The sequence below is a fragment of the Nocardia sp. NPDC023852 genome (assembly GCF_040639505.1).
Lineage (GTDB): Bacteria > Actinomycetota > Actinomycetes > Mycobacteriales > Mycobacteriaceae > Nocardia.
The window spans coordinates 1-56269 of the sequence record NZ_JBFAAB010000024.1 but is presented as its reverse complement, the minus strand read 5'-3'; the positions used below and the strand labels follow the sequence as shown (position 1 = coordinate 56269).

Genomic DNA, 56269 nt, shown 5'->3' with positions numbered 1-56269 from the left:
GGCGCCCAGGGAGTCACGTTCGGTGCGGGTGCTGTCGGTCATCATCGACTCCAGGCAGTCAGGTAGGTATCTTGGCTATGGATTGCTGTGGGCGCGGCAAGCTTCGACAACTCGCCGAGCAGGTTGGTCGTCATCCAACGGTGCAACTGTCGACCGGAGAGCCCGAGATCGACGAGGTAGGCAAGTTTGGCGAGCGCCGCCTCTCTGGTCATGTCTCCTCCGCTGATGGCGCCCGCGTCCAGCAGAGCTCGTCCTGGCAGGTATCGCTCCAGATCAACCGAACCACTGTCACACTGGGTGATGACGACGACCGGCGTTCCGTGCCGAGTTGCGTTCCGGATCGCCTCGATTGTTTCTGGCCCGTCCAGCGGCAACGTGCCGGAGCCATAGCATTCGAGGACGATCCCGCCGGGGTAATGACGAATTGCTGCGGCGAGCAGGTCGGCATGCATGCCGGGAAATACAGTGAGCAACCCGACCGGCAAGCGGGTCGCTGCACTGTGTCGCCGCGTGGCGAGTGCCGGAGGCGGTGGCGGGGGCGGTGCGAATTCGCCGAGTGTGGTGAAGCCGTCGTAGTTGTCGCAGGCGCGTTTGCTGGCTCGCACGGCGCGATGCAGCGTCGAGCCGAATGCGATAAATGTCCCTGGGCCTGGTTGCGCGGCGATCGAATTCAACGCCAGGTGCAGGTTGTCTCGCGCGTCGCTGCCAGGGTGGCCGAGGGGTATCTGGGCGCCGGTCAGCACGACCGGAACATCGATCTCACGCAATTCGAATGCGATGCGGGCACCCATGTAGGCCATCGTGTCGGTCCCGTGGATAACGACGACACCATCCGGCTGTGCCGGTTCGGTGCCGGACCGGACCCACTCAGCAATGCGGCATGCGGTCTCGGGGCCGGCATCGGCGCTATCGATGACGCGGTCGAATTCGGCATATCGGAACTCGACCGACCTGCCCTCCGCATCCTCGAATCGGGTGATGATATCGGCGATTTCGACGCCGATCCCCGAACGGGGGCGCATACCCGCGCCCCCATCGGCCATCCCGAAGGTGCCTCCGGTGTAGAGGATGCGGACCCGCAATGCCGAGTGGCGAGGTGCCGCAAGCATTGCCGGAGCAGACGCCGAGGCCTCGTGGGCACGGGCTTCTCGGTAGGTCATTCGCCCAGCACTCCAGCGGTCGCCGCGCCGGGCCGGTCAACCGGGCCGAGAACGTCCGGATCGAGACGGCCCCTGATTCGGAACCATCCCACGATCATGGCGGCGACGACGACGGAAAACGCCGCTAGGGTGATTCGCCCGATCTCGGCGTCGAAGAACATCAGTCCGACGACCATGGCCAGGAATCCGAGGGTCAAGATGTTGAGGACCGGCGCGAAGGGCAGCTGGAAATCCGGTCGACGGTACTCGCCCTGCTGCGACTTCCGCACGAATATCCAGTGACAGATCATGATTGATGCCCAGGTGCCGACGATGCCCAACCCGGCCAGGTTCAACACGATCTCGAATGCCTTCTGCGGCATGAGCAGATTCAGCACAACACCGGCGATGCCGACCGAACTGGTGATCAAGATCCCGCCGTAAGGAACACCATGGCGGTTCATCCGCGCGGCGAAGCGCGGCGCCGTCCCGGCCACGGCCATCGACCGGAGGGTGCGACCGGTCGCGTACAGACCCGCGTTCAGACTCGACAGCGCTGCGGTGAGAACCACCAGATTCATGACGTCACCAGCGTGCGGGATACCGATCGAACTCATCACCGTGACGAATGGGCTCTCGTCGGGGGAGTACGCCGTCCACGGCAGCAGCAGCGTGAAGAGGACAACCGAGCCGGCATAGAACAGGACTATCCGCCACATGATCGAATTGACCGCCTTGGGAACGACGGCGCCGGGGTTGTCGGATTCGCCAGCGGCCACGCCGATCATCTCCGTCCCGCCGAATGCGAATACCACCCCGAGTGCGATCGTCAGCATCGGAGCAAGACCGCGTGGGAAGAAGCCACCGTTGTCGGTGATCATCGAGATGCCGGGGACATTTCCGTCGACCGACGTGCCGGTGACGATGAATACCACGGCCAGCACCATGAAGACGACGATGGTGCCGACCTTGACCAACGCGAACCAGAACTCCAGCTCACCGAACAGCCGCACCGACACGACGTTGAGTCCCACGACTACAGCCAGCGCGATGAGTGCGAGCACCCACTGGGGTATCGGTACGAACAGCGACCAGAAGTGCGCGTACAGCGCTACGGCGGTGATGTCGGCGACCAGTGTGGTCGACCAGTTCAGGAAGTACAGCCAGCCGACCGAATAAGCTCCGCGCTCGCCGAGGAATTCGCGCGCATAGGAGACGAACGCCCCGGAGGAGGGGCGGTACATCACCAACTCGCCGAGCGCGCGCACGACCATGAACGTGAAGATGCCGCACACGATGTAGACGATGGCCAATGACGGGCCGGCGAGTGCCATGCGGCCGCTGGCTCCGAGGAATAGTCCGGTGCCGATCGACCCGCCGATCGCGATCATCTGCATGTGGCGCTTGCGCAGCCGTTTTTGATAGCCGACATCGCCGAGGTCGAGCTTCGGTGCTGGTGTCGCGGCTGGCCGGGCCGACAGTTCATCGTGGTGTGTCATCGAAACCTTCCTTGGGCCTGATTCAGCCTCCGAGACAGCCCGCCGCTCCCCCTCATCGAGAGCGGCAGGTCAGTAAAGCTGCCATGCTGTCAGGCTGTAAGACAGGATTACGGTAACGTAGGTCACACCCGCTGTCAACGCCGGAGTTGCCGCTGTCAATACGTGCTGGACGAAGCGTTTTGACGCCATAACAGCGGATCTCCATACTGGGTCACGTGACGGTCGAAGAAGGACGGGTCCAGCGCATCGGCGCCACAGAAGCGGTCTTTCGTCGGCTGAAAAGCCTGATCCAAAGCGAGGAATATGCGGTAGGTGACCGTTTACCCGCCGAGCTCGCCTTGGCTCAACAGTTCGGCGTGAGCCGTCCGGTGGTCCGGGAAGCGCTGCATGCCTGCGCGACTTTGGGCCTCACCGAGACACGAACCGGTCGAGGCACTTTCGTCGTCTCCAAGAAGGAGAGCTCGCAACTGACGTTCGCCGGTGTGGATGCCGAAGACCTGATCGAGGCGCGCCAGCTCATCGAGATCCCCACCGCGGGCTTCGCGGCCGAACGTCGCTCGCTGAACCAACTGCAGCGGCTTGACGAGATACTCGGCAAACTTGCCGTCGCCGCCGATGACCATGAATGGGTCCGATACGACGGAGAGTTGCACACCGCGATCGCGGCCGCCAGTGGAAACAAGATGCTCGCCACCCTGGTCGCGGACACCCGCAGAGCGCTGGACATCCAGTCGGAGTTCCTCAATCTGACCCAAGACCGCCGCGCCGATTCCGATCGGGAACACGAGGCCATTGTCCGGGCTATCGAGGTGGGTTCGCCGGAGGGCGCTCGTTCGGCGATGGCCGAGCATCTGGCGCGAGTAGCCGAGACCCTGGGCCGCATCGGCGAGTGATCACGGCGACAATGGCAAGACAGCAATTACATCTATCGAACGAAGAGAGCGGGTTCATGGCGTCCTCTACAGCGCGCGCACAGATCGGGGTTACCGGCCTGGCGGTCATGGGTAGCAACATCGCCCGAAACTTCGCCAAACATGGCTATACGGTGGCGCTGCACAACCGCAGCATCGGCAAGACCGACGCACTCCTCGAGGCACACGGCGCGGACGGCGACTTCGTGCGCACCGAAACCATCGAAGAGTTCGTCGCGGCACTCGAGAAGCCACGCCGGGTGCTGATCATGGTCAAGGCGGGCGATCCGACAGATGCCGTCATCGAGGAGCTCGCCGCCGCCATGGAGCCGGGCGACATCATCATCGACGGCGGTAACGCGCTCTATACCGACACCATTCGGCGTGAATCCGCAATGAAAGAGCGTGGACTGAACTTCGTCGGCGCAGGCATCTCCGGCGGCGAGGAGGGTGCGCTGAACGGTCCCGCGATCATGCCCGGCGGGCCGAAGGAGTCGTACGACTCGCTCGGGCCCCTGCTGGAATCGATCGCGGCGAACGTCGACGGGACGCCGTGCTGCACACATATCGGCCCCGATGGCTCCGGGCACTTCGTCAAGATGGTCCACAACGGCATCGAGTACGCCGATATGCAGCTCATCGGCGAGGCCTACCATCTGTTCCGCGATGCGCTCGGCTTCGGTGCGAAGCAGATCGCCGAGGTGTTCACCCAGTGGAATTCTGGAGACTTGGAAAGCTACCTTGTCGAAATCACGGCCGAGGTTTTGAACCAGGTCGACGCGAAAACAGGCCGACCGCTCGTCGATGTCATCGTCGACGCGGCCGAGCAGAAGGGCACCGGTCGCTGGACCGTGAAGGCCGCCCTGGATCTCGGTGTACCGGTGACAGGGATCGCCGAAGCGGTATTCGCGCGAGCACTGTCCGGTTCCCGCGAGCAGCGGAAAGCCGCGGCCGGCCTCGCTTCGGGCAAACTCGGTGAAAAGCCCACCGACACAGCGCAATTCACCGAAGATATTCGGCAGGCCCTGTACGCGTCGAAAGTTGTCGCGTACGCGCAGGGCTTCGACCAGATCGCCGCAGGCAGTGCGGAGTACAACTGGGACCTGCACCCCGGCGACTTGGCAACGATCTGGCGCGGCGGTTGTATCATCCGGGCTCGATTCCTGAACCGGATCAAGGATGCCTACGACGAGAATCCCGCACTGCCGAGCTTGATTCTCGCGCCGTACTTCCGCGACGCGATCGAAACGGCCATCGACAGCTGGCGGCGAGTCGTATCCACCGCCACCCTGCTCGGAATTCCAGTGCCTGCCTTCGCATCGTCGCTGTCGTACTACGACGCCCTGCGCGCCGAGCGGCTCCCGGCTGCCCTCACCCAAGGCCAGCGCGACTTCTTCGGTGCACACACCTACGAGCGCATGGATGCGGACGGTAAGTTCCACACCCTCTGGAGCGGCGACCGCAGCGAAGTCTCCGCAGACTGACGCCACGGCGGCATAGTGCCGTTGAACCGGGCCACGACCCCTGTTCGCCCGCTTCATCCGCAGCGAAACATCGCGGTGGAATTCACCGAAGCACCGCAGAACGGTCTCGCCTCGAGCGACAGTGCGCAGGCCGTAGCCATGTCCGGTTGATCGCGGCTCAGCGATGGGTCCAATCGGGCTGGGTGAAGTGGGCGACTCGGGCGGCGGATGCGGTTCGGCCGAGGAGGACGATCTCGCGGAATTGCCAGAGCAATGCGCCGGTCGGCGCGTGGATGGTCATGTTCGGGCCGAGTCGCATTTGGAGAAAGCCGGTTTCGTCGGTCGGCGGGGCGTTCTCGCGGAGTACTGCTTGTCGTACTGCGTCGTCGGCGTGGACCCAGTGTGGGGTGTCCTCGGCGGCGAGCCGAGCGAGATCGACCAGGTGTACGGAGTGGACCTCGTCGGGGCTGGGGCGTAGCTCGGTGGTGTCGGTCAGCGCTACGACGAGCGGGGTGATCGCGAATCCCGATGCGGCGGGGAAGTCGTCGAGCTTGCCGATGAGATCGGCAGGATCTGCTGTCAGGCCGAGTTCTTCGTGTAGTTCGCGCATCGCGGCTTGTTCGGGAGTCTCGCCTTCGTCGAGTCGGCCGCCAGGCAGTGCCCACTGGCCGGCGTTGCGGCCACGGTAAGCCCGTTTGATGACGATCACCGACAGCCGTCCGTCCAGTTCGACCACGCACAGCAGAACCGCCGCGCGGCGAGTACCCGGAGCATCCGGAATGTCGATGCGTGGGAAATCGGCCAGCCGGGAGTGCGCGAGCACGCGGAAGTCATTGATTTTCTCGGGGAGACGCTGTTCCGGGGTGGAGCCCATATCGTCGATCTTGCCCCACCGCGCGAGTGATCGGCGCGGGCACTGGACCTGCTTCGCGAGTCGGCACCGGTCGGGCCGAGGAGCGGACGGGCGGACGGGCGGACGCGTCCGTCGATGGGACACCGCAGGCCCCTGATCGGAAGTCCGGTACCGAACGCTCAGGCGATCGCGCTGCGCAGCGTGAACCAGCCTGTCGCGGGATCGGCGAAGCCGTGGTACATCAAGCGGATGCGCTGATCGACCTCGAAATGGCGGTATACCGTGAACATCGCGCTGCGTGTCGCGTCTTGCTGAAAGTCCTCGGTGCGGCGGAATCCGATGAGCCGCTCCGGGAGTAGCGCCAGCCGCGTCAGTTCGGCGGGGTCGCCGATGTCCAGACCTATCGGTGCGGTGTCGGAGATGTGATGATCGTGCAAGACGGCACGAACCGTGCCGGGGTCGGGGAGATCGGATCGGAACGCCTGGAACTCGATGCGCACCAGCCGTCCTGGATCGGCGGAAGCCGACTCGGTCTGCACCGACTCGACCAATCCCGCGTCGAGGCTCGGCGCGGCTGTGTCGTCGGCGAGCGGCGCCTGTTCGAGTAGGTGCAATATGCTGCCGCCAGGGATCAGGGGCTCGGGGGCGAGAAACAGCGTGACGGTGGGACAAGTGCACCCCCGTCCGAACAGGCAGACTTTCATGTGCGACGGATCGGGCATGTGGCCTCCTCCGGGAACGGGAGAGAATTCGGGCCTTGGCTGAATCGGGACTTCTGGATATGCCGCCCGTTGAGTCGCGATGGCGCCTCGACGGTCGACCGTGCCGCAGTTTCCAAGTCTAGGAGTCCGGCAGAGCTCGCGCATCGGTGCCGCAAACCGGATTCGGGCGGCCCGCCCCCGTGTGCGGTTTGCTATCTTGAACGTCGTTCAAGTTGTGTAGCGGAGGATGTCGTCGTGGAGGGTGTCGAGAACTCTCGGGAGTCGCAGGCCGGAATTTCCGCGCGGGACATGGCGCAGATCGCCGTGTTCGCGGCGCTGATCGCCGCGTTGGGTCTGCCCGGCGCCATCACAGTGGGATTCAGTGGCGTGCCGATCACCGTACAGACCCTCGGTGTCATCCTGGCCGGCGCGGTGCTCGGGGGCCGCAAGGGCACGGCGGCCGTGGTGGTCTTCCTCGCGCTGACGATGATCGGTTTGCCGCTGCTGTCCGGTGGCCGTACCGGATTGACCGCGCTGGCAGGGCCCAGTGCTGGTTACCTCATCGGCTGGATACCCGCAGCCTTGTTCATCGGCCTGCTGACCGGCCGACTTCTACCGCGATACCCGATTGTTCTCGGTCTGCTTGTCAATGCGGTCGGCGGGATTCTGATCGTCTATCTCTTCGGCACCCTCGGGCTCGTGCTCCGGACAGACCTCGCGGTTGGTCCCGCTGCCACCACCAACTTCGCGTTTATTCCAGGCGACCTGGTAAAAGTTGCCGTCGCGACTGTGGTCGCCAAGGGAGTACACCGTGCGTACCCCGGTGTGATCGGTGCATAGTCCTGAACTCGGCGGCGGGGGCGATCAGCCTGCTATGGACTTCGACGGCCGCACCTACACCTACCGGCAACTCGATGAGGCGATCGAGCGGTGGATCGACCGGCAGGGACCGCACGCGGTCGTCTACGACGCGTCGGCGCTCGCGGTTCCGGACGCTTTGATCTGCGTCTGTGCCGCGGCGCGGCGCGGCGTCCCGGTGATAGTCGAGAACCCCGAGGCACGTCCCGACCGCCCGAGCATTCCGCCGTCAGCGTTTCTGCTGGTGTCGACGTCGGGCTCCACCGGACGTCCACAGCCCCTCGCCCGGACGGCGGCATCCTGGTTCGACAGTTTCCCCGCGTTCACCACGATCACCGGCGTCGAGCCCGCGGACCGTGTGCTGATCACCGGCCCGTTACACGCGACGATGCATTTGTTCGGTGCGCTGCATGCGCTGTGGCGAGGTGCGTGCGTCACCGACGACCTGTCGCAGGCCACGGTGGTGCACGCTGTCCCCGCTGTCCTGCGTGAGGTGGTCCGTGGTGCTCCGAAGCTGCGTACCGCGATCGTCGCGGGCATCGCGCTGGACGACGGCGCTCGGACAGCGGCGGCGGGCATCGAGATCATCGAGTACTACGGGTCCGCGGAAGTCTCACTTGTCGCGGCGCGGCGCGTGCCCGAGCCGCTTCGACTGGTGGACGGCGTCGATGCCGACGTTCGCGGTGGGCTGCTCTACGTCCGGTCCCCCTACCGTGTGATCGGAGCGCCGGAGTGGTTCGGTGTCGGCGACCTCGCGGAGCTCGGGGACAACCGCGAGCTGACCGTCCGGGGCAGGGGCGAATATGCGATCAATGTCGGTGGCACCATGGTGGTCGCCGAGGATGTCGAGCGCATCCTCGAGACGCTCGAGGGCGTCGCGGCCGCGGCCGTTATCGGAACTCCGCATGCCGTGTTCGGCGAAATCGTCATGGCCGCAGTGCAACTCGATGGCGCGGCGAGGCTCGATGATGTCCGATCGCGGGCACGTCGGGTGCTGGCGAGGGAGGCAATTCCCCGTCGCTGGGTGCTGATCAGGTCGCTTCCGCGGACTGCCAACGGCAAGGTTGCCCGTAGTCGCCTGAAAGACTTGCTGACATGAACCATGTTCCCGTTCTGGTAGCGCCGCGTCGAACGCCGATCGGCAACGCCGGACACGGGTTCGCCGATCTGACTACCACTGATCTGGCCGCCCCTGTGCTGCGCGACGTGCTGTCGTCGCTGCGCGGTGCCGGGATCGACGCCGAGGTGGACGATGTGGTCCTCGGCAACTGCCTCGGGCCGGGCGGCGATCCAGCCCGCATCGCGGCATTGCAGGCCGGCTTGGGAGTGCACGTTCCCGGTGTCACCATCGATCGTCAGTGCGGATCCGGCCTCGACGCGGTCATGCAGGCGGCGTGGCGTGTGCACAGCGGCGCTGACGAGCTCATTCTGGCCGGTGGCGTCGAATCGGCGAGCACGGCACCATGGCGGTTCTGGCCGCCGATACCGGGCGCCGACCCGGTGCGATACACCCGCGCTCCGTTCGCGCCGCAAGGCTTTCCCGATCCCGACATGGGTGTGGCCGCGGACGATCTAGCGCGAGTCCGTGGTATCAGCCGTGAGCGGCAGGATGCCTATGCGGCGCGCTCGCACACGCTCGCCGCGGCGGCCGACTTCTCGGCTGAGATCGTGCCGATCGGCGATATGCACCGGGACGAACGCATTCGCGCAGGGATGACCGAGGCCAGGCTCGCGCGGCTGCGCCCCGGTTTCGGGGCAGACGGAACGGCGACAGCGGGCAACTCGTGTGGCATCTCCGACGGGGCTGCGGTAGTGGCGGTCACCAGTGCGTCGCGGGCAGCGGGGCTGCCGGCGCTGCGAATACTCGGCTCCGCGGTGGCCGGATCCGACCCTGCCTTTCCTGGTCTCGGACCGGTACCGGCCATACGCAAGCTGTTGCGGCGGACCGGATTCCACACGGCTGATCTCGATGTCATCGAGATCACCGAGGCCTTCGCGTCGGTGGTGCTGGCAGTGTCGGATGAAGTGGGACTGGACGAGTCGAAGATCTGTCCACAGGGCGGGGCCATCGCACTTGGTCATCCTTGGGGTGCGTCGGGAGCTATCTTGTTGGTGCGGTTGGCAAGTCAGATGCTCCGACAGGGCGGAGCCGCAGTCGGGCTCGCGGCATGTGCGATCGGCGGCGGGCAAGGCATCGCCATGCTTGTGGAGCGTGTGTCGTGAGCGAGATCGTTTTCCACTCGGTGAGCCATGCCTTTGGGAATCGAAAAGTCCTGCGCAACATAGACTTACGCATCATCGAGCGCCGCGTCGGCATCATAGGTCGAACGGTTCCGGCAAATCGACCTTGGCGCGCATGATCAACGGACTGCTGACGCCGACCTCCGGCACCGTCACCGTCGACGGAGTCGACGCAGCCAGGAAGGGCGCGCAGGTGCGGCGCAAGGTCGGGTTCGTGTTCACCGATCCCGATACCCAGATCGTCATGCCCACGGTTTCCGAGGATCTCGCTTTCTCGTTGCGGCGAACGGGTCTGAGCAAGCAGGAGGTTGCCGCGCGCGTCGAGGAGATGCTGGTTCGGTTCCGGCTCGACGAGCACGCCGACCATCCCGCCCACCTGTTGTCCGGCGGGCAGAAGCAGTTGCTCGCCATCGGAGCCGTCCTCATCCGCAGGCCTGAGGTGATCGTCGCCGACGAGCCGACCACCCTGTTGGACCTACGGAACGCCCGTGTGGTCGCCGAGGCACTGGATTCCATGGACCAGCAGGTGATCGTAGTGACCCATCAGCTGTCGCTGTTGGACAGTTTCGAGCGGGTCATCGTCATCGACGACGGTGGCGTGGTTTTCGATGGAACCCCGGACGACGCCGTTCCCGCCTACCGGGAATCGGTCGAATGATCGGCGTGTACCTCCCGGGTGACTCGCTGCTGCACCGGATGCCCGCCGGGCTGAAACTGGTGCTGTTGATCGCATCGATCGTGACGGTGACGGTGTTCGTGCACACCCCGCCGCAGGTCGGTCTTGCCGGCATGGTGGTGGCGGGATTCCTCGCGGCGGCTGGTATTCCGGTGAAAGTCGTTCTGGCGCAATTGCGTCCGGTGGTGTGGTTGGTGCTGATCATCGCCGTGTTCCAAGTTGTGATCACCTCGCCGGCACGGGCTGTTGTGGTGAGCGGCGTCCTGCTGATCTCGGTGGCGCTCGCGGCGCTGGTCACGCTCACCACTCGCGTGACGGACATGCTCGACACCGTGACGCGGGCACTCGGACCGCTACGGAAGGTCGGCGTCGATCCCGATCGGGTGGGGCTCGTGCTGGCTCTGGCTATCCGGTGTGTTCCGTTGTTGACCGGGATTGTTCACGAGGTCGCTCAGGCACGGCGCGCTCGCGGGCTGCAATGGTCGATGACGGCACTGGCCACGCCCGTGCTGGTCCGGGCGCTGCGCACCGCGGATGCGATGGGCGACGCCCTTGCCGCGAGGGGAGTGGGCGATGATTGAGTTGCCGGCTGAGCGTATCGCCCGGCAAGCCGCCGACCATCCGGAGTCGACAGCCATCGTTTCCCGACATGAGAGCGTCGACTATCGCGAGTTCTGGTCGAGGGTCACTCGCACTGCCGCAGGGCTCGGCGGCATGAACCGGGTTGCCGTGCTACCCACGTCGGATGTCGGATCGCTTGTCGTCGTGACGGCGGCGATGCACGCCGGTGTCAGCGTCGTGCTGCTGCACCGGCACTTGCTGCCGAGTCAGCTGGCCCGGGTGCTCGAGCTCGCGAAACCCGGTGCCGTCGTGGCTGCGTCGCAACAACACCGCCGGTTGCGCAGGCTGGGATATTGCGGGATCGTCCAGACGGCTGTCGCGCTGGAATCCGACGGTCCGGTCGGCCAGGCTCATCCCGACACCGAACTGCTGGTCGGCATTACCTCGGGAACTACCGGTGAACCGAAGTTGTTCGTGCGCAATCAACGATCGTGGGCCACGACTCTCGATCGTTCAGACGGCACGTTCGACATCGCGAGCCATAGTCGGGTCTCGGTGCCCGGCGTTCTCGATCACACACATTTCCTGTACGGCGCCTTGCATGCCCTCACCCGAGGTGCGTCGGTGGACCTGCGGCCAGTCGTACAGGCTCTGCGCGACGGGCCCACACACCTGTATTCGGTGCCGACGATCGCCTGGGACGTGGTGCGGTCGGGAATGGCTCCGGTCGAGCACGTCCGCGCGGTGCTGTCCTCGGCGGCCCGATGGCCGTACCCGGGACGCCGAGCGCTCCAGGAGATCGTGCCGAACGCGTCGCTCGTGCACTTCTACGGCGCCTCCGAATTGAGTTTCGTGTCGTTCTCTCGGGGGCTCGGGACAGCCGACGGGGATTCGGCGGGTGAACTGTTCGACGGCGTCGAGGTCGAGATCCGAGACGGCCGGGTGTTCGTGCGCAGCGACATGTTGTTCGACGGCTATCTGACGGAGGAAGGTGTGGTGGACGGTCCCGTCGAGGGGTGGATGTCGGTGGGCGACCGGGGCCGAGTGGTCGGCGACCGCCTGCAGTTGTTCGGCCGTGACAGCGACATGCTCATCCGGGCGGGACTCAACGTGGAACCCGCGGCCGTCGAAGCGGCGCTCATCGCGATACCGGGTATCGCGGAGGCCGCCTGCGTCGGAGTGCCCGACGCGCGCATGGGCGAGGTGCCTGCGGCTGCGATCGTGGTGGACGACAATGCTCCGAGCTCCGATGAAATGTGGCGGCACCTGCGCGCGACCCTGCCGAGTCCGAGTATGCCGGTCCAACTCCTGGCGGTCGACAGCCTGCCGCGCACACCGCGTGGAAAGCTCGATCGACGGGCTCTGTCCCTTACTCTCGCCACCCACCGCAGCGCCAGGCGACCCATCGACATCGGGGACGGGCCCGACCGCTGACGGTAGCCGTCGGTGCACCTGGCAGCAGGCCGAGCCACCGGATTCGGTGCATTAATGTTTCAGGAATGGCAGTAGCACCACGCCGGGCGAACCGCGGGCCGAGGGCGGCACCGGGAAATCGAGCCGCGCTGATTCGGGCTGCACGGCTGGTCTTCGCGGAGAACGGCTTCGACGCGCCGCTCAGCTCGATCGCGCGCGCCGCCGGGGTAGGGCAGGGTGTGCTGTATCGCCACTTCCCGAATCGCGAAAGCATTGCACTGGCCGTGTTCGAGGAGAACATCTGTGAGGTCGAGACAATCGCGGCGGATCCGGACGCGACCGTCGACCACGTTCTCGCCGTGATCGTGGCACAGCTCGCCTCTTCGGCGGCGTTCATCGCGATGCTCGATCCCGCCGGCACGGACGACCCTCGCCTCTTCCAGGTCGCGTGGCGCCTGATCAACCTGATAAACCGCAAGCTCGACGACCCGGACAGGCGTGGCGCGCTGCGCGCGGACGTGACGGCCTCGGACGTCATCATGGCGATCGCGATGCTCGCCGCGATGCTCGCGAAGACGGCGCCGCCTTCCCGGGAGGAGACAGCCATACGTGCGTGGTCGCTGCTGGAACGTGGGCTGCACGGTTGACCCCGGCCCCGGCGCGGCGATCGAACGTTCGTCAGATCCCACGTTGGCATTCTGCTGCGCCGTTGCCTTTCGCGGGCAGTGCTGCGCCCGGCTGGCAATATTCGACTTGCGTCCGGTGAATCGCCCAGGCGAGCCGGGAGACTCGAAAACTCGCGATCCCGCATGGTCGAAGGCGACAGGGGCCATCCTTACCGGGGCAGGCGGCACCCGCGGTTCAGGTGGCGGTTCGTGCCGCAGTGACCACCACAGCGGTGTAACGCATCGTGAAGGTGCCTCCCACTGCGTCGATGGCGGCGCCGATCCCCGCGAGTATCTCCCGCAGCTCGGCCGGCGGGAGCTGAGTGTGGAAGCCATGGGTAGGTAGCTGGTCCAGCCACTCGTCCCGGGTGTAGGGCCGGTCCCATTCGAATTGCCACTGCTCAGGGTCGCAGAACCCGCCGACCTGCCGGATACCGTCGGCGGCGTTGGCGCACAGCGCCGAGTACCCGTCCGGGCGGGGCATCCCGCGCTGATAGATCGGCGAGTCGGGCACGACCCGGCGGTAGACCGCGTGGGTGCGCGGTGCCGACCGGGTTGGCTATCCGTGACGTACGGGAGCAGCTGTTCGCCGCTGCCGAGCGGGTCTTGCTCCGAGACGGGCCGAGCGCGCTGACCAGCCGGGCGGTCACGGAGGAGGCAGGCTGCGCCAAGGGTGTTCTGCACCGGCACTTCGATGACTTCGACGTCTTTCTCGCCGAATTCGTGCTCGATCGCATCCATCGGATGGATTCTCAGGCCGCCGCCCTGCGCGACTCCGCCGGGACCGGCACGATCGCCGACAACCTCGCTGACGCGCTGACGGCCCTGTTCGGGTCGGTCGCTGTGGCAATCGTCGCCCTCCTCGTTTTCCGGGACGAGCTGCGCGGACGATTGCGCCAGACTTGGCCTGCCGGTGTCCCGATCCTCACGGAAGCTGCGACCATGATCGCCTCCTACCTCGCCGCGGAGCGTGAACTGGGTCGCATCGCCGCCGATGCCGACGTCGACACACTCGCTCCCACGCTGATCGGGGCCGGGCACCTGCTGTTCGCCGACCGGAAAGGCGCACCGCCCGAGGCCGGAGCAGTCCGCAAGATGGTAACCGCGGTTATCGCCGGGGCGCTGCCCCGCTGATTCGAATCTTCGGTGGTGCAGCGAGTTCGCCGGGCCGGTTCATTTCGTTTCAGGGAGTCCAAGTGATGCGGCCGCCTTGGAAGTCTTGGGCTTTGCCGTTTTCGAAGTCGTATTCGTCGCTGGTGGGATAGCCGTAGCGGCCGGCTTCGGAACCTGCGGCTTCCCAGGTATCGCGTAGGGCGCCCCAGACGACGTGGGCTCCTGTGCGCGGGGAGTAGTAGATGGCGCCGCCGCCGAAGAGGTTGTAGCGGCCGTTGTCTTTGCGGGCAGCGGTTTCGTCGGTGATGGGGAAGCCGAGGGGGCTGGCTTCCCAGCCGTAGCTGCCCCATTTGTCCCGGATCGCGCCGCCGATTTGGTGGGCGTCGGTGCCGAGAGACCAGTAGATGGAGCCGCCTTGGAAGTGGTTGTAGGCGCCGGGTTTGGTGGGAGTGGCGGCTTCCCGGGTGACGGGGTAGCCGAGGAATCCGTTCTCGAAGCCGAGGTTGCCCCATTTGCCGCGGATGGCGCCGCCGATTTGGTTGGCTCCGGTGCCGGGGTGCCAGTAAATCGAGGCGTCGCGCTGAAAGGTTTGATAGCGGCCGCCGCGGGCGGCATCGGATTCGGGGCTGGTGGCGTCGCCGAATAAGGCGGGGCCGCCTGCTTGGTCGTATTCGACTTCGATAGCTCCGCCGACGTCGAAGGGGCCGAGGGGACGTGCTGTGGCGTCGGTCGAGCCGAGGGGAGCGGCGAGCAGGGCCGCGGTGACGAGAGTGGTAGCGACTGCACTACGTGTGCCTGGTCGGTTGCGGATCAGCGGTTCCAAGGGATCTCCCTGAACAGATGTTGGCTGGTTACGAGCGGTCAGACACACGACATCTCCTGAGTCGGTGCGTGCTGCTGATCGTTAGGGCGGCATCATTCTGTGGTGACGAAGTCGGCCGTTTTGACGCACTGACGACAGAGAGTGGCGCGCGTTCGATCCGGTTGTGGCAAATCTAGCCCGTGACGGTGTGGGTGAACAGTGTCTCGCTGAGTTTGTCGGTGTGTTCGAGCCGTGAGCGAGGACAAGACCGCACCAGGTTCGCCCGGTGGGGGGTCGTCTGGTGATCAGTTCGCCCGGGACGTCCGGGCCACCAGCGCCCAGCGCAGATACCGCAGCTTGACGGCTGCGACGGATCGAATCCGGTCAGCTGTCCGATCCACTCGAGCCGGTAGTCCATCGTATGGTGTGCACAGACAGCGGGCGCGCGGTGCCCTGCTGGTTGAGGTTGTCGGCGATGTGCCGCCGCAACGTCTCGAGCAGCTCGGGGTGCTCGTCGGCGGGTCGAGCAGCGAGCCGAGATATTCTCGGTCTGGCGCTGGGAAGGCCTTTTTCTTGCCAGGCTGGCGGAATCAGACAGAGAGCGACAAGGTCAGAACGCTATCAATACCCTTGGCACGTTTCACTTTCGCCGCACTCGTCTCGATACAGGAAATGATCTGGCAACACTGCCTCAGACCGTGGCAGCCGGTGCCTGGTACTACGACTGGCGTCTACACGTGGACGGACGCCGAGATCGAACTGGGCGTTGTCTATGGTGCAGCCGTATTGTGTTGGTGCACAATACGGTATCGGTGGCTCGACGGCGATAGGTTGGGATTGTCACCATGAAATGCTATGAGGTGACCGCGAGTGATTCGAAGTCGTGGACCATGGTCGCCAACAGCTTCGTTCCGATGGACTATGAGTACGTCGATCCCGATCGGTGGCATTCGGGGCTGACGGTTCAGGAGTCGACGGTATATCGGTTGCTGCGCTGGGAGCAGCGCGGAACCTGCACGTCCTCCCGAACGCGGACCAACATCCGTCACGGTCCCTGCGACGACTTCTACTGGGTCGTCCTCCCTGAACAGGGCTTATACTCGGTCCGTTATCGGGATGAGGTGACCTGGGCGCATTCCGGCCACGCGGCGCTGACCGCCCTCGATGACGTGTGCCAGCAATACATCCCGGAATTATCGGCGTACGCGTTCCAGGTGCCTCGCACCGAGATCGACCATCGCACGGGGTCTTCCGGCTCGAGGGGCAGGGTGCTCGACCTGGGGTCCGGCCTCGGCCGGATCACTCAGGCCCTGATCCGCAGCACCCACGCCGAACAGTCGAATCTCTCCGACCGTGAGTTCAACGCGGTCTGCGATCGGCTCGCCGAGCTGCTGTCCTTGATATCGCTCGGAGACACCCAACCGCAGCGGGCTCATCACGCACATATCGCCGAGCAGATTCGGCGATATGTGCGGGCGAACGTAGGCCATGGTGACGTGCGATTGCCCGCGGTGGCACACGCGTTGGGCTGGTCTCCCCGGCAGCTGCGAACGGTCCTGCAGCAGTCGGGTACCACGTTCCGTGATGTGCGTCGGGACGAGGCGCTGCGCGCGGCCCGCGACCTGCTCGAGGACCCGGCACGGGAGGCAGTGCCCATCCGCGACCTGGCCATCCGCAGTGGCTTCACCCCCGCCTGGTTCTCCGCGGCATTCAAGGCGCGTTTCGGTGAGACGCCACGGGATTTCCGGCGCCGCAGGTTGGCGGAACTCACCGAGCGCGGCAGTGCTCGGGAGTCGGTGGCGACGCACTGACCTGAGCCGAGGGAGCCGGACGCGGGGAGCCGCATCCGGCCGACATCGTCAGGTGGGGGAATCGAGTCGCACCGGAAGCGCGAGGGGGCCGTTGGTGCTGATCTGCGGGGCGTACTCGATGTCCGTCGGATCGCACGCGAGGCTCAACCGCGGAAAGCGATTGAACAGCATGGAGAGTGCTATGCGGCTCTCGAGTCGGGCGAGTGGCGCACCGAGGCAGAAGTGCGGGCCGCGACCGAACGCCAACTGGTCCCGATGGTCGTGGTCGATATCGAACGTATCGGCGTCCGATGAGGGCGCCGACGACAGATGACTTGTACCGCAGCATTTCCTCCACGACATCGGTCCTCGGCGAGCGCTTTGGCGCGTTGTTCAGGATGGGTGCACAGCGTTACGACGGCATTGCCCAACAGGTGCACGGTGGTCTCGTGTCCGGCCACGATCACTATCCAGAGCATGTTGCACAGCTCGTCGATCGTCAGCTCGTTCTCCATGTCGGCGTGGAGCAGGGCGGTGGTGAGGTCATCGCCCGGCTCCCGTCGGTCGGCGGCCGGGTTGCTGGTCGGTCTCGCGGTTCCACCGATCGGCGCTGCCGCCGCCGTCGGCTTGGTCGCCTACTTCCTCGGCGCCGTGCTCACCGTGGTGTGGGCGCGGTGGTACTCGCACATCGGGTACCCGCTGCCGTATCTCGTGCTGGCGGTCGCCTCGCTGGGGCTTTTCGTGGCGTCATGAGCCCACTACTCAGCGAGGATGAACTTGGCCGCCTGCTCGCCGATGAACACCGCGGGCGCGTGCGTGTGGCCGCGGATGATCAGCGGCATCACCGAGGCGTCGGCGACCCGTAGTCCTTGCACACCACGGACTTCCAACCGTGGCGTGACGACACTACCGGTGTCGGTGCCCATCCGGCACGTGCCGACCGGGTGGTACAGGGTGTGCGAGTAGGCGTTCAGCGTCAGTTCGAGGACGGCTTCCCGTTCGGTGGGCGCCTGCGGCGGGTAGATCAGCGGGCCGAGCACCGCCTTCATCGACGGCTCGGCCGCGATGTCGGCGCAGACGCGCAACCCGGCCATCATGGCCGCACGGTCCGCGCCCGCGCTGTCGGACAGATAACGCGGATCGATCAGCGGCTTGGCGGACGGATCGGCCGAGGACAGCGTGATCCGCCCGCGACTGTGCGGGCGCAGCAGCACACTCGCGAGGACCACGCCGTGCTCGGTAGGGTCGACCAGTCCCTCGTGGAAGAACGGGGCGGGCGCGAAAACCAGCTCCAGGTCGGGCACCTCCAACTCCGGCCTGCTGCGCACGAACCCGTAGGCCTCGCCCACGTTCGAGGTGAGCATGCCGCGGTGCCGGAGCAGGTAGTCCAGCAGCTGGCGCGGTTTCAAGGCGGCGAACAGTGAATCGGACGCTACGCTGTAGCCGACAGCCGCGACCAGATGGTCTTGCAGGTTCGCCCCCACGTCCGGCGCGTGCTGGCGAACCTCGATGCCCTGGCGGGTCAGCTCGTCGCGATCGCCGATGCCCGAAAGCATCAGCAGCTGAGGGCTGTTGATCGCACCGCCGCACAGCACGACCTCGCGCCGCGCGGTCACCGTGTGCGTGCCGCCGCCCCTGCGGTATTCCACGCCGACAGCGCGCGTGCCATCGAAGAGCACTTTCGTGGCCAGCGCCTCGGTGCGGACCGTGAGGTTCGGGCGACGCAGGGCGGGCCGCAAGTACGCATCGGCGGTGCTCCAACGGCGCCCGCCGCGCTGAGTCACCATGGTCTCGCTGAATCCCTCCGGCTGCGGCCGGTTCGGCGGCTCGACGTCGTAGCCCGCCTCCTCGACCGCGGCCAGATACGCGGCGGTGAGGCCGCGCGGGCTGCGTTGGCGGGAGATGTGCAGCGGTCCGTCGGTCCCCTCGTCGGGATACTGAGCGTTCTCGACCAGTTCGATCCGACGGAACTGTTCGACGGCCGCGGCGAAGCTCCACTCCGCGCCCGCCAGCAGCGCCCACTCGTCGTAGTCGGCACGGAATCCACGTACCCACATCATGGCGTTCATCGAGGACGAGCCGCCGAACATCTTGCCGCGCGGCCAGTAGATCTCGCGGTTCGCCAGTTCCGGCTGCGGCTGCGTGAGATAGCCCCAATCCACCTCGGAGCGAAAGAGTTTCGCGAACGCGGCGGGGATATGAATGAACTTGTTCTTGTCCGGCGGGCCTGCTTCGAGCAGCACCACGGTCGTTCCGGGATCGGCGCTGAGCCGATTGGCCACGACCGCACCCGCGGATCCCGACCCGACGACGACGTAATCCGCGATGTGCCCATCTGGTTGCACTGTTTTACTCCGATCTGTACCGACTACGGCAAAGATACGAGCAAGCGATCGCCCAGGGTTCGGTTTCCGGCCAACCCGGCGAAGTCATCGGAGTGGGAGGTGGCTCGGCCGTGGTCGGCGCTAGCGCGCTACTGCCTGACTCGGACACTGTCCATCGTCACGGACGCCTGCGCGAAAATTCTCCGGTCATGGCAGGTACGCGCCGAACTCCGCTGCGAATAGTATGGAGTCGAACCGGAACGTGTTCTAATTTGGGTGCGGCAGCCGGCCCGACACCTGCGGTGATGCCCGACGTCATGGAGAAGATCCGATGAGCACAGATACCGAGAAGACCGCCGTACCCGCCAGGATCACCCACGAGATGATCGACCGGCTGACCGGGTTGGTCGCCGCAGATGGCAGCGCGGCGCCGTTCACGATGACCGAGGTCTACACCGGCGCGCCCGTCGGCGAACTGCCGCAGTCGAGACCGCACGACGTGGCTGCGGCGTGCGCGAGCGCGCGCGCCGCGCAGCGGGAATGGTCCGCACTGCCGCTGCGGCAGCGCCTGCGTGTGTTCGAGCGTCTGCACGAGCTGATCCTGGTCGAAGTGGAGACCATCGCCGACCTCATCCAGATCGGTTGCGGCAAGACCCGCCGGATGGCCGTCGAGGAGTCCTGTGACGTGCCCATGGTGATCAGCCATTATCTGAAGACCGCACGCCGGGTGCTGCGGCCGAAACGGCACGCGGGCCCCATGCCGCTGCTGACCACCTCGACCGAGGAGCGGCGGCCCAAGGGGCTGGTCGCGGTGATCGCGCCGTGGAATTTCCCCTTCGCCATCGCCATGTCCGATGCCATGCCGGCACTCATGGCGGGCAACGGAGTCGTGCTGAAGCCGGACAACAAGACGGCCCTGTGCGTGCTCTATGGGGTCGAACTGTTGCACCGTGCCGGGCTGCCGCGCGGACTGGTGCAGGTGGTGTGCGGCGAGGGGCCGGATATCGGACCCGCCCTGATCGACAACGTCGAGTTCGTTATGTTCACCGGCTCCACCGCCACCGGACGGGTCGTCGGCGAACGGGCGGGACGTAACCTCATCGGCTGCGGTCTGGAACTCGGCGGCAAGAACCCGATGATCGTGCTCGAGGACGCGAATCTGAACGAGGTGATCCCCGGGGCGGTCTTCGCCGCGTTCGCCAACTCGGGCCAGGCGTGCATGCACATCGAGCGGATCTACGTGCACCGCAGTATCCATGACGAGTTCGTGCGCCGATTGGTCGCGGCCACAGACGAATTGAACGGCAAGATCGGCGGTGCGTACGACTACGCGCCGGAGTTCGGTTCCTTGGTCTCCCCGCAGCATCTCGAGCGGGTCGCCGCCCACGTCGAGGACGCGCGTGCCAAAGGTGCCACGGTCCACGTCGGCGGCAAAGCGCGCCCGGACATCGGACCCGCTTTCTACGAGGCCACCGTGCTGACCGGGGTGACCCCCGAGATGACGCACGCGACGCTGGAAACCTTCGGCCCCGTCGTTACGGTGTACCCGTTCGACGACGAGCAGGAGGCGGTCCGCCTCGCCAACGCCACCGACTACGGACTGAACGCGAGCGTATGGAGCCGGAATCCGAGGCATGCCAACCAGATCGCCGCCCAGCTCCAGGCCGGCAGCATCAACATCAACGACGGGTTCGTCGCGACCTATGCCGCCAAATCCACGCCGTCGGGCGGGGTGAAGCAGTCCGGTGTCGGCATTCGCCACGGAGACGAGGGCCTGCTCAAGTATACCGACACGGTGAACGTCGGCGTGCTCAAGCGCCAGGTGCTCGCCGCGCGATCGGGTCAGCCCTACGGCAAACAGCTGAAGATGACCTTGATGTCGCTGCGGCTCATGCGCCGAACCAGATTGCGCTGAGTACCGTTGCGCACCGCCCGCCCGGCATCGCGCCCGAGCCCGCACCTGCTCGATCCGGTACCGTGGCCCTCGGGGTGGATCAACGGAATCAAGAATTGGCAGGTCCGAACGAATGAGCCTTCGAGACGTACCGCTGCGCACACTGTCCGGCGAGTCGACGACGCTGTCCGACCTGGTCGGTGACCACGCCGTCCTGGTTGTCAACGTGGCGTCGAAATGTGGGCTGACGCCGCAGTATTCCGGCCTGGTGGACCTGCAGAAGGCCTACGGGCCGCGCGGGTTCAGCGTGGTAGGCGTGCCATGCAACCAGTTCATGGGCCAGGAGCCTGGTACCGCGGAGGAGATTCAGCAGTTCTGTGTCACCACCTACGGCGTCGACTTCCCGTTGCTGGAGAAGGCCGAGGTCAACGGCGAGAATCGGCACGGCCTGTATCAGACCCTGGTGAAGACCGCCGACGCCGAGGGTAACGCCGGTGACATCCAGTGGAACTTCGAGAAGTTCCTGATCGACCGGGACGGCAAGGTGGCGGGCCGCTTCCGTCCGACCGTGACGCCCGACGCGCCGGAACTGGTGTCGGCGATCGAATCCGTTCTCTGAAGGTCGACGACGCAGAGCTCGGGGGCGGCGGGTCTCCCGGGGTGAGCGGCTCGCGTAGGTCGAGATGCTGCCGCAGCGTGGTGCCGGTGTACGCGCAGCGGTAGACATCCCACTCCTGGAGTTCGGGGATAACAGGCCCGGTAGACCTGGTACCGGCGGCTGAGTGCCACACAGAAGAAAATCCACCGTACATTTGCGACATTTGGTATGCCGTGTCTCGTGTCACTGGTACTTGCCACAGCCTATGGTTGGCCTAGAATGATTAGGCAAGCTAACTTATTCGAGGTCGGAGGCGTCTTCCAGAAAAAGGAGGTCGGCCGTGGAGGCAGGGACACGCGAGGCAGGGGCGATGAGCCGCATCGCCGAGCTGTACGCCGAACATGAAGACATCCGCCATGCCACACCGGGTGCGGAGGTTGTGCGGGCGATCCGCAAGCCCGGGTTGCGGCTCGCGCAGATCGTCGAGCAGGTCATGGTCGGCTATGCCGATCGGCCTGCCCTCGGGCAGCGTGCGGTGCAGTTGCGGACCGACGAGACCACCGGCCGCACGTCGCGCACGCTACTGCCACGCTTCGACACCCTCACCTACGGCGAGTTGTGGGAACGGGTTCGCACGATTGCCGCCGCGTGGCACGGCGACGCGGAGAATCCGCTGCGCGCAGGTGATTTCGTAGCCATGCTCGGATTCACGAGCAGTGACTACACCACACTCGACTTGACCTGCGTCCACTTGGGACTGGTCGCCGTTCCTCTCCAGTCCACTGCATCCGTCGCCCAGTTGACCGCGATCGTCGGGGAGACCGTGCCGCGGGTGCTCGCCGCGACACCAGAACTGCTGGACGCGGCCGTCGAATGCGTCTTGGCAGGTCCCGCGCCCGAGTGTCTGGTGGTCTTCGACTACCACGCACGCGACGACGGCCAGCGTGCGGCGTTCGAGGCGGCACGTGAACGGCTGGCGGCCGCGGGCAGCCCGGTCGTCGTCGAATCGCTCGACGAGGTGCTCGAGCGCGGACGTCGCCTGCCGCCCGCGCCGCTGTTCGTTGCTGAGTCCGGAGACGACCCGCTGGCGCTGCTGATCTACACCTCGGGAAGTACGGGTACGCCCAAGGGCGCGATGTACACCGAACGGTTGGTCACCGCGGCGTGGTTGGACCGGCCGGAGGCAGCCGCGATCAACCTCAACTACATGCCGATGAGCCATGTCGCCGGCCGCGTGTCGCTCACCGGTGTGCTCGCGCGCGGCGGCACGGCGTATTTCACCGCCGAGAGCGACATGTCCACGCTTTTCGACGACATCGCGCTGGCCCGCCCTACCGAGCTGTTCTTCGTCCCGCGCGTGTGCGACATGGTGTTCCAGCGCTATCAGAGCGAAGTGGACCGGCGCGGCGGACCGGGCGTCGATCGCGCCGCGCTGGAAGCGCAGGTGAAAGCCGAACTGTGCCAAGACTTCCTCGGCGGGCGCGTGATGACGGCCATCTGCGGGAGCGCGCCGGTGGGAGCGGAGATGAAAGCCTTCATCGAGTCGGTGCTCGGCCTGGATCTGCACGACGGATACGGCTCCACCGAGGCAGGCGGGGGCATCCTGATCGACAACCAGGTGCGGCGGCCGCCGGTGCTCGACTACCGGCTCGCGGACGTCCCCGAGCTGGGCTACTTCCGTACCGACAAACCGCATCCGCGCGGCGAGCTGCTGCTGAAGAGCATCACCATGATTCCCGGGTACTACAAACGGCCCGAGATCACCGCCGAGGTCTTCGATGAGGACGGTTTCTACAAGACCGGCGACATCGTCGCCGAACTCGAACCCGATCGGCTGGTCTACGTCGACCGCCGCAACAACGTGCTGAAATTGTCCCAGGGCGAATTCGTCGCCGTATCGCATCTGGAGGCCGTCTACGCCACCAGCCCGCTGATCCGGCAGATCTTCGTGTACGGCAGCAGCGAACGCGCCTACCTGCTCGCGGTGATCGTGCCCACCGATGACGCGTCGGCAGACGGCGACCGCGGCAAACTAGAGGCGGCGCTGAGCGAGTCACTGCAGCAGCTCGCCATGGACGCCGACCTGCACTCCTATGAGATCCCGCGCGCTTTTCTGATCGAGACGCAGCCATTCACGACCGACAACGGACTGCTCAGCGGCATCGGGAAGTTGCTGCGGCCCAAGCTGAAAGAGCGTTATGGGCAGCGGTTGGAGCAGTTGTACGCGGAGCTGGCCGAGGGCCAGGCCAAGGAGTTGCTCGACTTGCGCCGCGCCGCGGCCGATCTGCCTGTGCTGGAGACGGTGAGCCGCGCCGCCAGGGCACTGCTGGGATGCGCGAGCACCGACCTGCGACCCGACGCGCGTTTCACCGATCTCGGTGGTGATTCCCTTTCGGCGCTGTCCTTCTCGAACCTGCTGCAGGACATCTTCGGCGTCGAGGTACCGGTGTCGGTGGTGATCAGCCCGGCCAACGGTCTGCGTGAGGTGGCGGACTACCTCGCGGCCGAGCAAGTTTCGGGCGATCCGCGCCCGACCTTCGCCTCCGTGCATAGCGACGGCTCGCGGGTCCGCGCGGACGAGCTCACGCTCGACAAATTCCTCGACGCCGGCACCCTTGCGAACGCGGCAGCGCTGCCACACCCCGCGGGGCCCACCCGGACCGTGCTGCTCACCGGCGCGAACGGCTACCTCGGCCGCTTTCTGTGCCTGGCATGGCTGGAGCGGCTGAACGCGATCGGGGGCACGCTGATCTGCCTGGTGCGCGGCGGCGACCAGACCGCCGCACGCAAACGCCTCGACGCCGCCTTCGACAGCGGCGACCAGGTGCTGATCCGGCATTTCCAGGAACTGGCCGCGACGAACCTCGAGGTGCTCGCCGGCGACATCGGCGAGCCGAACCTCGGCCTGGACGAGGCGACGTGGCGCCGGCTCGCCGGTAGCGTGGATCTGATCGTGCATCCGGCCGCGCTGGTCAACCATGTGTTGCCGTACCGGCAGCTGTTCGGGCCGAATGTGGTCGGCACCGCCGAGTTGATCCGCCTGGCCGTCACCACCCGGCTGAAGCCGTTCACCTATTTGTCGACCGTCGCGGTGGCCGCGCAGATTGATTCGCCTGACTTCGATGAAGACAGCGACATCCGTGAGATAAGCGCGACGCGCGCTGTCGACGAGAGCTACGCCAATGGCTACGGCACCAGCAAGTGGGCGGGGGAGGTGCTGCTGCGGGAGGCCAACGACCTGTGTGGTCTGCCGGTCGCGGTATTCCGTTCGGACATGATCCTGGCGCACAGCCGCTACGCCGGTCAGCTCAACGTGCCGGACATGTTCACTCGATTGCTGGTGAGCCTGATCGCCACCGGGATCGCGCCGTTCTCCTTCTACCGCATTGACACCGAGGGCGACCGGCCGCGCGCCCACTACGACGGCCTGCCCGCGGACTTCACCGCCGAGGCGATCACGACCCTCGGCGCCGCGGCCACCGCGGGGTTCCAGACGTTCGACGTGCTCAACCCACACGACGACGGCCTCTCGCTCGACGAGTTCGTCGACTGGCTGATCGACTCCGGTCACCGGATCGAGCGGATCGCCGACTACGGCGAGTGGCTCGCCCGCTTCGAGAGCGCGCTGCGGGCGTTACCGGAAAAGCAGCGCCAAGCCTCGCTGCTGCCGTTGCTGCACGCCTACCGGTACCCGGCTCCTGCCGCTCGGGGATCCGCCCTTCCCACGAAGAAATTCCGATCCGCTGTCCAGGCCGCGAATATCGGTGCCGATCACGATATTCCGCACGTGTCGCGTGGGCTCATCGAGAAATACGCGACCGACCTGGAACTTCGGGGCCTGCTGTAAGCGTCGCGCGGCGCGATCCGGGTGCCTCTTCGCTGGGACGCGCCTCGGGCATCCCGCCATCCGTCTCGGCCGGAATCTGCCAGATCCGGCTGCGCAGATCCATGCCCCGAATAACCTGGATCCGCCACGGATCCAGACGCACGATGTGCAGCTGCGAATCGTCGGGCGAACGCCAGAACTGCCCCAGGTGATACCCGGCTCCCGGTGGGCTGGTCCGCGCGTAGAGGTTCCAGATCCGCTGCCTGGTCTGGGGATCATCGACCCACCTCGCGGTGGCATCGACCGCGACCGAATTATGACCCGGCGCCCAATACGAGAAGTTCACGTGCGGATTTCGCGCGATATGCGCCGCCTTGACCGGCGTCTTGTAGGTGGCGAGCCAGCCCAGCGGATGTCCGTCGACGTTCTCCCACACCGGAATCAGCACCCGGGTGCGTGGCCGGTTCTGCGCGTCCACGGTCACCATGGTGGCGTAGACAATGCGACCGACGAATGCGTTGAACTCCGCCTCGATCTCCGCGAACGACCCGACCTTGCGCGTCATGCCGCCGCTCCGGTCGTATTGTCGGACGGAACCGTGAGTCCCTGTCCCCAGCCGCCGTCGACGGGAAGCTCGACGCCCGTGGTGAAAGTTGCGTCGAAAGCCAGGAAAAGCGCCGCCTTTGCGACCTCCTCGACTGTTCCGTTGCGCCGCAACGGTGTACTTCGCTCGCCTTGTGCGAGAAAGTCGGCGCGCTGCTGCTCGGTCAGTCCGACTACGCCCATGGTCGGCGTCTCGATGAATCCGGGCGCCACCGCGTTGACCCGAATCCGCCGCGGCAGCAACTCCGCGGCCAGCACCTGGGAGATCGCCCGGAGCGCCTCCTTCGATCCGGAGTACGCGCTGAGTCCGGGAAAGACCACGTCGTTCGCGACGGTCGTGAAGACGATCGCGCCTCCGTCGGCGAGCAGTGGCGCGAGTCTGCGCACCGTGAAGAACGCACCCTTGGTGTTGACCGCGAACTGGCGGTCGTACGACTCCTCGGTGGCCTCGTCGAGCGTCTGGAATTCCGCGGTGCCGTGGTTGACGAACAGCGCGTCGATTCGGCCCAGTTGCTGCTCGACCACGGCCCCGAGGTCATCGATATCGGTCATGCTCGCGGCATCCGAAGCCACGATATGTGCTGCGCGTTCGGCCAACCGGGTCCGAGCTTCGTCCAGGGTCCTCGCATTGCGGCCGGTCAGCACCACCTCCATTCCTTTGGCGAGCAGCGCCTCGACGATCGCGAGCCCCATGCCGTGGGTGCCGCCGGTGACCACGGCCTTCTTGCCTGCGTATGCACTCACTACCGGATGCCTTCCTTTCAAGTTACCGATGAGCCGGTCAGTTACTCCTTGTAACTGGCAGCATCATGCGTCACCATTGACTGCTATGGAAGACGGCACATTGATGTCCCATAGTTACTGTCCGGATACCGTCGACTACACGGCCAAACAATGGGACTCCCGCGAGGACTGCGAGGTGCGCCAGATCCTCGACCGTATCGCCGACAAGTGGTCGCTGCTGGCCATCGCGCTGCTCGCGGGCCGGACCATGCGGTTCACCGAGCTGCAGCGCGAGATCGATGGAGTCAGCCAGCGCATGCTCACCCGCACCCTGCGGCACCTGGAACGGGACGGTCTGGTGCGCCGGACCGTCCACCCGGTAGTTCCGCCGCGGGTCGACTACGCACTCACCGACCTCGGCGGCAGCTTGCACGAGACCATCCAGGCTCTGGTGACCTGGACCGAAACCCACCAAGGCGAGATCGCCGCCGCGCGCACGGTCTATGACACCGCGTCCGCGGCGGGGTCGGTGAATCCGGCACCGGCAACGAGTTGAGATACCACTCGGCATACGGAATCCGATCGGCTGTGGTTGTTCCCGCGGTCGGATTCCGCATGAAGGCGGCGTAGTCGTCGTCGCTCCGCTCGGCGAAAGCCGGGATCGAAAAGGGTTCTAGTGGACGAAAGTGCCCAACTTGGCGTCGCAGTACCGGTCTGGCGGCAGCCGCATCTCCACGGAGGTCTTGTCCGGCCGGTAGCTCACGAAAAACTCTTCGAGAGCGCGAAATTGGCAATGACATTCAGCATGGCACGGGAGATCCTCCACGTTGATGTGAGAAGTCGTCACTGTATCAAGCTCCGTCTAGGACAAAGCTGCTCTGACACAGAATCTGCCGCGACGAGGTGGCCGCGGCAATGCCAGTAGCACCTACACGATCGGACCTCGGCGCCTGACGCTGTAAATCCGGGCACGTGCGTCTCCGGTCCGGCAAGCGTTCTTCGGCATGCGTCAGAAGCTCATCCACAACGATGGTTCCAATACCATTCCTCATGGGCCGCCAGGTGTTAGCCTCGATCAGCTGGGCGCGAGGGAATGCCGTAGACCGATCAGGAAGGGAGATAACAGATCACGGGTCCAGTTGTACCCCGCCCCCCATCGAGGCTCGTGCCGATCAACCTGAAAACCGTTACCCGTACAAAAGCTGGGCATGTGACCGAGCCGCGTGCCGCGCGTACCGACCACGTCGTCGAATGCTTGTTTCCTTTTTGGAGTCCCGTCTTTTGACCACGCCACATTTCCCGCCACCCACGTCGACGTCCGATTCTGTCTGCCCCGTCCAGCATGGTTCGCCGATCGACACCGACGGCCCCAGGGTCGCACTGTATTCGGAGGCGTTCGCGGTAGATCCGCACCGCGCCTATGCCGAGATGCGCGACAGGTATGGTCCACTCGTTCCGGTGGAGTTGGCGCCGGATGTGCCCGCCACCTTGGTGATCGGCTACTACACGGCCCTGCGCATTCTCCACGACCCCGAGCACTTTCCGGCCGATCCGCGCACCTGGCAGAAGAACATCCCCGGCGAGTGCCCGGTCCTGCCGATGCTGGAGTGGAGGCCCAATGCCTTGCGCAGCGCGGGCCTGGAACATCTACGCTATCGGCAGGCCACCGTCGCGGCCATCGCCGAGGTCGATCTGCACGCCCTGCACGCCACTATCGAGCAGATCGCCCTTCCGCTGATCAATGCCTTCTGCCAGGACGGCGCGGCGGAACTGGTCAGCCAGTACGCGTTCCCGCTCACCTTCGCGGTGCTCAACGCCATACTCGGCTGCCCACCGGATATCGGGCAGCACGTCGCGACCGGCATGGCCGCCATCTTCGAGGGCGTCAACGCGGCCAAGGGCAACGCGATGATCACCGACGCGCTTTACAGCCTGGTGCAGACGAAGCGGAAAGAACCGGGCGACGACATCACCTCGCGGTTGTTGCGGCACCCCGCTGCCCTCGACGACGTGGAGATGATCCACCAGCTGGTCACGTTGTACGGCGCGGGAATCGAGCCGACGCAGAACTTGATCGTCAACACCCTGCGGTTGATGCTCACCGACCACCGGTTCGCGAGCGGCATCCTCGGCGGTAGTTTGTCGACCCGCGACGCCCTCGATGAGGTGCTGTTCAGTGATCCGCCAGGGGCCAACTACTGCGTCAGCTACCCGAAGCAGCCCATCCTCATCGACGGCGTCTGGCTGCCCGCGCACCAGCCGGTCGTGATCAGCATGACCGGCTGCAACAACGACCCCGCTATCAATACGGGTGAATACACCGACAACCGAGCTCATCTCGCATGGAGTCTCGGACCGCACGCCTGTCCGGCCAGGTCGGCGGCATACCTCATTGCCCAGGACGCCATCGATCAGCTGCTTGATGCCCTGCCCGAGCTGCGGCTCGCCGTCCCGGCGCAGGACCTGGTCTGGCGACCCGGCCCGTTCCACCGCGCGCTGGTGTCCCTGCCCGTCGACTTTCCCAAATCACCTCCGCTCACTGTCTATTGACAAGGATCCGGCGATGCAACGCGCTTGGATCAGAGGGCCGGGGGTTGCTCGTAGCTGTAGGTCCAGGAGCTCTGGCCGCCGGGGGTGGTCACGGTGAGGGTGATTCCTGGGCTGGCGGGGTGGGGCGGGGCGATGGTGCTGATCGTGGTGTCGGAGATGGCAGAGAAGCTAGCCGGGATGCCGTCGAAGGTCACCGTGTCGGTGTGAGCGAGGCTGCTGCCGGTGATGGTCACGACGTTGCCGCCGGTAGCCGGTCCGGCGCTCGGGTTGACATTATTGATGTTGGGGCCGGTGAGGTAGGTGTAGGTGAGATCATCGACGCTGCCACCCGGGGTGGTCACGATGACCGGAAACGTGCCGGGGCTTTGTCCGAAGATGGTGCTGACAGTGAGCTGGGTGGGCGTGGCGGACTGGATGATGACGGGGCTGGGGCCGATGGACACGGCGATCGCGCCGGACAGGTTGAAGCCGGTGATGACAGCGGTACCACCGTCGGGGGAGCCTTCGGCGGGGCTGATGCTGTTGATCAGCGGTGGTGGGAAGTAGATGAAGTACCCCAGAGATCCGGTGCCGCCCGGGGTGGTGACCGTCACAGGGACCGCTCCGCCCCCGGCAGGGGTGACGACGGTGATCGAGGTCGGAGTGTTGGTGAGGATGGTGGCTTCGGTGGTGCCGAAGTGCACGGCGCTGGCATTGGCGAGGTTGTGGCCGTTGATGGTCACCAGGGTGCCACCTGCGGTGCTCCCTTCCCGTGGAACCAGGGTCAGAGGGATGACGCTGAGCGTGTTGTCGTCGGTGTTGGTGACATAGAGCAGGGAGTCGTCCGAGGTGACCGCGACACCGCTCGGGCCTTGCCCGACCCGCAGGTTTCCGGTGAGCGTGTTGGTGGCGGTGTCGATCACACTGACGGTGTTGGAGCCGTAGTTCGCCGTGTAGGCGTGGGCGCCGTTCTGGCTGATGGTCACGAAACGCGGCACGACGCCGACCGGGATGGTAGCGGTGAGGGTGTTGGTGGCGGTGTCGATCACGCTGAGAGTGCTGGCGAAGTTATTGCTGACGTAGGCGCGCGTGCCGTCCGGGGTGATCGCCACGATCGACGGGCCGCCGCCTCCAGGGATGGTTGCGGTGACGGTGTTGGTCGCGGTGTCGATCACGCTGAGGGTGTCGCCGAGGATGTTGCCTACGTAGGCGCGGGTCCCGTCCGGAGTGACCGCCACACCGGTCGGCAGCACTCCCACTGCGATCGTAGCGGTGACGGTGTTGGTCGCGGTGTCGATCACGCTGACCGATTCGCTGCCCTGGTTCGCCACATAGACGTGGCCGCCGTCCGGAGTGATTGATACACCAGTGGGTGCCGCTCCCACCGGGACGCTCGCGGTGATCGTGTTGGTGGCGGTGTCGATCACGGTGAGCAAGCCATCCTCGGCCACGGTCAGATAAAGGTGGCCCCCGTCGGGTGCGAAAGCAAAGAGCCTCGGCCCCGCACCTGTAGGAATGGTCGCGACGACACCGTCGGTCGCGGTGTCGAGCACAGTGACCATGTTCGACGTACTGCCGGCCACGTAGGCGCGTGCCCCGTCGGGAGACAGCGCCACCCCCAGGGGGCTGCCACCCACCGGCAAGACGGTGTCGGCGGCCGAAAGCACCGCGGGCGCAAGGTCTCCGGCGTCGAGGCCGAGCAGAGACAATGATCGCGTAGTGGTGAACATGAGAATCCCCCTTTGAATAGTTAGCTTTTCAGGATGGCGAACGGCCGCCAGATGGCCGAGAGATGGTAGAAAGGCGCACCGGCTCGGGCCTGCCTGTATGAAAATCCCGGCTGGTCGCCGCGTAAAACTCTTTCGACACCTTCGACATCAGCGCCCCCTCGGCAGTGCCACCATCGTTACACTACAAGTCGGCCGGCGCACCGGAATTCGCGCACATCGACTTCGCGACACGCCGGACGCGCTGAGATTTGGGTGGAAACCGCGCTGGAAATGGTGCGCAAGCCAGGATTTCTGAGAGCCTCAGGGCGGATTCCGACTGCCTTGTTTCAGCGAATGCAACTATTGCTAAGGGAATTGAGTAAAAGATCATTTCTCGCCACACGGCCCGACTCCCAGCGCGGTCGAACCGCGTGGTCGAGGCATATTCCCGCGCCGGCGTCAGCTCTGCGTTCGACCGCCATATGTCGGGAACGGAAATGCTTGCCCCCCAATACTTTCGACAGATCTCCTCGGCGCGGGCCACGCAATCCCGGTGGCCCGCGTCCAGGCGATGAGCGAGGGAGAAATGCCGTGCCCGCGCCGGTCGCACGGTCTGAGGCTGTCAGGTCGCTTCTGCTGTAGGTGCTCGGCTGGTCAGCCGCCGGCGGCGGTTCCGGCGTTCGTCGGACCGGGAAGCAGCGGACGCACGGCAATAGCCTCAGGGCCACGTTTGCGCACGGTTGCGGTGAAGACGACTGGTTGGCCAGCGGTAAGGGATTTGTAGCCGGTGGTCTCGATGCTGGTGTACTCGACGAATACCGGCGTGGGGTCGTCGTCGGGCTGCAGGAATCCGAAACCTTTCTCGACGTTGAACCAGACCACGGTGCCGCGACGCCAAGACTCCGCGGTCGTGCTGGGACGCTGCTGCCGACCGATCACGTGGGTTGGGTGGCCGCGGTCACGCGACCGTGCCGAGGTCGGTCGACGTGCATAATGTGCCGCCACCAGGCGTCGAGGGGGCTGGGGTCGGGCCAGACGATCGGGGTCTCGGGCGTGCCAGTGGCTTCGGTGGTGGACGGTCTCGGCGGGGTATGCCGGTATTCGGTGGGTGCCATGATCGAGCTTACTCCATCAGGTGATCCATGTGCTAGGGGATAATCCCCGATGCGGCAACGCCTTTCGCGTTTCCGTCGAGTGCGGGCCCGGACTCCCGGGCCCGCACGAAGGGGTGGATATCACACTCGTTGCAGATCTTTCGGCATCACCTCGCTTCCGACGGCGGTGCGTATCGGAGTAGACGCGGATCAGACGTTGATGGCCTTGCGTCCGTTGCCGTGGGCGATTTCGATCTTGCGTGGCTTGGCCTGCTCCGCCACCGGAACCATCAGACGCAGGACGCCGTCTGTGTAGTCGGCGCGGATGCGGTCGGTGTCCAGGGTCTCGCCGAGAAACAGTTGGCGGCTGAACATGCCGCGGGAACGTTCCGCGGCGATCATCTCACGCCCCGAATCCAGCTCCGGGCGACGTGCTCGTACCGTCACCACATTGCGCTCGATGTCCAGGTCCAGGGACTCGGGGTCGATGCCGGGCAGGTCGAACTCGACCACGAACTCGTCGCCCGCGCGCCAGGCATCCATCGGCATCACCGCCGGGCGGGCCGCTGTGCCGAACACCTGCTGCGTCAGACGGTCCAGATCACGGAACGGATCGGTGCGCATCAGCATGGTCGCCACCTCCAACTCACTCCATTCTCTATCGTAGGGCAGATAACCTATGTCATATGATGTAGATTTTTTATACCATTGAGAGATGGTGAGTTCAAGGAGCTAGACTAGGAAATATTGTTCGCAATGGAGAAGTGGGGATGGATGGTGCAGCAGCGAGGCGCGTCGGGGCATCTGCCGGATCCTGATCAAGCGGTGTACGGGATCTCGGTGGCCGCTGGGCTCGCCGGCATCGGCGTGCAGACGCTGCGGCTGTACGAGCGCCACGGTCTGCTGACTCCGGAGCGCAGTGGAGGCGGCACGCGTCGCTACAGCGCCAATGATCTGGCCCGCCTCCAGCGCATCACCGAGCTGGCCTCCGCGGGAGTCAACCTGGCGGGAATCGGGCGCATTCTCGACTTGGAGGACGCGAACGCCGACCTGCACGTGGACAACGACCGGTTGCAGGCCGACAACGTTCGCCTTCGCGCCGCGGAAGAATCACCGCCCGAGGGCACTTAGCTCGTTGCTGCCGCGGTCGAGCCTCCGCAACGGCGTACCGGATGGCCCTGATGCGGCGGCCGTCGAGCGAACTATGACGAGTGCCAGCGCGGCAGGCGCACGACCTGGACGAAGAACTCGTCGATCTGTTTGATCGCGGCGACGAACTGGTCGAGGTCGACCGGCTTGGTGACATACGCGTTCGCATGCAGCCGGTAGCTGCGCAGGATGTCCTCTTCGGCCGCCGATGTGGTCAGCACGACCACAGGAATGTGCCCGAGGCCGGGGTCTGCCTTGACCTTCTCCAAGACCTGCCGCCCGTCGTACTTGGGCAGGTTGAGATCGAGCAGTATCAGGTCCGGCCGGGGCGCCTCCGCGTATGCGCCCTGGCGGTAGAGGAAATCGAGTGCTTCCTCTCCGTCGCGGACCACGTGCAGCGTATTGCCGATCTTGTTGTCTTCGAAGGCTTCCCGAGTCATCAACTCGTCTCCGGGGTCGTCCTCGACGAGCAGGATGTCGATGGGACGGCCGGGGACGGTCATGCGGATGCTCCTTCACGGGCGAAAGGGTCGGCGGTGTGGGTGGTCGGGTTCCAGGAGTGCGGCGTGAGAGTTCCTGCCATGGCCACTCCACGGCGGCGACCACTCGAGGCAGGTCGTTCGATCGGTCACGCCGCGCGGACGCAGCCGGTCGGGATGCACTCGGGAAGTAGGACTGACAGCACATGCCGTCGTCGGCAAGCACCGACAACGGGGCCTCCGATCACCAATGGCGACGCCAGCAGCATGCCGGCCATCTCAGCGGCCGGTTACTGGACCGAAGAGGTACCAGCGATCGTATCCGATCTTCGGTCGGGTGGAGACACGACGCCGACCAGCGGGACTCGGCGTCTGAACGGCGTCTTGGTGGGAATCAGACCGTGGGGGTGCAGGATGTCTGCTCGGCGCGGTCGAGCGCGCCCTCGCGGCGCGGCGATCGCAGTTCCGCCAAGCTGCGGGCGACGACCGTGACATGTGCCGCTATGACCGCCAGGGAAGCAGAGCCGACCGCAGCGAGAAGCGCAACCACGACAGATACCGGTCCTTTCGGGCGCGAGCGGGCGGGGATGCCCGCTTCATGGATGCGGAGCGCGGGCCCGCCGATCCTGGCAGCGCTTGCTCCGTGTCCAACGTGCCCCGACTCTTCCGGACCAAACACACCGAGTCCGCACCCATGACACCTCGCCGATCACCAGAACGTCGATCCCGCCGTCGCCGGGCGGCCACGAATCCGCGGAGCGGTGGTGCGCGGTAGGGGCGCGCGATCAGGCGAGGGCGACCTCGGCCGTCGCGCGGCCGAAGATTTTGCGTCCGTCGTGCTCGGCGGTGATCGCCACCGTAGCGGTCCGCGTGTCCGGATCCAGGCCTTTCACCCGGCCGTGGAACTCGATGCGCCCACCGGTCTCGGTGACATGAACCGGGCTGGTCAGCCGCACGTTGTAGGCCCGCACTGCACCGGGGTCGCCGAGCCACGAGGTGAAGAAGTCCACACTGAGCCCGATCGTCAACATGCCCTGGGCGACAACGGTATCGAGCCCCATCTGCGTGGCGATCTCGGCACTCCAGTGGATCGGGTTCGCATCGCCTGCGACGCCGGCATAGTGGACCAGGTCGCCACGGCTGAGCGCGAGCGTGCGCGGGGGCAACTCGTCGCCGATGGCCACCGCGTCGAAGGACAGCGCGTGCGCGGGTGCTGTAGCCGCGGGCACGGGTCGCACCGGCTCGGAGGTCTGCGTACCGACGTACCGCGGCGGCGTCCGGTGTGACTTCCGCGCGTCCGGGTGTGCGCCGTGCATCACGATCGCATCGACCGAGTGGGGGAGTGCGCCGTTGGCGCGGCCGAACAGGCTGGTCCGGGAAGTGAGCACAGGCCGATCGTTCTGGTCGACTATGGTCTGGCGCAGTCCGATGAGGTCACCGCCGAACGCTGGGCGGAACGAGTCGAGGCACATCTCGAAGCCGACTCGATCACCGGCCAGCAGCGGGCGGTGGAACTCGATCATCAGATCGGTCTGGATCATGTTGCCCAGTTCGTAACCGGGCAGGATTATGTCGAACACCTCGGCATAGGCCAGATAGCCGGGCACGGAGCCGAAGGTCGGTGGCGCCAGCAGACTGTCGTAGCCGAAGCCGGCCGCTGCGTCCTCTGACCAATGCGCGGGGTGGTAGTTACGCACCGCACTGGCGTACTCGCGAATCTTCTCGCGCCCGACCTCGTAGTAATCGCAGGTGCGGTACCGCCGCCCGAGTATCGAAGACGTAAGCGCTGCGGGATCGATCACGTCGGTCTCACCGGACGTCGAACGGTTACTGGACATCGCGGGGAATCTACCCAATGGACCGCGATTTTCCGGTCAGCCCGCATCGCACGCCGTTTCGCGAGGAGGGAGGTGTGTTCCGAACTTCCACCACGCCGGAATCCCGCTCCCCAGCGACGAGCACTCGTCGATGGTCAGGTCCGACGGCCCGATCCTGCTCGACTACGCCCCTTTGATCGAGAAAATACGACCTCGACCGGGAGCGGGTGCCCGAACGTCACCGCACGCCAAGGGCGGCGGAGCGTTCGGCGCACCCGCCGACCGTGCGGTCGGACGCCAAGGATGGCGCGATGCGTCACCGCAACCCGGCGGCCCGGTGTACATGCCGAACGCGAAGGGCGGCCCGCACGCCGCTCCTGCGGTTGCTGCCCGTCGGCCGGCTGGCGTATCGATGGCCCGCGAGGTCCTCGACGACGCGGCGCGCCAGCGGCTGGTCGACAACATCGCGTTTTCCTTTCCGAATATGCGTGTGACCGTGGAAAGTTTCCAGTTATCGTTTTGTTATCGAATTCCGGTGTGTCCGGCTTTGCGAATTAGAGATTGTGCTGAAATATTGCTCTTCGGATCCGCTGGATTGACAACACCGTGGTGTTTCGAATTCATTCGAGGCTTGGTGAAGTCCTGCGATACCGGATGCGTCTCACCGGGCCTGCCGACGTAGATCGGAGGACCGCATCATGGCGTTCAGCGCCGATGTTCGACCTGATCAACGCTCGCAACGCACTTCATGCCGCACACTCGCTCTCGCCACGGGGGCTGTTGCCCTTGCGGCCGTCGGAGTGATCGAAGCTGCCGCACCGGCAGTCGCCCAGCCGTTCCCGGGTGCAGGCAGCTCGGAGAGCGCCGAGGAAATTCCCTTACCCGGTTTTCTCGTTTTTCCGAGTATTCCAGGATTCACGCCACCCGCGCCCCCGGCTCCGGAGAAGTCCTTGGGTGAGCGTGCCGTCGACGCCGCGCTGACCAAACTGGGCGCGCCCTACGTGGGCGGCGCGGCGGGGCCGTCTACCTTCGACTGCTCCGGACTGGTGCAGTGGTCCTACCGGCAGGCCGGCCGGGAACTGCCGCGGACCAGTTACGAGCAGCTCGCTGCGGGCAGCCCTGCGTCGCAGGACGATCTGCGACCGGGCGATGTCGTGTCCTTCTACGGCGGCAGCCACTCCGCCCTCTATGCGGGAGATGGCAACGTCATCCACGCCGCAACCTATGGGACCGGTGTGAAATTCGCGCCGATCTCATCGATGCCGTATGCCGGAGCGCGCCGATTCTGACCAAGCGGCGGGCGGTGCGCCCACGGTTGTCGAGCCGGGATCCTCCAAGTCGGCCAGCGGCCCGATGGCACCGCCTGCCACCATGCGTACCGCGAGACGGCTTTTGGCGTCGCCGAGTACCGTTGAGCTTCCCCGGCATCTCGATCGGCTTGGGGCAGCATCGACTGTTCGACGTCGCCGAACGAGCCTCGGCCACGGTGTGTGCCGAGTTGTCGGCGGTTCGTGATCCACCCGCGTCGCTCCCGGTGCAGAAGCCAACCGACGCAGGCGAACTCGATACGACGATTCGCCGCTCGAAATCGAATTCTGGACCGCGAAAAGCTGGGGGCAGTGTGGCGGCCAATGTATGCTGTGTGGTAACTGTATGCTGTCTAGTCGGCGATTGCGCTGGTGGTCAGCATGATTGGCTGGCGCAAAGAGATTGCCATAGTGCCGCACTGCGCGGTGCTGTGCGTCGGCCAGACATGCTCACAACGTTTCCTTGGCTCGCTGGACGCAGACGCGAGAATCGTGAAAGAAGGTAAGGCAATGGTCAAAGCAGCACTCGGCTCGGTCCTGGCGGCCGCGGCGCTCCTCGTCGTAGGGGCCGGTCAAGCATCAGCCGTACCGGTGGTGAATCCCGGGCCGCTCGGGGCGCCTATCGACGGAATCCTCAGCGATACCGCCGGCGTGGCGGGCTACAACTGTTTGGTTCTCGGTCCCGGCTGGGGCTTCGGCATGAATGCTCCGGGAGCAACCGGAGTGGTGAGCGGGACATTCTTTGCCCCTGGACCGGTCTCCGCTTACTGCATGGGCCCCATGGGTTACGTTACCGGCGGGGGGTTCGCCTCATAACCCCTCGGCGCCCAGCCGGTGTGCTCACGCCCGGGCGGCCGCGACCACAGTCGACAACTCTTCGCTGCTGGTGTGCTACTACCGGTGATCGCGTGTCGTAACGAGGCTCATAGCCTGGTCACAGTCGTTTTCGGAGTCAGAGGCAATGTCGGTCGTCACGTCGCGGCGGGCCTGATCGCATGGGGCGAGCAGGCCCGTCTGGCCAGCAGAGAACCCCGCACGGCCGACTTCCCCGAGCGGCCACGTCGTCGCGGTCGATCTGGAACGCCCCGAAACGCTGCCCGCCGCACTCGAAGGCGCGGAGCGCGTGTTCCTCTACGCCAAGCCCGACGGATCGACGGTTTCGTGGCGGCGGCCGAGACTACTGGGGTATGGCATGTGGTATTCCTGTCGTCCGGGGCCGTCTCGCAGGGTAACCCCGAGCGCAACCGATTGCCCGGGTGCATGCCGTTGTCGAGTCCGCCATAGAGGCGTCCGGTCTGGAGTGGACATTCATTCGGCCCGGCATGTTCGCCACGAACGCACTGTTGTGGTGGCAGAAGTCCATCCGCGACGAGGGCGTCGTCCGCGTGCCATATGCCGACGCGCGGACCGCCCCCATCCACGAGAGGACCTCGCGGCGGTCGCGGTACCGCTCTGACCGAGCCGGGTCACCACGGCCACGCCTACGCCGTATGGGGCCCCGAGTCATTACCCTGCGTCAGCAGATGCGACACATCGGTGCGGCCATCGGCCGCGAGATCGCTTTCGAGGTGATCTCCGTCGAACAGGCACGTGCGGAATTGAGCGAGACCATGCCGTCGATCGACGTCGAGGCCGTCCTGGCCGGATGTAAGCCCGGAACAGCCGCACCACCGCAGGTGTCGACGATCATCGAGGAGGTCACCGGTCGCCCCGCGCACACGTTCGGGCAGTGGGCGAAAGACCACGCGACCGACTTCCGCTGACCGGTCGCGGGTGTCGCGGTCCTCCTCGATTCACTGTGTACCCTGCAGTCACCGATTCGAGCTCTCGTGACCGGATGCCTCGGTGCGCAGGGCCATGAGCCGGTCGGATTCTATTGGCGGAGTCGCCGATCGGGCAGAGCCGCAATCTTGGTCGGTTCGGCGAGCAATACCGATGCGGCGTCGGTGTTTTCGATGACCAGCTGCGGTATCAGCGAGTTCGGGGAGCGATCACCTCGCGCCGCACAAGGTGGCTGGGTGCTTGCCGGGGCGAAGTCGATCGAGTGCGGTGCAGGCATCGTCTGCCCGGCCTTCGGCTGTGATGGTCGGTCCTTCCGCTTCCGCATCGCGCGAATCGAATACTTGCGCAACTGATTGACGAACCCGGTGTGGCGGGTTTCTAATGGTTGTCGGCGCAATTCATGCGTCGATGAGCAATCACACGAAGGGGGGTGAGCGGCAGATGCCGGCTGACAGTATCGACGCCTCCAGCCGGGCCGCCCCCGCGAATCGGGTTGTGCTGTCGCGTCGCTGATCCGCGCGCTGATTGATTACCGGGAGTGGACGGCTGACAAATGTCCTGCGGTGCCGTCACTCACCGGATGTCCGAAGATATCGGAGGCCGCCACCGCGATCTTGTCGAGGACTTCGCCCTTCGGACGGCCCGCCTCGTCGGCTGAGATGAAAAGCAGCTCGACGCGAAATTCGCACCGACGGCCATGTTCGCGAATATCTCGGAGGAGTGAAGTAATCATGGCTGAGCTCATCGACTTTTCACCCCGGCTCATCGACCCGCCGGCAATCAAAAATGTCGGATACGCCGGTGCGATCGGCTATTTCAGTGAATCCCGCCCGGACACGACGGTCGGTGCCGAGCCACTGACGATGAAATGGACGACACCGGCTGGGATCCAGGTGCTTCGGGGTATCCGATCACCGAGTACACCGATCGCCCCGGCGGTCTGGTATCGGGTTTCCCGGGCAGCGCGATCTATCGGCTCGATGGTCGGGATGCCTACTGGGTGCGCTGCGCGATCAGAGACCGCTGAAACCGCTCGGCGTACGAGAACGAGCCGCTGGCCTCCGAGTTGCGAACCTCCTGGGACACCCGTGCATACCAGCGGTTCGACAAGGTCGCGTCTACTCGCGACCACGCCCGACACTGACGATGGACTCTGTCGACGGCACCGATATGCGCCTGGGCGATCCGCAGGGCCGACGAAGGGACAACTATGGACAAGCTGCTCTCTGACCTGGAAAGCGAGCCGGTACACACCTGGGCCTTGTCGCAATACATCCTCGCTGCCGTCGCGGTTTTGCTCGGGCTTCCGGCTGTCGAGCTGGCCCGCGGCAAGGTGACGTCGGCCGGGAAGGGGCAGTGATCATGCAACGTTTGGGAGTGGTGCACTATGACCCCTTCGAGGTGGTGTTATGCGTGGTGTTCGGGGTCTCTGCGGTGCTTCAGTTCTTCCACGGGGCACCGCCGGGGTCGACGGCCGCGTCACTGCCCCCCGGGTTCCGGATGGTATGGCTGGTGTTGATGACGGCGGGTTGCGTCTTCACACTCGGTGGGGTGCTCTCACGCTGGGTGTGGGGCTACCTCGTCGAGCAGATCGGCTTGATGGCGACGGGCTGGTCGCTAGTGGCATACGGCGCGCAGGTACTGCTGCTGCAGATCCAGCGTCATGCTCTGTCGCCCGCTACGGTGCTCGGCGGCCCGTTGGTCATCGGGCTCGGCGTCGCATTTCTCTGGAAGCGCCAGCAGGTATGGAATGACGTCAAGCACTTACGCGCGTCGAGGCAAGAGGAGGCAGCATGGACAGCATCTCGCAGTCGCCGATCTTCGCGGCGTTCGTGCTGATCGCCAGCTCCTCGGTCGTTTCTTCCATCGCGACAACGTGGTTCAGCCGCAAGAATCTCGACGCCAGCATGACGAAGACAAAGGCGGACGCTGCAAAGACGCTGAGTGACACCGCAATCGCGCAGACACAGCTGATGGCCGAACAGCTCGGTGAACTGCGCCAAGCGCTACGGATGCACCGCGAATGGGATAAGAAAATGGTGATCATCGCCCGGCGGGCGGGGCTCGAAATCGACGATCCTCCCGAGCTGTGGTTGTAAGCCATCGAAGTGGGTCTTCGATGAATTCATTTCTTCCTTCCTCATCGCTGCCGCGCTGAGGAAGCCGAGTCGAGCTCTGCTGCCGATGCGGTAGCAGGGTGTGAACTCGGGTGCTCACTACCACCGCCGGACTGCCTCACATCGGCCGCGACACAAACCTCGGACGCCATAGCGATCGTCTATGATCGGAAGTAGTCAAGGTTTCTGCTTCATGAGGTGATCGAATGGTTACCTACCTTCACAACCCGGATGGAGTCGTCTTTCGGCCACGGTCGGCAGCGCCGAACGACGCGGATCCGGCATGGTGACCGAGGGAGCGTGTCATGTCGGCATCCGAACCCGCCACAACCCAGCGTGACCTGCAGGTCGATCTCGCGGCTGAACTGGCCGCGGAACTGGCCGCGGCCGGATTCTTCGACGCCGAGGAGATCGGACGGGGCGGATTCGGCGTCGTGTACCGCTGCACCGAGCGATCATTGGACCGCGCCGTTGCGATCAAGGTCCTCACATCAGAATTCGCTGGTGAAGACCGACAGCGCTTCGTCCGCGAGCAGCACGCGCTGGGACGTCTGTATGGGCATCCCAACGTCGTGCAGATCCTGCAGGCCGATATCACGGCTACCGGCCGACCCTATATCGTCATGCCCTTCCTCTCCCGGGGATCACTGGAAAGCCGGCTGCGCTCGAAGGGTCCGATCCCGTGGGACGAAGTACTGTCGATCGGGGAACGCATCGCCGGAGCCCTGGCCGCCGCGCATGCGGCTCGGACCGTTCACCGCGATGTGAAGCCCGCCAACATCCTGGTTTCCGATTACGATGAACCGCAGCTGGCCGACTTCGGCATCGCCCGCATCAGTGGTGGCTTCGAGACCGCGGCCGGGCGAATCACCGGCACCCCGGCATTCACCGCACCCGAGGTTCTCGATGGTGAACCACCCAACCCGGCCTCGGACATCTACAGTCTCGGTGCGACGCTGTTCTGCCTGCTGACCGGGCATGCGGCCTTCGAGCGCCGGACCAACGAACGCGTCATCGCGCAATTCCTGCGTGTGATGACCGAACCGATCCCGGACCTGCGCGGAACTGGGATTCCCGCCGAGGCTGTCGCCGCGGTCGAGACAGCTATGGCACGCGACCCTCGGGCGCGCCCGGAATCCGCTGCCGCCTACCAACGCCAGTTGCGGGACGTGCTGGGCAGCTGGGCTCCGGCCACCGGCCCCGGCCCTCCGAGGCAGTCCGGGTATCCGGCACTGCCGGATGTTCCGTCACGCGCGAGCGCGGTGCGCCCGGCCGCGCCTCCGCCGACGGCGCTGACGAAGTTCCGCCCGCCGACACCGCCGCGGGCACTCGTGGACCGGCCCCGGCTGCTGCAGATTCTGCGGAAGGGCAAGCAGCGCCGGTTGACGGTGGTTCATGCGCCGGCTGGTTTCGGAAAGAGCACGTTGGCCGCCCAGTGGGCGAAGACGCTGGCGGCCGATCAGACCCAGGTCGCCTGGCTCACCATCGATGCCGATGACAACAACGCCGTCTGGTTTCTGGCGCACCTGGTCGAGGCGGTCCGCCGCGCACGACCTTCGCTCGGCGCCGAACTGGATCAGATTCTCGAGGAACGAGCCACCGATGCCACCCGCTACGTCGTCACCGCGCTGATCAACGAAATCCATTCCAGTGGAGAGACCTTCGCGATAGTGATCGACGACTGGCATCGGGTGACCAACCGCGCAGCCATCGCGACGATGGAATTCCTGCTCGACAATGCCTGCCACCACCTGCGCATCATCGTTGCCAGCCGAAGCCTCGCCGGGCTCCCGATCAGCCGGATGCGAGTACGTGACGAGCTTGTCGAAATCGACTCCAACGACCTGCGATTCAACCAAGCAGAAACCAATTCCTTCCTGGTCGACGTCAATCTATTGGAGTTGGCCGCGAGCGACATCGCCGGCCTGCAGGAATCGACCGAGGGCTGGGCGGCCGCACTGCAACTCGCGTCATTGTCGCTGCGCGGCAAGGACAATCCCGCCGAATGTATCGGGCAACTGTCCGGGCACAACTACGCCATCAGCGAATACGTCGAATCGAACATCCTGGACACGCTCGACCCCGCCCTACTCGACTTCCTGCTGGCGACCTCGGTGACCGAGACCGTCTGCGGCGACCTCGCCGATGCGCTCGCGGGGGTGGGTTACGGGCAGGAAATGCTGGAGGAAGCCGAGCATCTGGAGTTGTTTCTGCATCGACTCGATGATGAGTCCACATGGTTCCGCTATCACCGGCTCTTCGCAGATATATTGCGGCACCGGCTCACCCGGCACAACCCCGACCGGCTCCGACGGCTGCACCAGACCGCTTCGAAATGGTTCGCCGATCACAAGATGCTCAACGAGGCCGTCGATCACGCCTTGGCCGCCAACGAGGTTACCGGCGCGGTCGGGATTATCGAAGAACACGGGCGGGAACTACTGGAACAGGCCAAGATGGCGACCGTACTCGGCCTCGTCGCGAAACTGCCGTCGGCGTACGCGACGACCAATCCACGGGTACAGCTCTTGGTGGCCTGGGCTACCGTCGCACTACAACGGCCGTTGGCGGCCCGCACCGCACTGGATCTGGTCGATGCGGTGCTGGATGCTGGTGTACCGGACGAGGCCGCCGCCGCCATGCGGGTGGAGGCGTCCTTGATCCGCACTGGGGCAGGCAACTTCACCGATAACTACGGTCGCCTGCCGGAGGTGATCGAGCAGCTCTTGCATGTGGAGGGGGCGGAAGGACAGCTCGACCCCTTCTTCGCCATGGTCGCCGCAAGCACCGGGTCCACCTGCGCGCTGAACCGCTTCGATTTCGACGAGGCTCGCCGTTGGCAACACTGGGTCGCACCGTATCGCCCGAAATGCAACGGGCCATTCGCCGTCGTCTACGGATACTGCATGGGCGCGATAGCAGCCTACGAACAGCTCGATATCGCGGCGGCCGAATCCGACCTGCGGACGGCACTCGCAATGGCACGGACGATCGGAAACCGTACCCACGGCGCTACGCTGGCATCCGCACTGCTCGGCGCGCTGCAATACCACCGCGGCGACCTCGTCGGCGCCGAGGAACTGCTCGACGACAGCGCCGCGCTCGGCCCCGAAGGCGCTCTCGTCGAATTCATGAACGCCACCTACGGAATCGGGGCCCGGGTGAAGGCGCTGCGCGGCGACCGGGACGGGGCGGAGGCGCGGCTGGCGGAGGGAGCCAAGATCGCGGCCAACCTCTCCCTGCCCCGGCTGGCCGCGCGCATCGTGAACGAACGCGTGCGCATCGGACTACCGATCGATCAGGATGACCATGACGAGCTCATCCAGCTGTCACTCGACCTCCATCAGCCGGACGGGCTACACAGACTCACAGCGGAACTCCAGCAGGACACGGCGATTCGGCTGTTGCTCGATCACCGCTCGCGCGCAGCAGCCGAGCAAGCGTGCACGCGCGCCGAACGCTTGGTGCGCGAAATCGCCACCTCCGACCGCCCCCGCGCGTTGACGTCAGCCGAACTCCTCTGGGCGGCAAGCCTTTCCGCGTCCGGACGACCGGACGAGGCGATCGCCCTTGCCGTCCCGGCGCTCACGCGGTGTGCCGAGCACGGATTGATCCGGTTCGCAGCCGACGAGGGCTTGCCGATGCATCGGATACTGGCTGCCCTCGATGTGGACCCGACGCCGGCACCCAGACTACCGCGGTCCTTTCTCCGAGAAGCCCTGGCGGAGCCCCATTTCGACAGACACTGACGCTCCCGCACAATCCCGGCGACCGGCCCGCTGCTCCGGCTCGTTCGGCGCTGACGACCTACAGATGGCCATTGATACTTGCCTCGTCATGCGGTCGTAAGGCCGTGTTGTGTTCGTGCTGGTCACGGCGTTGCTTCGTGGTGCAAGGACGGGCTGGCTACCCAGGCCGTTTCCGCAACACCTCGGTCAACTGCTCGCCGATCGCCGGTGTCAACCTGCCCGTCAGCTCGAACCCGAGCTGGTTGGCAACGTCGCGGGCGTGCAGGTCGACCGAAGCCTCCACGAGGTCCGCGTATACCCCCACCGCACGGCGGATCCGACGGGGTGACATCAGCAATGCGCATACGCCCGGCACGAGCGCTGGCCACCAGTACACACCGACGGACAGATAGGCCAAGCCCCATACCGAGGTGCGGGCGGCGGAGGCACACCGTTCCTGGACCATCGTCACCTCGGTCCGCGCCGCCTCGGGCAGCACAAGCCACAGCCGCGGCCACGTCGTGGTCAGGTCGAGTCCCGTGCCACGGCTGACACGGTCGTCCACGGTCCGCAGCCGGTCGCCCGCCCACGTTGGGCATGCCGGTTCGATCTCGGAGATCGCGTCGCGCCGCAGCACGGCCCGACGCGCTTTGCTCTTGGCGCGCAGGTCCGATCGGTCGGCCAGCACTGCCTTGACCGCGGCGTCCGCCTTCGCCGCTGCACGCCGCCAACGGTGGTGGCGCAGCACGACGAACGGCCTGCCGGCACCCGTGCCTGTCGCTCCCCATGCGGCGATCACGACGCCGCCGAGCGCGGTCACCGCCAACCCCACCACGGCGGTCGCGGCGAGGAACGCCGCCGCGGCCGAGACCAGCGCGGGCCCGGTCGACGCCGCTGTCAGTCTCGTCCGCAGCAGGTTGAAATCGAGTGCGTGAGAAGGCCCGAGCATGACCGCCACAACCACAACGGCCACGAAAACCGCTGCGGGAAGCGCGAGCGCGGAAGCCCAGCGGGTAGCCAGGTTCTTGCCGAGCTCGGTGAGAAACGCGTTCACAGGTCGATCCTGGTTACGCGGCACGGCTGTCCGGTGAGCCGGCAGAACGGACGTTCGTCGGTCGCGGCACGCGTGCACGCACCCGTGGGGCACACCCACGCGGTGACCACGACGCCCCGCGCTCCCTTCCAAGGCTCGAAGCCGCGGTGCGCCCGCGTCAGGTTGTCGATACCGTGCCGGGCGAAGGCGTTGTCGAGCAGGTCGAGGTCTGCTTCGGATACGTCGCCTTGCTCGGCCGCCGCGACGATTCTGGCCAGCACGTCCGCGACGCCGTAGCGGGAAGCGCGTTCGGTCAGCGCCTCTCCCGCCTGCTCGCACAGGACTTCGACCCGAGGACCGGTCGTTGGTGCCATACCGACTGCGAACCTCCTTCTCCGCGATCCAGATAACGCTACCGTGGACCGAAAGTGATTGGGGGGTGCGAGTGTACGACGACGTCCAGTGGGTGGTTGAGAACTTCGAGTACACCGGCGATGTCGGCGCACTGCTCGCCGCAAGTCTGCCGCCACCGCAGCAGTGCCCTCGGCACCTGCTGCCCCACCTCGCCCAAGCGCACTGGCACCGGTTCCAAGCGCAGAGTGGGTTCACCGGCCTGGTCGACCGGGAGATCGCGGCCGCCATCGCGGGCAGGCCGGGTGATCCCGCGGTCTCGCGCGTCACCGCCATGCCGCAGTACCGGGCGCTGGACGAGGCACGCGACGAGTTCCAGGAATACCAGGACCGAGAGTCGCTGGCGCTGTTCGCGAACGCCTACACGGCGTTGATGAACGTGCTGGACGACGAGCGAATGAAGGCCGCGCTCACCGCCGACCACGCCAAGTTGCTGCTCATGCTCGACGAGCACGACGGTACGGATATCTATCGCGAGATCGTCCTCAACGGGCTGAACTGGACGATCGCCCGCACACCCCGCGACGATCCGCAACGCGCCCGCAGGCTGGTCGACCGCGCCCGAGCACAGGAGAACGCAGGCAGGCGGCCGGGGGAGATCCTCGCCGACTACCGGGCCGCTGCCCAGCTGGCGCTGCGGGAACGCCCGGTGTGGCGCGACGTCGTGCTGGAGCTCGCCCAGTACCAGTCCGATCTCTACGCGGGCGCTGGGGCGCCCATCCACCTGATGGGTGCGCTGGTCGCATGCCGTGACCTCGCCGACGCGTTGGAGCGGGACTTCGGCAACACGGCTACGGTGCCCGCGCTCCGGCAGCTCGAGCAAGAGGTAAGCGGCCGGATCGGTCCCGAAATTGCGCGGTTCCTGCTGACCTGTCATCGCGATCCCCGCGTTCTCCAGGCGCAGTACGACCTGGTCGGGAGCCTGCAGCAGCAGTCGGTCACGCTTGATGTGCTCATGCAGCGACGCGACCAGGCGTGGGTGCTCGCCATCGGGCTGCCGCTGGACCACGACGGCAGGCTGGACGCGCTGCTGGACCTCTACCACACGCACAACGACCTCTGGGAGATCGGCGGCGACACCGACGCGATTGCGCTCGCCTACGACACGGTGACCGAAGCGCTGCTCACCACATCACCGGACAACGCAGGCCGGGCAGAACTGCTGGAGGCACTCGCCAACTCCGCGACGACCGCCGCCATGCGGACCGGCTCCCACGACGAGGCGAAGCGGGCGGTTGATGCCGCACGCGCCGCGCTGGACCTGCCGCCCGCAGACCATGGCCAGCGCGCACTCCGGCTCTCCACACTCGCGTCCGCGCTGATCATGCAGTTCCAAGTCGGCGGCAACCCCGCGGCGGGCCAAGAGGCCGTCACCATCGCGGAGGAAGCCGTCGCGCTGACCCCACCCGGCGACTCGAATCTTCCGTTGCGCTGGTCGACGCTGTCCATGGCGGCCGAGGAGGCGGCCGAGGCCGGTGACCACGGCTTGTTCACCAAAGCCGTCGACGCAGGTGCGGCTGCCGTGGCCACCATCCCGGCGGACGACGTACGCCGGATCGGCATGCTCTACAACTATGCCGGCGCCGTGCAGACCCAGGCGGTCACCACGAAGGTGACGGACGCGGAACCGTTCCGCGAGGCCGAACGCGCCTACCGGGCCGCACTCGCGCTAGTGGCTCCCGATCACCCCGACGTTCCGCGGATCGAGAGCACCATCGCCGACGTGCTGTACCACCGATACCGGCAGTGCGGCGACCTCGACGCGCTGGACGACTCGCTCGAGCTCGCGGAGAAAGCCGTCAATCAGACACCGCAGGCCCACCACTGGTGGCCGTTGCGGGCGATCGCACTCGCGCGCTCGGCCCGTGAGCTCGCCATGTTCGGCGGGCCGCGTGCCGACCAGCTCCGCCAGCTCGCGATCACCCACTACCGGGCGGTCTCCGCGCACCCGGCCACCAGCGCGCAGCACCAGATGTATTGCGAACAGGCCCAGGCCGCGATGCTCGCCGAGGCGGACCCGGTGACATGGCTGGACGCGCAGGAACGCGTGATTGCCGCCATTCCCGCCACGGTCAGCCGGGCCCTGTCGCGGTACCGCAGGCTGGCGGCCGTGCGGCAGCTGGACGGCCTCGCCGACCGGGTGGTGGACGCGGGAGTGCGGTCTTGCCAGCTCGACCGGGCGCTGGAGCTGGTCGAACAGTGCCGCGGCGTACTCTTCGGCGACGCGTGGGGTATCCGCCGAGGCTGGGCGCGACTGCGCGAGACACGGCCGCAGCTGGCCGAGGAGCTCAGTGAGGTCGAGCGCAAGCTCGCTGAGGCCGACGCGTACGCCGACGTGACCTTTCACATCGAGGTGGAGTTCGACGGCCGGACCTCCACCCGAGACTGGGACCCGCGACCACAGGCCGTCGAACAGATCCGGCGGCTCGCGGTGCGGCGGGACCGACTGCTCGCCGAGGCGCGGGCGGTGCCGGGGTTCGAGGATCTGCTGGCGCCGCCGAACCTCGAAGTCCTGCGCACGCGCACGGCCGGGCATACCGCGGTGGTCGTCAGCGCCGCGGGCACCGCGCTGGTGGTGCCCGCCGACTACTGGCAGCCCGTCGAGGCTGTGCCGCTACGGCGGATGACCGAGGCCACCGCCCGCGCCCAGGTCAGGCGGCTGCGAGCGGCGCTCGCCGACGTGAAGGACCCGGCGTGCTCGTTCGAACGGCGCGAGGAGGCCCAGCTGGACGTGCACGCCGTGCTGGAATGGCTGTGGGACACCACGGCCGGGCCGGTGCTGGACCGCGTCACGACGACGCGGCTGTGGTGGTGCCCGATCGGAATCACGGCCCAGCTGCCACTGCACGCGGCGGGCAGGCACCGCGACGGCGCGGGACAGACCGTGTTCGACCGGGTCGTCTCCTCGTACACGCCGTCGCTGACCGCGCTCGCCGACACGTTGACCACGCCTCGGCCGCACCACGCCCGCCACACCGCGCTCATCGTCGGTGTCGGCGAGCGTCGAGGCGTGCCCGTGCTGCCGAGCGCCCGCGCCGAGGCCGAGGCGGTGGCGGGGCTGCTGCCAGGCTCCACCGTGCTCATCGACTCCGCCGCCGATCCGGAGGCCATCCAGCAAGGCCTGCACGAGCACGCGATCGCCCACTTCGCCTGCCACGGCCAGGCGGTCAGCTCGGCAAAGCACCCCGACCAAGGTGGACTGATGCTCAGCGACGGGATGTTCGTGCCCTCGTTCGTGCGCGACCTGCGCACCACGCAGGCACAACTCGCGTTCCTGTCCGCGTGCGACACCGCGGGCCCCGACCCAGCACTGCTGGATGAGCCGCTGAACCTGGCGTCGGCTTTCCACCTCGCGGGCTTCCGTGGCGTCATCGGCACGCTGTGGCACACCGCGGACAGCACCGAGACCGCCGAGGCGGTCTACGCGGCGCTCACTGCGCACGGCACCCGGCCCGCCGACGCGGCTGAGGCGGCCACCGCGCTCACCGAAACGTTGCGCCGCATGCGGAACGCCTATCCAGCCGTGCCGACCAGGTGGGCCGCCCACGTGCACGTCGGCGACTGAGCTACTCGCGGGGTGGAACGCCTCGATCACCAGCAGACCCGCTCTCGAAGGTCGAGGTCCGTATCGGACGGGAACTGCCGGAAGCAGGCAGACGCTGCTGGCAATTCAGGCACCACTGCGTAGTGGGAATGGTCTGCAGTAGGTGAATCGGGATCTCGGTGTGACAGCCGCGACAGTGGCCGTAGCGCCCCGTGGTGATGAGTGTGAGGGTTTCATCGACGTCGGCCAACGCTTGGCGTGCTGCCACGGCAAGTTTGTTGGTGACCTCATGCCTGGCCGTATCAGCCGCGTGGGTGGGTGCGGTGGCGCGGTCGATTTCGGCGTCGAGTTCGGCCAGCTGCTGCAGGCGGAAGCGGCGTTGCTGGTGGAGTGTGGCTCGCAATGCGGGTAGGTGGTCGGTAAGGGGTGCGCGTGAGACGCGGTGTGCGTGGGTCATCCGGGTCTCCAGGACTGGTGATTGGGAATGTGGTTCGAGATGCGGTCAAGTGCGGAGGGTGGGCCACCCTGTCAGCGGTCCGCTATATGACCACCTCCACCTCGACCTCATCCGAATATTCGCTGACAACCCCAGAATCGTTTACGCCGGTTCGGCAGCGTGTTGCAGGAAGCGACCGTTAGCGTCGGGTGTTTTCGATGTCTCCTTCGCTGCGGTGTGGTGTCGTGGCCCAGGATGGGAGCCAGGCTGTCTCAGTGAGCGGTGTCAGGCTTCCGAAGTGGGTGATGATTGCCCGGAGTCCTGGGTGCGGATTCGTTCTGGGGAGGATGAGCGAGAGCGGGTATGCGAGCGTCGGATTCACGATCGGGATGCGGCGTAGGTCGTAGTTCGTCGGCCAGATGTACCGGTCGCGCGCGCCCACGAGGGTGGCCACGTCTGCGGAGTCCGCGAGGATATCGAGGAGTACCTCGTTGCCGAAGTTCGGGCCCGCGGCGTCGACACGGAGGTCGAATTCGGTGGCGAGCTGATCGTAGAACTCTGCCCATTCGCTTCGCGGCGCGATACCCGGCACCCAGATCCGATGCTTGCGCAGCTGGGGTGGTGTCAGGGTTCGTGCGGAGGCGAGCGGATGTCTCGGGCCGACGAGCAGTTCCAGCGGGGAGTCGAAGGCGTGGATCATTTGCACGTCGCGCGGCAGCGTGGCCGGGTCGGTGACCGTGCGGAACGAGGCGTCGATATCGCCTGCTTGGACGGCGGCGACCGCCACGCGCGGGTCGTTGACCCTGAGGGTCACCACGTCGAGGTCGGTTTCGGGATGCGACCGCCAATAGTCGTGCAGGACGACGGCCTGCGCGGATCGTAGGCCGAGAACGTCGATCCGAAGGGCCCGTGATCCCGGCCTGACCGCGGTGATGGCGCGATCGACACCGGTGATGATGTTTCGTGCGTGAGGAAGAAACGCCTGGCCGTCGAGTGTCAGCTCGACCCCTCGCGCGGTACGGGTGAACAACCGGATGTCGAGTACGCGTTCGAGGGTTGCGATCCGCTTCGATACGGCCTGTTGCGTCACGCCGAGTTCGTCGGCCGCGTGTTGCAGCTGTCCGAGCTCGGCCGCGCGGACGAACGATCGCACCGCCTCGGTATCCATCGATCTAGCTTAATTACCCAACTGATCGTTGTGGCTCGCAGGGGAGTCGGTTGTTTGATCCCGCGCCGATGCGGCTGATGTGATTCAGAGATCCGAACATCGGTTGTCGCGAAGGAGTCGCATGCACGTGCAGTTGGGGCGCAGCTTCGGTTGGCTGTGGTCGGCCTACGCCGTCAGTACATACGGCACGTGGATTGCTTTCGGAGCGTTCCCGCTGATCGCGGTTCGAGTGCTGCATTCGCCGGCATTCGCCGTTTCGCTTCTGGAGGCGGCTGGGCTTGCCGTCGCGGCGATTGCTGCGTTCCCGCTCGGGCCGTGGGTCGAGCACCGAGCCAAGCGTCCGGTGATGATCGCGATGGACCTCATCCGGTTCGTCGCGATGGCAAGTGTTCCGATCGCGTACGTCCTCGGCTTGCTGTCCTACAGCCAACTGCTGGTCGTCTCGGTCGTCTCCGGGACAGCGAGCATCGCCTTCACCGCCGCCTCCGGCGCGTATCTGAAGTATCTCGTCCGTAGCGAGCACCTACTTGTCGCGAACGGAAGATTCGAGGGCACGAGCTGGATGGCGACCGCGGCAGGCCCGCCACTCGGTGGCGCGCTCATCGGATTGCTCGGTCCAGTCATCACTGTCATGGCCGACGCCCTCAGCTACCTGCTGTCCGCGCTCGGGGTCCTCCGCATTCGTGGAGGCGACGTCGCAGCACTCCGTGACCCGGCCACCAGGTTACGCGGAGCCGACCTCCTCGGCGGCTGGCGGTTCATCCTCCGCGACCGCGCTCTGCGCCGCCTCTTCCTCAACTCAATCCTGGTCAGCGGCCTGATCATGGCCACTGTTCCGCTCCTGTCCGTCCTCCTGCTCGGCCAGTATCATTTCCCGGCCTGGCAATACGGTCTTGCCTTCGGCATCCCGGCGCTCAGCGGCTTCGTGGGCGCCCGCCTCTCCGCACGCCTCGTGACCCGCTACGGCCGGCACCGGGTGATGATCATCTCCGGCTGGCTGCGATCGCTCTTCCCACTCGGTCTCGCGTGCATCCATCCCGGCATTCCCGGACTCCTCACCGTGATCATCGTCGAGGGCCTGCTGATCACCTGCATGGGCATCTTCAATCCGATATACGCAACAGAACGCCTGCAACGAGTTCCCGCGGATCATGCCGCCCGAGTCCTCACTACGTGGAGTGTCAGCAGCAAACTCCTACAGTCTGCCCTGATGGTGATCTGGGGCATCCTCGCCACACTCACCAGTCCGCTCGCCGCGATCACCACGTCTGGCATTCTCTTGCTCGCCACCCCGCTCCTGCTGCCCAAACGGACACACTTGTCCGACCCTGAGTTCGCCGTGTCGGCCGAAGATGTCCGGGCCGCATGAAGAAACAGGACGCCACAGCGGCCCGACAGCGAGAGACGGTGTGGGCCGCTGCGTGGCGTGAATCCCGATCAGCTGCTACCGAACAGCCCACCCGGTATGAGGTCGCGGAACATTCGCCACAGCGGATCATTACCGCGCCCGCGGTCGTTGTCCCATCCTCGATCATTGCCGCGCCCGCGGTCACGGTCGGTGTCCTGGAAGCCGGGACGGTCCGCCCAACGATCGTGGCTGATTTCGGTGACGACGGCTGCGGGCGTCGCCGGATCGGCTGAGGCCGGAATCGTGGATGCTGTCAGAGGAACAGCAGCGATTGTGCCTGCGATGGCCACGCGGGCAAATATCCGGCGCGGAGCAGTGGATATGGTTGTCGAGAACAACAAGGAAATCCTTTCCATCTTCCGGTGAACGATGTGTCCACCTCCCTCGTCGAGGGGCTGTTCCACACTGTCCGAAGACGACCGGAACAGGTTGGAGATCGACAGTGCCGACTGTCCGGGTGCCGTGGTTCGGTCTCTCACGACATGTCGGCCACATGTGTCTCCCTCTTACACTTTGCCGCACTCGAACCGAAAGGTCACGGGAGGAGATGATTTGGGAAATCGACTCCGCCGAGGCTGCCGCTTGCCACGGTGTCATCTCCGATGCGTCGGTGCTATGGGCGGAGCTGCTTGCCCACGGTTTTCAGATCGCGGCGGCGAGGCGGGTGCCTTGATCGATGGCGCGTTTGGCGTCGATTCCGGTGGCTTCGTCGGCGCCGCCGATGAGATGCACCCGCATGCCGAGGGTTTCGAGCGGATCTTTCAGGTTTCGGACGGATTCTTGTCCGGCGCAGACGATCACGTTGTCGACGTGAATGACGCGCCGCCGTTCCCGGCTCTCGCCGAAGCTGATGTGCAGCCCGCGATCGTCGATCCGCTCGTAGTTGACCCGGCCGATCTGCTCGACTCCTTTCGCCTCGAGAGCGGCACGATGGATCCATCCGGTCGAGGTGCCAAGTGTGGTACCGAAAGCGCCTGACTTTCGTTGCAGCAGTGCCACATCCCGGAGGGTGGGGGCGGGTTTAGGCCTTGTCAACTGTCCAGGAATGTGGGCCTCGTGGGTGATTCCCCACTCCTCCTGCCACTCCTCGAGTTTCAGCGCGCTGTGGCCGGCGGCCGTGAGGAATGCGCTGACATCGAATCCGATCCCGCCCGCGCCGATGACTGCGACGCGCTTGCCGACGGGCCGCTCCTTTCGAATCAGCTCAGGGTAGGACAGCACCATCGGGTGATCGATTCCCGGGATGTCGGGCATTTGGGGGCGAACGCCGGTCGCCAGCACGACCTCGTCCCAGTCGCCTGCGGCAAGCTGCTCAGCGGTAGCGTCGAATTTCAATTGAACTGTGACACCGGTGAGTTCGAGTTTTCGGTGGAAGTACCGGATCGACTCGTTGAACTCCTCCTTACCGGGAATTCGGCGAGCGAGGTCGAACTGGCCGCCGATTTTGTCGTCGGCTTCGAAGAGCTCGACGTGGTGCCCGCGCTCGGCCAGCCCGATCGCGGCAGACAGGCCCGCGGGGCCTGCGCCGACGACGGCGACGCGTTTGGCGCGGCGGGTAGGCAGGAGCTGGAGCAGTGTTTCGTGGCATGCGCGTGGATTCACCAGGCAGGACACGGTTTGCCTGATGAAGGTGTGGTCGAGGCAGGCCTGGTTGCAGGCGATGCAGGTGTTGATCTCGTCGACCCGGGATTCGGCGGCCTTGTTCACCCATTCCGGGTCGGCCAGCAGTGGACGGGCCAGGGAGATGAGGTCCGCGTCGCCGCGGGCCAGGATCTCCTCGGCGGTCTCGGGCATGTTGATCCGATTCGACGCACATACCGGAATCGACACATGCGCTTTGAGTTTGGCGGTGTATCCGACGAACGCCGCGCGCGGCACCGAGGTGGCGAGGGTCGGCACTCGTGACTCGTGCCAGCCGATCTGGGTGTTGATGATGTCCACCCCGGCGGCTTCCAATTCCTTCGCCAGTGCGATGATCTCTTCGAAGGTCTGACCGTCGTCGACCAACTCGGCCATGGACATCCGGAACATGATAAAGAAGTCGTCGCCGACTGCGGCACGTGTCCGGGCGACGATCTCGACCGGAAACCGTCGTCGGTTGGCTGCCGAACCACCCCAATTATCGGTTCGGGTGTTGGTGCGTGGGGCGAGGAACTGATTGATCAGGAACCCCTCGCCGCCCATCAGCTCGATGCCGTCATATCCGGCCGATTTCGCCAACTCCGCGCAGCGCACATGGTCGGCGATCGTCGATTCGATACCCTTTTCGGACAATGCCCGAGGCTCGAACGCGGTAAGCGGCGACATCACTACCGAGGGCGCCACATTGTTCGGAACACGCGAATCACGGCCCCCGTGCAGGATCTGCAATGCGATTTTGGCGCCCGCCTCGTGTACCGCTTCAGTGACCACGCGATGTCGCTCGGCGTCGGCCTCGGTGATCATCCCGCGGGCGAACGGCCACACCCAGCCTTCGCGATTGGGCGAGCACCCGCCGGTGACGATCAGGCCGACGCCGCCGCGGGCTCGTTCGGCGAAGAATGCGGCCAGTCGGTCGATGTGCCAATCCCGGTCCTCGAGGCCGGTGTGCATCGAACCCATCACCACGCGATTGCGCAGCCTGACGCGCCCCACCTCGAGCGGCGACAGCAAGCGCGGAAAAGCTGAACTCATGCGATGAACGTAATGACCGGCCTCGACGTGCGCAATGCTGTTGAACTGCCCGTTCGGAAACGGGAACCTCCCCGATCAGATCGGGCTGGCCGCGATGACGCGGCTCGTCGCCGAGGATCCCTGTTGCAACTGGCTACGAGTGGCGCTCGGGGAGGACACGTGGATACCGGTGATCGGTGCGCCGTAGGGCAGGAGTACACCGGTTGCGAGGAGCCGATTCGGCTGGCAGGCTAACGTCCAGCAGACCACTTGGACGTGTCTTGTGGCCTGCTTGGCGGAGAGAGATACCGAATGAGCACTGATTTCGTCTTCTGGGCTGGGGAAAGTAGGGCACCTGCCGCAGATCTCCCGGCGGTTACCTCTGACGTTGTCGGCATCCTTTCGCTGCAGTGAAAGGAAGTGTTCGCTCATGGGCCACGGCTCGTTGACTGTCGATGAACCTGTCGCTGTCGAAGTGCGTGGTCGAGCCACTGTTCCTCGAGGACGATCATCAGAAGTCGCCGTCGAGCGAGTCCGCATATCGGATACCGACCCGGTCGACAGTGCGAACTCTTGGTATGTCGGTCTGCTGTCGCAGGTGCTCGAGCAGTTGCGGAGGGCGGCCTCGGCCGGACTCTCCGGCAAGACTATTGCCGCGCTGCGACAGCGATTGGTGCCGACCACAGTCGCCGGTTCGTTTTCGGCGCAGCCTTTTTCGTCCGATCTGACGATAACGGTGCGCAGCTTACTTGTTGAACCGTTGTTTCGCTGCACCGAGCGCCGGCGGAATTTCTTCCGAGTGTTGCGGCTTTCTGGGTCCGACTCAGCCGAATGGCAATCAATGGCGGATGTCCTGCCGATACATTGCGCGCCCGCGGTAGCTGAGCTGCCGAACTTTGCGCCGCGCACCGGCTGCGGCCGGCCGATTGTTCGACTCGCTGCCTTGTCATCGACACCCGAACGAAAACCGTAGGTGGGTGGGCCTGCGTCGCTGCTCGCTCCACCGGGCGGCTTTGGCAACTTCGAAATACCACTGGATGTGAGAAATGGACACAAGCACTGGCGATTCGTCCGAACGCTTGATGGAGTACCTGAAAAAGATTACTTTGGAGCTCCTGACGACTCGCGACGATCTGACGCAGATGCGGGAAAAGCTCAATGAGCCGATTGCGATCGTGGGGATGAGTTGCCGGTTTCCGGGTGGTGTGGAGTCGCCGGGGCAGTTGTGGGATCTGGTCGCGTCCGGTTCGGAT

Annotated in this window: 55 protein-coding genes and 3 pseudogenes (1 of these 58 cut by a window edge); 32 read left to right on the top strand and 26 right to left on the bottom strand. The window is 65.6% G+C overall.

Annotated elements, in window-relative coordinates:
• The 3 genes in view from AB0H00_RS25790 to AB0H00_RS25780 are tightly spaced (each overlapping or abutting the next) and all read right to left on the bottom strand, a layout consistent with a single transcriptional unit that may run on beyond the window.
• A protein-coding gene (locus AB0H00_RS25790) for an aspartate ammonia-lyase (protein ID WP_357271061.1) crosses the window boundary here: on the bottom strand, positions 1-42 show its start. 1389 nt of this gene lie to the left of the window's left edge; 42 of the gene's 1431 nt are visible here — the first part of the coding sequence; the start codon lies at positions 40-42; its stop codon lies beyond the left edge, outside the window.
• On the bottom strand, positions 42-1160 hold the full coding sequence (locus tag AB0H00_RS25785; RefSeq protein WP_357271058.1) for an asparaginase: 1119 nt from the start codon (positions 1158-1160) through the stop codon (positions 42-44). Before AB0H00_RS25785 ends, AB0H00_RS25790 begins: the two co-directional genes overlap by 1 nt.
• Positions 1157-2638 carry an amino acid permease gene (locus tag AB0H00_RS25780; protein WP_357271055.1) on the bottom strand — a complete coding sequence of 494 codons (1482 nt, stop codon included), beginning with the start codon at positions 2636-2638 and terminating at the stop codon, positions 1157-1159. Before AB0H00_RS25780 ends, AB0H00_RS25785 begins: the two co-directional genes overlap by 4 nt.
• Before the next feature lie 215 nt (positions 2639-2853).
• On the opposite strand from AB0H00_RS25780, the gene AB0H00_RS25775 reads away from it, so the two are divergent.
• Both AB0H00_RS25775 and gndA read left to right on the top strand, forming a co-directional pair.
• Positions 2854-3531: a FadR/GntR family transcriptional regulator gene (locus AB0H00_RS25775; protein ID WP_357271053.1), complete on the top strand. Its 678-nt coding sequence runs from the start codon at positions 2854-2856 to the stop codon at positions 3529-3531.
• 56 nt (positions 3532-3587) lie between these two features.
• Positions 3588-5033 carry an NADP-dependent phosphogluconate dehydrogenase gene (gene gndA / locus AB0H00_RS25770; RefSeq protein ID WP_357271051.1) on the top strand — a complete coding sequence of 482 codons (1446 nt, stop codon included), beginning with the start codon at positions 3588-3590 and terminating at the stop codon, positions 5031-5033.
• A 157-nt stretch (positions 5034-5190) separates the two neighbouring features.
• Here the strand turns inward: gndA and AB0H00_RS25765 are convergent, their stop codons facing one another.
• A complete protein-coding gene (locus tag AB0H00_RS25765) occupies positions 5191-5886 on the bottom strand; it encodes a CoA pyrophosphatase (protein ID WP_357271049.1) in 696 nt (231 codons plus the stop codon).
• Positions 5887-6044: 158 nt separating this feature from the next.
• The gene (locus AB0H00_RS25760) at positions 6045-6587 is read right to left on the bottom strand and encodes a hypothetical protein (RefSeq protein WP_357271046.1); all 543 of its coding nucleotides are present in this window, start codon (positions 6585-6587) and stop codon (positions 6045-6047) included.
• Between the two features lie 234 nt (positions 6588-6821).
• Between AB0H00_RS25760 and AB0H00_RS25755 the strand changes: the two genes are divergently transcribed.
• The 7 genes and pseudogenes from AB0H00_RS25755 (at position 6822) to AB0H00_RS25725 (ending at position 12962) form a co-directional block, all read left to right on the top strand.
• The gene (locus tag AB0H00_RS25755) at positions 6822-7406 is read left to right on the top strand and encodes a biotin transporter BioY (RefSeq protein WP_357271043.1); all 585 of its coding nucleotides are present in this window, start codon (positions 6822-6824) and stop codon (positions 7404-7406) included.
• 34 nt (positions 7407-7440) lie between these two features.
• A complete protein-coding gene (locus AB0H00_RS25750; protein WP_357271178.1) occupies positions 7441-8523 on the top strand; it encodes an AMP-binding protein in 1083 nt (360 codons plus the stop codon).
• The gene (locus AB0H00_RS25745) at positions 8520-9647 is read left to right on the top strand and encodes a thiolase family protein (RefSeq protein WP_357271040.1); all 1128 of its coding nucleotides are present in this window, start codon (positions 8520-8522) and stop codon (positions 9645-9647) included. Before AB0H00_RS25750 ends, AB0H00_RS25745 begins: the two co-directional genes overlap by 4 nt.
• Positions 9644-10323 (top strand): annotated as a pseudogene (locus AB0H00_RS25740) (ABC transporter ATP-binding protein). Before AB0H00_RS25745 ends, AB0H00_RS25740 begins: the two are co-directional and overlap by 4 nt.
• Positions 10320-10922 (top strand): energy-coupling factor transporter transmembrane protein EcfT, encoded by a 603-nt coding sequence (locus AB0H00_RS25735; RefSeq protein WP_357271037.1) that lies wholly within the window; start codon positions 10320-10322, stop codon positions 10920-10922. The pseudogene AB0H00_RS25740 and the gene AB0H00_RS25735 overlap by 4 nt, the downstream one beginning before the upstream one ends.
• Positions 10915-12336 carry an AMP-binding protein gene (locus AB0H00_RS25730; RefSeq protein ID WP_357271034.1) on the top strand — a complete coding sequence of 474 codons (1422 nt, stop codon included), beginning with the start codon at positions 10915-10917 and terminating at the stop codon, positions 12334-12336. The genes AB0H00_RS25735 and AB0H00_RS25730 overlap by 8 nt, the downstream gene beginning before the upstream one ends.
• A 65-nt stretch (positions 12337-12401) precedes the next feature.
• The gene (locus AB0H00_RS25725; protein ID WP_357271031.1) at positions 12402-12962 is read left to right on the top strand and encodes a helix-turn-helix domain-containing protein; all 561 of its coding nucleotides are present in this window, start codon (positions 12402-12404) and stop codon (positions 12960-12962) included.
• Between the two features lie 214 nt (positions 12963-13176).
• Here AB0H00_RS25725 and AB0H00_RS25720 read toward each other — a convergent pair whose 3' ends face one another.
• Entirely contained in the window at positions 13177-13494 is a 318-nt protein-coding gene (locus AB0H00_RS25720) for a hypothetical protein (RefSeq protein ID WP_357271028.1), read from the bottom strand.
• A 29-nt stretch (positions 13495-13523) separates the two neighbouring features.
• Here AB0H00_RS25720 and AB0H00_RS25715 point away from each other — a divergent pair, with 29 nt between their 5' ends.
• Positions 13524-14114 (top strand): TetR/AcrR family transcriptional regulator, encoded by a 591-nt coding sequence (locus tag AB0H00_RS25715; RefSeq protein ID WP_357271025.1) that lies wholly within the window; start codon positions 13524-13526, stop codon positions 14112-14114.
• A gap of 49 nt (positions 14115-14163) precedes the next feature.
• Here the strand turns inward: AB0H00_RS25715 and AB0H00_RS25710 are convergent, their stop codons facing one another.
• Together AB0H00_RS25710 and AB0H00_RS25705 are read right to left on the bottom strand one after the other, a co-directional pair.
• A complete protein-coding gene (locus AB0H00_RS25710) occupies positions 14164-14916 on the bottom strand; it encodes a hypothetical protein (protein ID WP_357271022.1) in 753 nt (250 codons plus the stop codon).
• Positions 14917-15200: 284 nt separating this feature from the next.
• Positions 15201-15443: pseudogene (locus tag AB0H00_RS25705) on the bottom strand (helix-turn-helix domain-containing protein); the annotation flags it as partial.
• 312 nt (positions 15444-15755) lie between these two features.
• Here AB0H00_RS25705 and AB0H00_RS25700 point away from each other — a divergent pair.
• On the top strand, positions 15756-16706 hold the full coding sequence (locus AB0H00_RS25700) for an AraC family transcriptional regulator (RefSeq protein ID WP_357271020.1): 951 nt from the start codon (positions 15756-15758) through the stop codon (positions 16704-16706).
• Between the two features lie 48 nt (positions 16707-16754).
• Here the strand turns inward: AB0H00_RS25700 and AB0H00_RS25695 are convergent, their stop codons facing one another.
• Together AB0H00_RS25695 and AB0H00_RS25690 are read right to left on the bottom strand one after the other, a co-directional pair.
• Positions 16755-16976 carry a cytochrome P450 gene (locus AB0H00_RS25695; RefSeq protein ID WP_357271175.1) on the bottom strand — a complete coding sequence of 74 codons (222 nt, stop codon included), beginning with the start codon at positions 16974-16976 and terminating at the stop codon, positions 16755-16757.
• On the bottom strand, positions 16886-17200 hold the full coding sequence (locus AB0H00_RS25690; protein WP_357271017.1) for a hypothetical protein: 315 nt from the start codon (positions 17198-17200) through the stop codon (positions 16886-16888). The genes AB0H00_RS25695 and AB0H00_RS25690 overlap by 91 nt, the downstream gene beginning before the upstream one ends.
• On the opposite strand from AB0H00_RS25690, the gene AB0H00_RS25685 reads away from it, so the two are divergent.
• On the top strand, positions 17163-17438 hold the full coding sequence (locus tag AB0H00_RS25685; RefSeq protein ID WP_357271014.1) for a DoxX family protein: 276 nt from the start codon (positions 17163-17165) through the stop codon (positions 17436-17438). The genes AB0H00_RS25690 and AB0H00_RS25685 overlap by 38 nt on opposite strands.
• Before the next feature lie 5 nt (positions 17439-17443).
• Here AB0H00_RS25685 and AB0H00_RS25680 read toward each other — a convergent pair whose 3' ends face one another.
• Positions 17444-19030 (bottom strand): GMC family oxidoreductase N-terminal domain-containing protein, encoded by a 1587-nt coding sequence (locus tag AB0H00_RS25680; protein WP_357271011.1) that lies wholly within the window; start codon positions 19028-19030, stop codon positions 17444-17446.
• 310 nt (positions 19031-19340) lie between these two features.
• Here AB0H00_RS25680 and AB0H00_RS25675 point away from each other — a divergent pair, with 310 nt between their 5' ends.
• The 3 genes from AB0H00_RS25675 to car all read left to right on the top strand — a co-directional run bounded on the left by AB0H00_RS25675 (position 19341) and on the right by car (position 25348).
• Positions 19341-20924 carry a succinic semialdehyde dehydrogenase gene (locus AB0H00_RS25675; RefSeq protein ID WP_357271008.1) on the top strand — a complete coding sequence of 528 codons (1584 nt, stop codon included), beginning with the start codon at positions 19341-19343 and terminating at the stop codon, positions 20922-20924.
• 112 nt (positions 20925-21036) lie between these two features.
• Entirely contained in the window at positions 21037-21522 is a 486-nt protein-coding gene (locus tag AB0H00_RS25670) for a glutathione peroxidase (RefSeq protein ID WP_357271005.1), read from the top strand.
• A gap of 349 nt (positions 21523-21871) precedes the next feature.
• A complete protein-coding gene (gene car / locus AB0H00_RS25665) occupies positions 21872-25348 on the top strand; it encodes a carboxylic acid reductase (protein WP_357271172.1) in 3477 nt (1158 codons plus the stop codon).
• On the opposite strand, the gene AB0H00_RS25660 is transcribed toward car, so the two are convergent.
• Complete coding sequence (locus AB0H00_RS25660; protein WP_357271002.1) at positions 25302-25892, bottom strand: pyridoxamine 5'-phosphate oxidase family protein; 591 nt, start codon at positions 25890-25892, stop codon at positions 25302-25304. The two genes, car and AB0H00_RS25660, sit on opposite strands and share 47 nt — an antisense overlap.
• A complete protein-coding gene (locus AB0H00_RS25655; protein WP_357270999.1) occupies positions 25889-26674 on the bottom strand; it encodes an SDR family oxidoreductase in 786 nt (261 codons plus the stop codon). The genes AB0H00_RS25660 and AB0H00_RS25655 overlap by 4 nt, the downstream gene beginning before the upstream one ends.
• Positions 26675-26759: 85 nt before the next feature.
• On the opposite strand from AB0H00_RS25655, the gene AB0H00_RS25650 reads away from it, so the two are divergent.
• Positions 26760-27209, top strand: coding sequence for a helix-turn-helix domain-containing protein (locus tag AB0H00_RS25650; protein WP_357270996.1), 450 nt, complete (start codon positions 26760-26762; stop codon positions 27207-27209).
• A 725-nt stretch (positions 27210-27934) separates the two neighbouring features.
• A complete protein-coding gene (locus AB0H00_RS25645; protein ID WP_357270993.1) occupies positions 27935-29203 on the top strand; it encodes a cytochrome P450 in 1269 nt (422 codons plus the stop codon).
• Positions 29204-29232: 29 nt separating this feature from the next.
• On the opposite strand, the gene AB0H00_RS25640 is transcribed toward AB0H00_RS25645, so the two are convergent.
• The 4 genes from AB0H00_RS25640 to AB0H00_RS25625 form a co-directional block, all read right to left on the bottom strand.
• Positions 29233-30912, bottom strand: coding sequence for an IPT/TIG domain-containing protein (locus AB0H00_RS25640; protein ID WP_357270990.1), 1680 nt, complete (start codon positions 30910-30912; stop codon positions 29233-29235).
• A gap of 633 nt (positions 30913-31545) precedes the next feature.
• Entirely contained in the window at positions 31546-31830 is a 285-nt protein-coding gene (locus tag AB0H00_RS25635; protein ID WP_357270987.1) for a cold shock domain-containing protein, read from the bottom strand.
• Positions 31827-32006: a hypothetical protein gene (locus tag AB0H00_RS25630; RefSeq protein WP_357270984.1), complete on the bottom strand. Its 180-nt coding sequence runs from the start codon at positions 32004-32006 to the stop codon at positions 31827-31829. The genes AB0H00_RS25635 and AB0H00_RS25630 overlap by 4 nt, the downstream gene beginning before the upstream one ends.
• A gap of 189 nt (positions 32007-32195) precedes the next feature.
• Positions 32196-32615, bottom strand: a complete 420-nt coding sequence (locus AB0H00_RS25625) for an HSP20 family small heat-shock protein (protein ID WP_357270981.1) — start codon at positions 32613-32615, stop codon at positions 32196-32198.
• A gap of 144 nt (positions 32616-32759) precedes the next feature.
• Between AB0H00_RS25625 and AB0H00_RS25620 the strand changes: the two genes are divergently transcribed.
• A complete protein-coding gene (locus AB0H00_RS25620) occupies positions 32760-33116 on the top strand; it encodes a MerR family transcriptional regulator (protein WP_357270979.1) in 357 nt (118 codons plus the stop codon).
• Positions 33117-33187: 71 nt separating this feature from the next.
• Here AB0H00_RS25620 and AB0H00_RS25615 read toward each other — a convergent pair whose 3' ends face one another.
• The 3 genes from AB0H00_RS25615 to AB0H00_RS25605 all read right to left on the bottom strand — a co-directional run bounded on the left by AB0H00_RS25615 (position 33188) and on the right by AB0H00_RS25605 (position 35451).
• Positions 33188-33637 (bottom strand): response regulator, encoded by a 450-nt coding sequence (locus tag AB0H00_RS25615; protein WP_357270976.1) that lies wholly within the window; start codon positions 33635-33637, stop codon positions 33188-33190.
• A gap of 370 nt (positions 33638-34007) precedes the next feature.
• Positions 34008-34163, bottom strand: coding sequence for a hypothetical protein (locus AB0H00_RS25610; RefSeq protein WP_357270973.1), 156 nt, complete (start codon positions 34161-34163; stop codon positions 34008-34010).
• Between the two features lie 235 nt (positions 34164-34398).
• Entirely contained in the window at positions 34399-35451 is a 1053-nt protein-coding gene (locus AB0H00_RS25605) for a fused (3R)-hydroxyacyl-ACP dehydratase subunits HadA/HadB (RefSeq protein WP_357270971.1), read from the bottom strand.
• A gap of 251 nt (positions 35452-35702) precedes the next feature.
• On the opposite strand from AB0H00_RS25605, the pseudogene AB0H00_RS25600 reads away from it, so the two are divergent.
• The 4 genes and pseudogenes from AB0H00_RS25600 to AB0H00_RS25585 form a co-directional block, all read left to right on the top strand.
• Positions 35703-35896: pseudogene (locus AB0H00_RS25600) on the top strand (catalase); the annotation flags it as partial.
• 232 nt (positions 35897-36128) lie between these two features.
• On the top strand, positions 36129-36719 hold the full coding sequence (locus tag AB0H00_RS25595; RefSeq protein WP_357270968.1) for a C40 family peptidase: 591 nt from the start codon (positions 36129-36131) through the stop codon (positions 36717-36719).
• A gap of 528 nt (positions 36720-37247) precedes the next feature.
• Positions 37248-37553 carry a hypothetical protein gene (locus tag AB0H00_RS25590; protein WP_357270965.1) on the top strand — a complete coding sequence of 102 codons (306 nt, stop codon included), beginning with the start codon at positions 37248-37250 and terminating at the stop codon, positions 37551-37553.
• Between the two features lie 707 nt (positions 37554-38260).
• The gene (locus AB0H00_RS25585; protein ID WP_357270962.1) at positions 38261-38500 is read left to right on the top strand and encodes a hypothetical protein; all 240 of its coding nucleotides are present in this window, start codon (positions 38261-38263) and stop codon (positions 38498-38500) included.
• 548 nt (positions 38501-39048) lie between these two features.
• On the opposite strand, the gene AB0H00_RS25580 is transcribed toward AB0H00_RS25585, so the two are convergent.
• Entirely contained in the window at positions 39049-39252 is a 204-nt protein-coding gene (locus AB0H00_RS25580) for a hypothetical protein (RefSeq protein ID WP_357270959.1), read from the bottom strand.
• A 135-nt stretch (positions 39253-39387) separates the two neighbouring features.
• Here AB0H00_RS25580 and AB0H00_RS25575 point away from each other — a divergent pair, with 135 nt between their 5' ends.
• The 5 genes from AB0H00_RS25575 (at position 39388) to AB0H00_RS25555 (ending at position 44385) form a co-directional block, all read left to right on the top strand.
• Entirely contained in the window at positions 39388-39546 is a 159-nt protein-coding gene (locus AB0H00_RS25575) for a hypothetical protein (RefSeq protein WP_357270957.1), read from the top strand.
• 183 nt (positions 39547-39729) lie between these two features.
• On the top strand, positions 39730-39879 hold the full coding sequence (locus AB0H00_RS25570; protein WP_357270954.1) for a hypothetical protein: 150 nt from the start codon (positions 39730-39732) through the stop codon (positions 39877-39879).
• Positions 39880-39881: 2 nt separating this feature from the next.
• Positions 39882-40358, top strand: coding sequence for a hypothetical protein (locus AB0H00_RS25565; RefSeq protein WP_357270951.1), 477 nt, complete (start codon positions 39882-39884; stop codon positions 40356-40358).
• Entirely contained in the window at positions 40313-40618 is a 306-nt protein-coding gene (locus AB0H00_RS25560; RefSeq protein ID WP_357270947.1) for a hypothetical protein, read from the top strand. Before AB0H00_RS25565 ends, AB0H00_RS25560 begins: the two co-directional genes overlap by 46 nt.
• A 323-nt stretch (positions 40619-40941) precedes the next feature.
• A complete protein-coding gene (locus AB0H00_RS25555) occupies positions 40942-44385 on the top strand; it encodes a protein kinase (protein WP_357270944.1) in 3444 nt (1147 codons plus the stop codon).
• A 157-nt stretch (positions 44386-44542) separates the two neighbouring features.
• Here AB0H00_RS25555 and AB0H00_RS25550 read toward each other — a convergent pair whose 3' ends face one another.
• A complete protein-coding gene (locus AB0H00_RS25550; protein ID WP_357270941.1) occupies positions 44543-45418 on the bottom strand; it encodes a hypothetical protein in 876 nt (291 codons plus the stop codon).
• Positions 45415-45771, bottom strand: a complete 357-nt coding sequence (locus AB0H00_RS25545; protein WP_357270938.1) for a hypothetical protein — start codon at positions 45769-45771, stop codon at positions 45415-45417. The genes AB0H00_RS25550 and AB0H00_RS25545 overlap by 4 nt, the downstream gene beginning before the upstream one ends.
• A 65-nt stretch (positions 45772-45836) precedes the next feature.
• Between AB0H00_RS25545 and AB0H00_RS25540 the strand changes: the two genes are divergently transcribed.
• Entirely contained in the window at positions 45837-49373 is a 3537-nt protein-coding gene (locus tag AB0H00_RS25540) for a CHAT domain-containing protein (RefSeq protein ID WP_357270935.1), read from the top strand.
• Position 49374: 1 nt separating this feature from the next.
• Here the strand turns inward: AB0H00_RS25540 and AB0H00_RS25535 are convergent, their stop codons facing one another.
• The gene (locus AB0H00_RS25535) at positions 49375-49809 is read right to left on the bottom strand and encodes a TraR/DksA C4-type zinc finger protein (protein WP_357270931.1); all 435 of its coding nucleotides are present in this window, start codon (positions 49807-49809) and stop codon (positions 49375-49377) included.
• Positions 49810-49987: 178 nt separating this feature from the next.
• The gene (locus AB0H00_RS25530) at positions 49988-50956 is read right to left on the bottom strand and encodes a LysR family transcriptional regulator (protein ID WP_357270928.1); all 969 of its coding nucleotides are present in this window, start codon (positions 50954-50956) and stop codon (positions 49988-49990) included.
• A 121-nt stretch (positions 50957-51077) separates the two neighbouring features.
• Between AB0H00_RS25530 and AB0H00_RS25525 the strand changes: the two genes are divergently transcribed.
• Entirely contained in the window at positions 51078-52325 is a 1248-nt protein-coding gene (locus AB0H00_RS25525; RefSeq protein WP_357270925.1) for an MFS transporter, read from the top strand.
• A complete protein-coding gene (locus AB0H00_RS25520; protein ID WP_357270922.1) occupies positions 52322-52597 on the top strand; it encodes a hypothetical protein in 276 nt (91 codons plus the stop codon). Before AB0H00_RS25525 ends, AB0H00_RS25520 begins: the two co-directional genes overlap by 4 nt.
• A gap of 409 nt (positions 52598-53006) precedes the next feature.
• On the opposite strand, the gene AB0H00_RS25515 is transcribed toward AB0H00_RS25520, so the two are convergent.
• A complete protein-coding gene (locus tag AB0H00_RS25515; RefSeq protein ID WP_357270919.1) occupies positions 53007-55037 on the bottom strand; it encodes an NADPH-dependent 2,4-dienoyl-CoA reductase in 2031 nt (676 codons plus the stop codon).
• Positions 55038-55446: 409 nt separating this feature from the next.
• On the opposite strand from AB0H00_RS25515, the gene AB0H00_RS25510 reads away from it, so the two are divergent.
• Positions 55447-55989 carry a hypothetical protein gene (locus tag AB0H00_RS25510; protein WP_357270916.1) on the top strand — a complete coding sequence of 181 codons (543 nt, stop codon included), beginning with the start codon at positions 55447-55449 and terminating at the stop codon, positions 55987-55989.
• Between the two features lie 73 nt (positions 55990-56062).
• On the top strand, positions 56063-56269 hold a 207-nt coding region (locus tag AB0H00_RS25505), incomplete at its 3' end, for a beta-ketoacyl synthase N-terminal-like domain-containing protein (protein WP_357270913.1).

Bases quoted from the DNA above. Each gene is read 5' to 3' on its own strand.
- AB0H00_RS25785 (WP_357271058.1), bottom strand. From the start codon at position 1,160: ATGACCTACCGAGAAGCCCGTGCCCACGAGGCCTCGGCGTCTGCTCCG.
- AB0H00_RS25780 (WP_357271055.1), bottom strand. From the start codon at position 2,638: ATGACACACCACGATGAACTGTCGGCCCGGCCAGCCGCGACACCAGCA.
- gndA (WP_357271051.1), top strand. From the start codon at position 3,588: ATGGCGTCCTCTACAGCGCGCGCACAGATCGGGGTTACCGGCCTGGCG.
- AB0H00_RS25765 (WP_357271049.1), bottom strand. From the start codon at position 5,886: ATGGGCTCCACCCCGGAACAGCGTCTCCCCGAGAAAATCAATGACTTC.
- AB0H00_RS25760 (WP_357271046.1), bottom strand. From the start codon at position 6,587: ATGCCCGATCCGTCGCACATGAAAGTCTGCCTGTTCGGACGGGGGTGC.
- AB0H00_RS25750 (WP_357271178.1), top strand. From the start codon at position 7,441: ATGGACTTCGACGGCCGCACCTACACCTACCGGCAACTCGATGAGGCG.
- AB0H00_RS25745 (WP_357271040.1), top strand. From the start codon at position 8,520: ATGAACCATGTTCCCGTTCTGGTAGCGCCGCGTCGAACGCCGATCGGC.
- AB0H00_RS25735 (WP_357271037.1), top strand. From the start codon at position 10,320: ATGATCGGCGTGTACCTCCCGGGTGACTCGCTGCTGCACCGGATGCCC.
- AB0H00_RS25730 (WP_357271034.1), top strand. From the start codon at position 10,915: ATGATTGAGTTGCCGGCTGAGCGTATCGCCCGGCAAGCCGCCGACCAT.
- AB0H00_RS25725 (WP_357271031.1), top strand. From the start codon at position 12,402: ATGGCAGTAGCACCACGCCGGGCGAACCGCGGGCCGAGGGCGGCACCG.
- AB0H00_RS25685 (WP_357271014.1), top strand. From the start codon at position 17,163: ATGTTGCACAGCTCGTCGATCGTCAGCTCGTTCTCCATGTCGGCGTGG.
- AB0H00_RS25690 (WP_357271017.1), bottom strand. From the start codon at position 17,200: ATGGAGAACGAGCTGACGATCGACGAGCTGTGCAACATGCTCTGGATA.
- AB0H00_RS25675 (WP_357271008.1), top strand. From the start codon at position 19,341: ATGAGCACAGATACCGAGAAGACCGCCGTACCCGCCAGGATCACCCAC.
- AB0H00_RS25670 (WP_357271005.1), top strand. From the start codon at position 21,037: ATGAGCCTTCGAGACGTACCGCTGCGCACACTGTCCGGCGAGTCGACG.
- car (WP_357271172.1), top strand. From the start codon at position 21,872: ATGAGCCGCATCGCCGAGCTGTACGCCGAACATGAAGACATCCGCCAT.
- AB0H00_RS25660 (WP_357271002.1), bottom strand. From the start codon at position 25,892: ATGACGCGCAAGGTCGGGTCGTTCGCGGAGATCGAGGCGGAGTTCAAC.
- AB0H00_RS25650 (WP_357270996.1), top strand. From the start codon at position 26,760: ATGGAAGACGGCACATTGATGTCCCATAGTTACTGTCCGGATACCGTC.
- AB0H00_RS25640 (WP_357270990.1), bottom strand. From the start codon at position 30,912: ATGTTCACCACTACGCGATCATTGTCTCTGCTCGGCCTCGACGCCGGA.
- AB0H00_RS25630 (WP_357270984.1), bottom strand. From the start codon at position 32,006: ATGGCACCCACCGAATACCGGCATACCCCGCCGAGACCGTCCACCACC.
- AB0H00_RS25625 (WP_357270981.1), bottom strand. From the start codon at position 32,615: ATGCTGATGCGCACCGATCCGTTCCGTGATCTGGACCGTCTGACGCAG.
- AB0H00_RS25620 (WP_357270979.1), top strand. From the start codon at position 32,760: ATGGTGCAGCAGCGAGGCGCGTCGGGGCATCTGCCGGATCCTGATCAA.
- AB0H00_RS25615 (WP_357270976.1), bottom strand. From the start codon at position 33,637: ATGACCGTCCCCGGCCGTCCCATCGACATCCTGCTCGTCGAGGACGAC.
- AB0H00_RS25605 (WP_357270971.1), bottom strand. From the start codon at position 35,451: ATGTCCAGTAACCGTTCGACGTCCGGTGAGACCGACGTGATCGATCCC.
- AB0H00_RS25595 (WP_357270968.1), top strand. From the start codon at position 36,129: ATGGCGTTCAGCGCCGATGTTCGACCTGATCAACGCTCGCAACGCACT.
- AB0H00_RS25590 (WP_357270965.1), top strand. From the start codon at position 37,248: ATGGTCAAAGCAGCACTCGGCTCGGTCCTGGCGGCCGCGGCGCTCCTC.
- AB0H00_RS25585 (WP_357270962.1), top strand. From the start codon at position 38,261: ATGCGACACATCGGTGCGGCCATCGGCCGCGAGATCGCTTTCGAGGTG.
- AB0H00_RS25580 (WP_357270959.1), bottom strand. From the start codon at position 39,252: ATGATTACTTCACTCCTCCGAGATATTCGCGAACATGGCCGTCGGTGC.
- AB0H00_RS25575 (WP_357270957.1), top strand. From the start codon at position 39,388: ATGGACGACACCGGCTGGGATCCAGGTGCTTCGGGGTATCCGATCACC.
- AB0H00_RS25570 (WP_357270954.1), top strand. From the start codon at position 39,730: ATGGACAAGCTGCTCTCTGACCTGGAAAGCGAGCCGGTACACACCTGG.
- AB0H00_RS25565 (WP_357270951.1), top strand. From the start codon at position 39,882: ATGCAACGTTTGGGAGTGGTGCACTATGACCCCTTCGAGGTGGTGTTA.
- AB0H00_RS25560 (WP_357270947.1), top strand. From the start codon at position 40,313: ATGGACAGCATCTCGCAGTCGCCGATCTTCGCGGCGTTCGTGCTGATC.
- AB0H00_RS25555 (WP_357270944.1), top strand. From the start codon at position 40,942: ATGTCGGCATCCGAACCCGCCACAACCCAGCGTGACCTGCAGGTCGAT.
- AB0H00_RS25545 (WP_357270938.1), bottom strand. From the start codon at position 45,771: ATGGCACCAACGACCGGTCCTCGGGTCGAAGTCCTGTGCGAGCAGGCG.
- AB0H00_RS25535 (WP_357270931.1), bottom strand. From the start codon at position 49,809: ATGACCCACGCACACCGCGTCTCACGCGCACCCCTTACCGACCACCTA.
- AB0H00_RS25530 (WP_357270928.1), bottom strand. From the start codon at position 50,956: ATGGATACCGAGGCGGTGCGATCGTTCGTCCGCGCGGCCGAGCTCGGA.
- AB0H00_RS25525 (WP_357270925.1), top strand. From the start codon at position 51,078: ATGCACGTGCAGTTGGGGCGCAGCTTCGGTTGGCTGTGGTCGGCCTAC.
- AB0H00_RS25520 (WP_357270922.1), top strand. From the start codon at position 52,322: ATGAAGAAACAGGACGCCACAGCGGCCCGACAGCGAGAGACGGTGTGG.
- AB0H00_RS25515 (WP_357270919.1), bottom strand. From the start codon at position 55,037: ATGAGTTCAGCTTTTCCGCGCTTGCTGTCGCCGCTCGAGGTGGGGCGC.
- AB0H00_RS25510 (WP_357270916.1), top strand. From the start codon at position 55,447: ATGGGCCACGGCTCGTTGACTGTCGATGAACCTGTCGCTGTCGAAGTG.